Origin of the sequence: Streptomyces sp. BA2 (genome assembly GCF_009769735.1) — a bacterium.
Lineage (GTDB): Bacteria > Actinomycetota > Actinomycetes > Streptomycetales > Streptomycetaceae > Streptomyces.
Genome location: NZ_WSRO01000002.1, coordinates 7,720,585 through 7,777,643, shown reverse-complemented (window position 1 = coordinate 7,777,643; position 57,059 = coordinate 7,720,585). Strand labels below are relative to the sequence as shown.

51 protein-coding genes, 1 tRNA gene and 1 pseudogene (2 of these 53 only partly in view) are annotated in these 57,059 nt (G+C 70.3%); 27 read left to right on the top strand and 26 right to left on the bottom strand.

Annotated elements, in window-relative coordinates; translation table 11 throughout:
- A protein-coding gene (locus E5671_RS37555; RefSeq protein ID WP_160508502.1) for a terpene synthase family protein crosses the window boundary here: on the top strand, positions 1 to 1,005 show its end. Its footprint begins 1,233 nt before the window's first position; only the last 1,005 of its 2,238 coding nucleotides appear in the window; the start codon falls outside the window, past its left edge; the stop codon is at positions 1,003 to 1,005.
- Here E5671_RS37555 and E5671_RS37550 read toward each other — a convergent pair whose 3' ends face one another.
- Positions 1,006 to 1,857, bottom strand: a complete 852-nt coding sequence (locus tag E5671_RS37550) for a metallophosphoesterase (RefSeq protein ID WP_160508500.1) — start codon at positions 1,855 to 1,857, stop codon at positions 1,006 to 1,008.
- A 54-nt stretch (positions 1,858 to 1,911) separates the two neighbouring features.
- Positions 1,912 to 3,561 carry a cytochrome bc1 complex cytochrome b subunit gene (qcrB, locus tag E5671_RS37545; protein WP_160508498.1) on the bottom strand — a complete coding sequence of 550 codons (1,650 nt, stop codon included), beginning with the start codon at positions 3,559 to 3,561 and terminating at the stop codon, positions 1,912 to 1,914.
- Between the two features lie 288 nt (positions 3,562 to 3,849).
- On the opposite strand from qcrB, the gene E5671_RS37540 reads away from it, so the two are divergent.
- Entirely contained in the window at positions 3,850 to 5,046 is a 1,197-nt protein-coding gene (locus tag E5671_RS37540; protein ID WP_160510662.1) for a methyltransferase, read from the top strand.
- Here E5671_RS37540 and E5671_RS37535 read toward each other — a convergent pair.
- From E5671_RS37535 to E5671_RS37525, 3 genes are all read right to left on the bottom strand, one after another.
- The gene (locus E5671_RS37535) at positions 4,949 to 6,046 is read right to left on the bottom strand and encodes an LLM class flavin-dependent oxidoreductase (RefSeq protein ID WP_160508496.1); all 1,098 of its coding nucleotides are present in this window, start codon (positions 6,044 to 6,046) and stop codon (positions 4,949 to 4,951) included. The two genes, E5671_RS37540 and E5671_RS37535, sit on opposite strands and share 98 nt — an antisense overlap.
- Positions 6,046 to 6,579: an SRPBCC family protein gene (locus E5671_RS37530; RefSeq protein WP_160508494.1), complete on the bottom strand. Its 534-nt coding sequence runs from the start codon at positions 6,577 to 6,579 to the stop codon at positions 6,046 to 6,048. Before E5671_RS37530 ends, E5671_RS37535 begins: the two co-directional genes overlap by 1 nt.
- Before the next feature lie 102 nt (positions 6,580 to 6,681).
- Positions 6,682 to 7,179, bottom strand: coding sequence for a winged helix-turn-helix transcriptional regulator (locus tag E5671_RS37525; RefSeq protein ID WP_160508493.1), 498 nt, complete (start codon positions 7,177 to 7,179; stop codon positions 6,682 to 6,684).
- A 190-nt stretch (positions 7,180 to 7,369) separates the two neighbouring features.
- Here E5671_RS37525 and E5671_RS37520 point away from each other — a divergent pair, with 190 nt between their 5' ends.
- From E5671_RS37520 to E5671_RS37510, 3 genes are all read left to right on the top strand, one after another.
- Positions 7,370 to 8,230: an AAA family ATPase gene (locus E5671_RS37520; RefSeq protein ID WP_160508491.1), complete on the top strand. Its 861-nt coding sequence runs from the start codon at positions 7,370 to 7,372 to the stop codon at positions 8,228 to 8,230.
- A complete protein-coding gene (locus tag E5671_RS37515) occupies positions 8,227 to 9,681 on the top strand; it encodes a VWA domain-containing protein (RefSeq protein WP_160508489.1) in 1,455 nt (484 codons plus the stop codon). Before E5671_RS37520 ends, E5671_RS37515 begins: the two co-directional genes overlap by 4 nt.
- 109 nt (positions 9,682 to 9,790) lie before the next feature.
- The gene (locus E5671_RS37510; protein WP_336606081.1) at positions 9,791 to 10,891 is read left to right on the top strand and encodes a M20 family metallopeptidase; all 1,101 of its coding nucleotides are present in this window, start codon (positions 9,791 to 9,793) and stop codon (positions 10,889 to 10,891) included.
- A gap of 5 nt (positions 10,892 to 10,896) precedes the next feature.
- On the opposite strand, the gene E5671_RS37505 is transcribed toward E5671_RS37510, so the two are convergent.
- The 4 genes from E5671_RS37505 to E5671_RS37490 all read right to left on the bottom strand — a co-directional run bounded on the left by E5671_RS37505 (position 10,897) and on the right by E5671_RS37490 (position 14,931).
- A protein-coding gene (locus tag E5671_RS37505) for an IS5 family transposase (protein WP_237330323.1) occupies positions 10,897 to 11,714 on the bottom strand; the annotation gives its coding sequence in 2 pieces (ribosomal slippage) (positions 10,897 to 11,382 and positions 11,385 to 11,714; 816 coding nt in all).
- A gap of 195 nt (positions 11,715 to 11,909) precedes the next feature.
- Positions 11,910 to 12,755, bottom strand: a complete 846-nt coding sequence (locus E5671_RS37500) for an ATP-binding cassette domain-containing protein (protein ID WP_160508485.1) — start codon at positions 12,753 to 12,755, stop codon at positions 11,910 to 11,912.
- Between the two features lie 5 nt (positions 12,756 to 12,760).
- Positions 12,761 to 13,846, bottom strand: a complete 1,086-nt coding sequence (locus E5671_RS37495; RefSeq protein WP_160508483.1) for an iron chelate uptake ABC transporter family permease subunit — start codon at positions 13,844 to 13,846, stop codon at positions 12,761 to 12,763.
- Positions 13,843 to 14,931, bottom strand: coding sequence for an iron ABC transporter permease (locus E5671_RS37490; RefSeq protein ID WP_160508482.1), 1,089 nt, complete (start codon positions 14,929 to 14,931; stop codon positions 13,843 to 13,845). The genes E5671_RS37495 and E5671_RS37490 overlap by 4 nt, the downstream gene beginning before the upstream one ends.
- Before the next feature lie 155 nt (positions 14,932 to 15,086).
- On the opposite strand from E5671_RS37490, the gene E5671_RS37485 reads away from it, so the two are divergent.
- From E5671_RS37485 to E5671_RS37445, 9 genes are all read left to right on the top strand, one after another.
- Complete coding sequence (locus E5671_RS37485; protein ID WP_160508480.1) at positions 15,087 to 16,067, top strand: ABC transporter substrate-binding protein; 981 nt, start codon at positions 15,087 to 15,089, stop codon at positions 16,065 to 16,067.
- Entirely contained in the window at positions 16,064 to 16,864 is an 801-nt protein-coding gene (locus E5671_RS37480) for a 2,3-dihydro-2,3-dihydroxybenzoate dehydrogenase (RefSeq protein ID WP_160508477.1), read from the top strand. Before E5671_RS37485 ends, E5671_RS37480 begins: the two co-directional genes overlap by 4 nt.
- Before the next feature lie 39 nt (positions 16,865 to 16,903).
- The gene (gene dhbC / locus E5671_RS37475; protein WP_336605960.1) at positions 16,904 to 18,124 is read left to right on the top strand and encodes an isochorismate synthase DhbC; all 1,221 of its coding nucleotides are present in this window, start codon (positions 16,904 to 16,906) and stop codon (positions 18,122 to 18,124) included.
- Positions 18,121 to 19,746, top strand: coding sequence for a (2,3-dihydroxybenzoyl)adenylate synthase (locus E5671_RS37470; RefSeq protein WP_160508476.1), 1,626 nt, complete (start codon positions 18,121 to 18,123; stop codon positions 19,744 to 19,746). Before dhbC ends, E5671_RS37470 begins: the two co-directional genes overlap by 4 nt.
- An 85-nt stretch (positions 19,747 to 19,831) precedes the next feature.
- The gene (locus E5671_RS37465) at positions 19,832 to 20,464 is read left to right on the top strand and encodes an isochorismatase family protein (RefSeq protein ID WP_160508474.1); all 633 of its coding nucleotides are present in this window, start codon (positions 19,832 to 19,834) and stop codon (positions 20,462 to 20,464) included.
- Between the two features lies 1 nt (position 20,465).
- Positions 20,466 to 20,696, top strand: a complete 231-nt coding sequence (locus E5671_RS37460; protein WP_160508472.1) for a phosphopantetheine-binding protein — start codon at positions 20,466 to 20,468, stop codon at positions 20,694 to 20,696.
- Complete coding sequence (locus E5671_RS37455) at positions 20,693 to 24,589, top strand: non-ribosomal peptide synthetase (RefSeq protein ID WP_160508470.1); 3,897 nt, start codon at positions 20,693 to 20,695, stop codon at positions 24,587 to 24,589. The genes E5671_RS37460 and E5671_RS37455 overlap by 4 nt, the downstream gene beginning before the upstream one ends.
- Positions 24,586 to 24,777, top strand: coding sequence for an MbtH family NRPS accessory protein (locus tag E5671_RS37450; RefSeq protein ID WP_160508468.1), 192 nt, complete (start codon positions 24,586 to 24,588; stop codon positions 24,775 to 24,777). The genes E5671_RS37455 and E5671_RS37450 overlap by 4 nt, the downstream gene beginning before the upstream one ends.
- Entirely contained in the window at positions 24,774 to 25,496 is a 723-nt protein-coding gene (locus E5671_RS37445; RefSeq protein WP_336605959.1) for a 4'-phosphopantetheinyl transferase family protein, read from the top strand. Before E5671_RS37450 ends, E5671_RS37445 begins: the two co-directional genes overlap by 4 nt.
- On the opposite strand, the gene fes is transcribed toward E5671_RS37445, so the two are convergent.
- Entirely contained in the window at positions 25,400 to 26,701 is a 1,302-nt protein-coding gene (fes, locus tag E5671_RS37440) for an enterochelin esterase (protein WP_160508464.1), read from the bottom strand. The two genes, E5671_RS37445 and fes, sit on opposite strands and share 97 nt — an antisense overlap.
- 127 nt (positions 26,702 to 26,828) lie before the next feature.
- On the opposite strand from fes, the gene E5671_RS37435 reads away from it, so the two are divergent.
- Positions 26,829 to 27,722, top strand: coding sequence for a hypothetical protein (locus tag E5671_RS37435; RefSeq protein WP_160508462.1), 894 nt, complete (start codon positions 26,829 to 26,831; stop codon positions 27,720 to 27,722).
- A 4-nt stretch (positions 27,723 to 27,726) separates the two neighbouring features.
- Here E5671_RS37435 and E5671_RS37430 read toward each other — a convergent pair whose 3' ends face one another.
- From E5671_RS37430 to E5671_RS37420, 3 genes are all read right to left on the bottom strand, one after another.
- Positions 27,727 to 28,410 carry a response regulator transcription factor gene (locus E5671_RS37430; protein ID WP_160508460.1) on the bottom strand — a complete coding sequence of 228 codons (684 nt, stop codon included), beginning with the start codon at positions 28,408 to 28,410 and terminating at the stop codon, positions 27,727 to 27,729.
- Complete coding sequence (locus E5671_RS47835; RefSeq protein WP_443032752.1) at positions 28,407 to 28,700, bottom strand: hypothetical protein; 294 nt, start codon at positions 28,698 to 28,700, stop codon at positions 28,407 to 28,409. Before E5671_RS47835 ends, E5671_RS37430 begins: the two co-directional genes overlap by 4 nt.
- 88 nt (positions 28,701 to 28,788) lie before the next feature.
- On the bottom strand, positions 28,789 to 29,265 hold the full coding sequence (locus tag E5671_RS37420; protein WP_160510660.1) for a MarR family winged helix-turn-helix transcriptional regulator: 477 nt from the start codon (positions 29,263 to 29,265) through the stop codon (positions 28,789 to 28,791).
- A gap of 119 nt (positions 29,266 to 29,384) precedes the next feature.
- Between E5671_RS37420 and E5671_RS37415 the strand changes: the two genes are divergently transcribed.
- The 3 genes from E5671_RS37415 to E5671_RS37405 all read left to right on the top strand — a co-directional run bounded on the left by E5671_RS37415 (position 29,385) and on the right by E5671_RS37405 (position 32,755).
- Positions 29,385 to 30,842: an MFS transporter gene (locus E5671_RS37415; protein WP_160508459.1), complete on the top strand. Its 1,458-nt coding sequence runs from the start codon at positions 29,385 to 29,387 to the stop codon at positions 30,840 to 30,842.
- 277 nt (positions 30,843 to 31,119) lie between these two features.
- The gene (locus tag E5671_RS37410) at positions 31,120 to 32,295 is read left to right on the top strand and encodes a N(5)-(carboxyethyl)ornithine synthase (RefSeq protein ID WP_160508457.1); all 1,176 of its coding nucleotides are present in this window, start codon (positions 31,120 to 31,122) and stop codon (positions 32,293 to 32,295) included.
- A 130-nt stretch (positions 32,296 to 32,425) separates the two neighbouring features.
- Positions 32,426 to 32,755, top strand: coding sequence for an EcsC family protein (locus tag E5671_RS37405; RefSeq protein ID WP_237330321.1), 330 nt, complete (start codon positions 32,426 to 32,428; stop codon positions 32,753 to 32,755).
- Between the two features lie 51 nt (positions 32,756 to 32,806).
- Here the strand turns inward: E5671_RS37405 and E5671_RS37400 are convergent, their stop codons facing one another.
- From E5671_RS37400 to E5671_RS37390, 3 genes and pseudogenes are all read right to left on the bottom strand, one after another.
- Positions 32,807 to 32,992 (bottom strand): DUF397 domain-containing protein, encoded by a 186-nt coding sequence (locus E5671_RS37400; RefSeq protein WP_160508455.1) that lies wholly within the window; start codon positions 32,990 to 32,992, stop codon positions 32,807 to 32,809.
- A pseudogene (locus E5671_RS37395) lies at positions 32,989 to 33,489 on the bottom strand (DUF5753 domain-containing protein); the annotation flags it as partial. The pseudogene E5671_RS37395 and the gene E5671_RS37400, both read right to left, overlap by 4 nt.
- Positions 33,490 to 33,558: 69 nt before the next feature.
- Entirely contained in the window at positions 33,559 to 33,885 is a 327-nt protein-coding gene (locus E5671_RS37390; protein ID WP_237330320.1) for a hypothetical protein, read from the bottom strand.
- Between the two features lie 127 nt (positions 33,886 to 34,012).
- Between E5671_RS37390 and E5671_RS37385 the strand changes: the two genes are divergently transcribed.
- From E5671_RS37385 to E5671_RS45590, 4 genes are all read left to right on the top strand, one after another.
- Positions 34,013 to 36,115, top strand: a complete 2,103-nt coding sequence (locus E5671_RS37385) for an McrB family protein (protein WP_160508453.1) — start codon at positions 34,013 to 34,015, stop codon at positions 36,113 to 36,115.
- Positions 36,108 to 37,358, top strand: a complete 1,251-nt coding sequence (locus E5671_RS37380) for an McrC family protein (RefSeq protein WP_160508451.1) — start codon at positions 36,108 to 36,110, stop codon at positions 37,356 to 37,358. Before E5671_RS37385 ends, E5671_RS37380 begins: the two co-directional genes overlap by 8 nt.
- A gap of 235 nt (positions 37,359 to 37,593) precedes the next feature.
- A complete protein-coding gene (locus E5671_RS37375) occupies positions 37,594 to 37,980 on the top strand; it encodes a DUF4352 domain-containing protein (protein WP_237330319.1) in 387 nt (128 codons plus the stop codon).
- Between the two features lie 65 nt (positions 37,981 to 38,045).
- Positions 38,046 to 38,417: a hypothetical protein gene (locus E5671_RS45590; RefSeq protein WP_202121418.1), complete on the top strand. Its 372-nt coding sequence runs from the start codon at positions 38,046 to 38,048 to the stop codon at positions 38,415 to 38,417.
- Between the two features lie 227 nt (positions 38,418 to 38,644).
- On the opposite strand, the gene E5671_RS37370 is transcribed toward E5671_RS45590, so the two are convergent.
- Positions 38,645 to 38,732 (bottom strand) — tRNA-Leu (locus tag E5671_RS37370).
- Positions 38,733 to 38,871: 139 nt separating this feature from the next.
- On the opposite strand from E5671_RS37370, the gene E5671_RS37365 reads away from it, so the two are divergent.
- Complete coding sequence (locus tag E5671_RS37365; protein WP_160508449.1) at positions 38,872 to 40,206, top strand: DUF2254 domain-containing protein; 1,335 nt, start codon at positions 38,872 to 38,874, stop codon at positions 40,204 to 40,206.
- A 27-nt stretch (positions 40,207 to 40,233) separates the two neighbouring features.
- On the opposite strand, the gene E5671_RS37360 is transcribed toward E5671_RS37365, so the two are convergent.
- The 3 genes from E5671_RS37360 to sucC form a co-directional block, all read right to left on the bottom strand.
- Complete coding sequence (locus E5671_RS37360) at positions 40,234 to 41,787, bottom strand: aldehyde dehydrogenase family protein (protein WP_160508447.1); 1,554 nt, start codon at positions 41,785 to 41,787, stop codon at positions 40,234 to 40,236.
- 132 nt (positions 41,788 to 41,919) lie between these two features.
- Entirely contained in the window at positions 41,920 to 42,798 is an 879-nt protein-coding gene (gene sucD, locus E5671_RS37355) for a succinate--CoA ligase subunit alpha (RefSeq protein ID WP_160508446.1), read from the bottom strand.
- 11 nt (positions 42,799 to 42,809) lie between these two features.
- The gene (gene sucC, locus E5671_RS37350) at positions 42,810 to 43,949 is read right to left on the bottom strand and encodes an ADP-forming succinate--CoA ligase subunit beta (protein ID WP_160508444.1); all 1,140 of its coding nucleotides are present in this window, start codon (positions 43,947 to 43,949) and stop codon (positions 42,810 to 42,812) included.
- A gap of 210 nt (positions 43,950 to 44,159) precedes the next feature.
- Between sucC and E5671_RS37345 the strand changes: the two genes are divergently transcribed.
- The 4 genes from E5671_RS37345 (at position 44,160) to E5671_RS37330 (ending at position 50,761) form a co-directional block, all read left to right on the top strand.
- Positions 44,160 to 45,854, top strand: coding sequence for a thiamine pyrophosphate-binding protein (locus E5671_RS37345; RefSeq protein ID WP_160508442.1), 1,695 nt, complete (start codon positions 44,160 to 44,162; stop codon positions 45,852 to 45,854).
- A 12-nt stretch (positions 45,855 to 45,866) separates the two neighbouring features.
- A complete protein-coding gene (frc, locus tag E5671_RS37340; protein ID WP_160508440.1) occupies positions 45,867 to 47,099 on the top strand; it encodes a formyl-CoA transferase in 1,233 nt (410 codons plus the stop codon).
- Positions 47,100 to 47,102: 3 nt separating this feature from the next.
- On the top strand, positions 47,103 to 49,247 hold the full coding sequence (locus E5671_RS37335; protein ID WP_160508439.1) for an acetate--CoA ligase family protein: 2,145 nt from the start codon (positions 47,103 to 47,105) through the stop codon (positions 49,245 to 49,247).
- A gap of 125 nt (positions 49,248 to 49,372) precedes the next feature.
- Complete coding sequence (locus tag E5671_RS37330; protein ID WP_160508437.1) at positions 49,373 to 50,761, top strand: OFA family MFS transporter; 1,389 nt, start codon at positions 49,373 to 49,375, stop codon at positions 50,759 to 50,761.
- An 82-nt stretch (positions 50,762 to 50,843) separates the two neighbouring features.
- On the opposite strand, the gene E5671_RS37325 is transcribed toward E5671_RS37330, so the two are convergent.
- From E5671_RS37325 to E5671_RS37300, 6 genes are all read right to left on the bottom strand, one after another.
- On the bottom strand, positions 50,844 to 51,998 hold the full coding sequence (locus E5671_RS37325; protein ID WP_160508435.1) for a TIM barrel protein: 1,155 nt from the start codon (positions 51,996 to 51,998) through the stop codon (positions 50,844 to 50,846).
- Positions 51,999 to 52,112: 114 nt separating this feature from the next.
- Complete coding sequence (locus E5671_RS37320) at positions 52,113 to 53,489, bottom strand: nucleotide pyrophosphatase/phosphodiesterase family protein (protein WP_160508433.1); 1,377 nt, start codon at positions 53,487 to 53,489, stop codon at positions 52,113 to 52,115.
- Entirely contained in the window at positions 53,486 to 54,655 is a 1,170-nt protein-coding gene (gene eboE, locus E5671_RS37315; protein ID WP_160508431.1) for a metabolite traffic protein EboE, read from the bottom strand. The genes E5671_RS37320 and eboE overlap by 4 nt, the downstream gene beginning before the upstream one ends.
- A 3-nt stretch (positions 54,656 to 54,658) precedes the next feature.
- Complete coding sequence (locus tag E5671_RS37310; RefSeq protein WP_160508430.1) at positions 54,659 to 55,507, bottom strand: TatD family hydrolase; 849 nt, start codon at positions 55,505 to 55,507, stop codon at positions 54,659 to 54,661.
- The gene (locus tag E5671_RS37305) at positions 55,507 to 56,166 is read right to left on the bottom strand and encodes an EboA domain-containing protein (RefSeq protein WP_160508428.1); all 660 of its coding nucleotides are present in this window, start codon (positions 56,164 to 56,166) and stop codon (positions 55,507 to 55,509) included. The genes E5671_RS37310 and E5671_RS37305 overlap by 1 nt, the downstream gene beginning before the upstream one ends.
- Positions 56,163 to 57,059 carry the 3' portion of a sugar phosphate isomerase/epimerase family protein gene (locus E5671_RS37300; RefSeq protein WP_160508426.1) on the bottom strand. Its footprint extends 96 nt past the window's final position, so only the last 897 of its 993 coding nucleotides appear in the window; its start codon lies beyond the right edge, outside the window; the stop codon is at positions 56,163 to 56,165. Before E5671_RS37300 ends, E5671_RS37305 begins: the two co-directional genes overlap by 4 nt.

Below are 57,059 nucleotides of genomic sequence, written 5' to 3'. Positions count from 1 at the left end.
CCCCAGGCCGGAGTGCCGAGTTCGGACATCTGGGACGCGCGCAAGCTGTACGGCTACGACTTCCCGCTCTGCGCCGCGGGACTCCACCCGGACGCGGACCTCGAAGCTCTGGATCTGGGCTCGCAGTGGCTGACCTGGGGGACGTACGGGGACGACTACTTCCCCGTGGTCTTCGGCAGGCCCCGCGACCTGGCGGGCGCCAAGCTCTGCAACGAGCGGCTCTCGCTCTTCATGCCGCTGGACTTCGCCGACATGCCGGCGCCGACGTCCGCGATGGAGCGGGGCCTCGCGGACCTGTGGCGACGCACCGCGGCCCCGATGGACGAGGAGGCGCGCCGCACGCTGCGCACCGCCGTCGAGGTCATGACGGCCAGCTGGCTCTGGGAGCTGGAGAACCAGGCGCAGAACCGTATCCCCGACCCCGTCGACTACATCGAGATGCGCCGCCTCACCTTCGGGGCCCCGCTCACGACGACCCTGTGCCGTCTGGGCAACGGCCCGCAGGTCCCGCCGGAGATCTACCGGAGCGGCCCGATGCAGAGCCTGGAGAACGCGGCCGTCGACTACTCGGCCCTGATGAACGACGTCTTCTCATACCAGAAGGAGATCGAGTACGAGGGCGAGATCCACAACGGCATCCTCGTCGTCCAGAACTTCTTCGGCTGCGACTACCCGACGGCGCTCGGCATCATCGACGACCTGATGAAGTCCCGGCTGAGCCAGTTCCAGCACGTCGCGACCCACGAACTCCCCGTCATGTACGACGACTTCGCCCTGCCGCAGGAGACGCGGGACATCCTCGACGGCTATGTGCGCGAGCTGGAGAACTGGATGGCGGGCATCTACACCTGGCACCGCGACTGCCGCCGCTACCGCGAGGAGGACCTGTCGCACGGCCCGCTGCCTGCCCCCTCGGGACTCGGCATGGCGGCCGTACGCCCGGACTGGCTACGAGCCCCGTACGCGAGCCCCGCCCCTGACCGCGCGCTGCGAGCCGCGGGCTGACTATCCGGCTTCCCGCGGCTCCGGCAGGATCTGGCGCAGGCGTGGGGCGGGGTGGCGGTCCCGGCGCCACTCGCGGGGGTAGCCGACCGATACCTCCTGGAAGCGGACTCCGTCGTGCCAGGTGGTGCGGGGGATGTGCAGGTGGCCGTAGACGACGGCCGTCGCCTCGTACTTCACGTGCCAGTCGGCGGTCAGTTCGGTGCCGCACCACAGGGCGAACTCGGGGTAGTGCAGGATCCGGGTGGGGTCGCGCACCAGCGGCCAGTGGTTGATCAGGACCGTGCGGAGGCCGGGCGTCCGCCGGGCGAGCATCTCCTCGGTGAACGCCACGCGGGCGCGGCACCAGTCGTCGCGGCCCGGGTATGGGTCGGGGTGCAGGAGCACCTCGTCGGTGCAGACGACGCCCGCCGCGTACGCCGCCTTCAGAGCGTCCCGCTTCGTGTGCGTTCCTTCGGGGCGGAACGTGTAGTCGTAGAGCAGGAACAGCGGCGCCACGGTGACGGGGCCGCCGTCGCCGCGCCACACCGGGTAGGGGTCCTCGGGGGTCGCGGCGCCCAAGGAGCGGCACAGGTCCACGAGATAGCGGTAACGGGCCTCGCCGCGCAGCTGGTTCGGGTCGTCGCGTGGCGTCCACAGTTCGTGGTTGCCCGGTGTCCACACCACCTTGGCGAAACGGCCGCTGAGGGTGCGCAGCGCCCATTCGACGTCGGCCATGCGCTCGGCGGTGTCACCCGCGACGATCAGCCAGTCCTCGTCGGTCTCCGGGCGCAGGGACTCGAGGAACTTCCGGTTGTCGTCGTACGCGACGTGCAGATCGCTGATGGCGTACAACTTCGGGTCTTTCTCGGGCACTTGGGTCTCTCCGTGAGGCTGATCGACGCATTCGGTGGCCCTGCCGCCCGCTCCTCAGTGGTGTCCGTCCCCGCCGCCCTGCTGGATCTCCAGATACTCCTCGGGCGTCGCCTTGGGCACCTGCGCCGACGGACCGTACATGGCCCGCCCCAGGCGCGCCCGCATCCGCTCGCCCCGGGTGACCTTGCGTGCGACGCCGTGCTCGTCGACGGCCGGACCGATCTCGTACGGCTTGGGCTGCTCGTGTGCGGTCAGCTTGTACAACTCCCCCTGTGTGAGCGGCACATGGACCTCCACAAACTCACCGTGGGGCAGGCGTTTGATCGTGCCGCTCTCCCGGCCGTGCAGCGCCTTCTCTCGGTCACGGAGCTGGAGCCCCATGCACCATCGATGGGTCACGTAGAAGGCGAGGACCGGACCGGCGAAGCAGGCGATCCGCACGAACCAGGTGATCGCGTTGATGGAGAGATGGAAGTGCGTGGCCCAGATGTCGTTGCCGCCGCCGACCATCAGTACGGCGAACAGCGTGAGCCACGCCACGCCGAGCCCGGTGCGCACCGGGGCGTTGCGCGGCCGGTCCGCGATGTGGTGCTCGCGTTTGTCGCCGGTGACCCAGGCCTCGATGAACGGATAGACGGCGATGGCCATCAGGATGAGCGGGAAGAGCGAGAAGGGGATGAAGACGCCCAGTTCGAGCGTGTGCCCCCACGCGTTGATCTCCCAGCTGGGCATCACCCGGATCAGGCCTTCGGAGAAGCCCAGATACCAGTCGGGTTGAGCGCCCGTGGAGACCAGGTCCGGGCGGTAGGGCCCGATCACCCACACGGGGTTGATGGTGGCGACCGCGCCCATGAACGCCAGGACGCCGAAGACGAGGAAGAAGAAGCCGCCCGCCTTGGCGATGTAGATGGGCATGAACGGCGCCCCGACCACGTTCTTCTCGGTCTTTCCCGGCCCGGCGAACTGGGTGTGCTTGTGGTAGAAGACCAGGATCAGGTGGGCGACGACGAGCCCCAGCATGATCCCCGGCAGCAGCAGGACATGGACGCTGAAGAGCCGCGGAATGATGGCGTCGCCCGGGAACTCTCCGCCGAAGAGGAAGAAGGAGAGATACGTCCCCACCACCGGGACGGACAGGATCGCGCCCTGTGCGAAGCGGATGCCGGTGCCCGAGAGCAGGTCGTCCGGGAGCGAGTATCCGGTGAGGCCGGTGATGATTCCGAGGAACAGCAGCGTCCAGCCGAACAGCCAGTTGACCTCACGCGGCTTGCGGAAGGCGCCGGTGAAGAACACCCGCATCATGTGCACGAGCATGGCGGCGACGAAGACGATCGCGGCCCAGTGGTGGATCTGCCGGATCAGCAGACCGCCGCGCACCTCCATGCTGATCTCGACCGTGGACTCGAACGCCCGGGTCATCTGGATGCCCTTGAGCGGGGTGTAGACGCCGTCGTAGACGACCTCGGCGCCGCTCGGCTCGAAGAACAGCGTCAGCCAGACCCCGGTGAGGATCAGGATGAGGAAGCTGTAGAGGCAGATCTCCCCGAACATGAAGGACCAGTGGTCGGGAAAGATCTTGCGCATCTGGCTCTTGGCCAGCGTGTTGATGCCGAGGCGGCCGTCCGCCCAGTCGGCGACCCGCTCCCCCTTACCGGCGGGCTCCGGCCGTTTGCTTTCCCGGGTGTGCTCGACGCTTCCGCTCATTCGTCTCCCCCTCAGGCGGCTACCAGGTTAGATCAAGGGTTTCCCGGAGCCAACAGGCCCTGCCACACCGGTAGTTGACGATCATCGGATCTGCTGGTCAGCCCCGGTGAGGGTGGCCACGGCAGAGGGGCCGGGAATTCGATTGCCCGGCCGAGGTCCCGTATGAGACATTCGCCCTCCTCACGGCCCATCTCCTCAAGGAAGTCCTGAGCCGACCGCTCCCGCTCCTCGTCGAAGTGCTGTTCGTGCCCCTGCACGTTCACTCTCTGAGGAGTTTCTGTGTCCGAGATCCGCTGGATCCACTGGAGCGACGGCGATGCCGAGCACACCGCCCGCTGGCACACCGAGTCCGGAATGCCGGTACCCCGTCAGGTCGTCATGGCCGACGACCGCATGAACGCGTCCACCGCCCACCGCCTGGCCTGCGAAGGCACCGCCCTGCTGTGGCAGGGCGACTACCACCAGGCGCGCCAGCTGCTCCAGGCGATGGGTCGCCGCGTCGACCGCAAAGCCCCCTCGGCGGCCCCGTCACCCACGGCGGCCTTCCACCTCCAGCGCCGCGCCAGTGGCCACCGGGCCCGCGTGCTCGGCAGGCTCCTCGTGCCGCTGGGCGCGGACTACACGCTCGCCCTGCGCAGGGCGCCGGACATCCGGGCCGCCTGCGAGGAGGCGTACGGCCCGCCCCGGCCGACCCCTTCGGTGGTCTCCCTGCGGGAGCTGCTCGGTGTGCTCGGCGCGCACCAGTGGCGCACGAAGGGTGTGGACGTCCCCGCGCTCGACGCCCGGATCCACCCGCACTACGGGGTGTTCTCACCGGTCAGGGGCGAGTACGTCGACCTGGCGGCGCGGGCGCCGCTGCCCCGCCCCGCCTCGCACGGCGGACCCGCCTTCGACCTCGGCACCGGTACCGGTGTCCTCTCCGCCGTCCTGGCCCGGCGCGGAGTCCGCCGCGTCGTGGCCACCGACAACAACCCCCGCGCGGTGGCCTGCGCCCGCGCCAACATGAGCCGCCTCGGCCTGACGGGCCAGGTGGAGATCACCGCCGGCGACGCACTCTTCCCGCCGGGCCGCGCCGCCCTCGTCGTGTGCAACCCTCCGTGGCTCCCCGCGAAGCCGAGCTCGGCGCTTGAGCAGGGCGTTTACGATCCCAAGGGCACCATGCTCGACGCCTTCCTGACGGGCCTGGCCGCTCATCTGCTGCCCGGCGGCGAAGGCTGGCTGATCATGTCGGACCTGGCCGAGCACCTGGGCCTGCGCGCCCCCGGCGAACTCGGCTCGGCCTTCGCGGCGGCGGGCCTGCGGGTCGCCGCCCGCCTCGACACCCTGCCCCGGCACGCGCGGGCATCCGACCCCGAGGATCCCCTGCACGCGGCACGCGCGGCGGAGGTCACGTCGCTGTGGCGCCTGACGGCGGCCGGGCGGCCGGAGCGCTCTCCTGCTCCTCCACCTGCCGCACCAGATCGATCGCCCGCCCCAGGGTCGTGAGCCGCGCCTGAAGGCTCTCGCCCGCCGGGTAGAAGCGGACGGTGTCCACGCCCGCGCCACGCCACACCCTCAGCCGCTCGCGGACCATGTCCTCGGTGCCGATGAGGGTGGTGGCGAGGACCATGTCGTCGGTGATCAGGGCGGCGGCGCCGTCACGGTCGCCGGACTGCCAGCGCTCGCGGACCTCGGCGGCGATGTCGGCCCAGCCCTGCCTGCTGTAGGCGTTGTTGTAGTAATTGGTGGTGGCGGAGCCCATGCCGCCCAGACTGAAGGCGAGCTCCTTCTTGCGGCCCGCGACCATCGCGCGCAGCGCGTCCTCGTCTTCGGCGAAGGCCACTTCGGCGCCCTGGCAGATGTCCAGGTCGCCGCGGGTGCGGCCGGAGGCGGCCAGGCCCGCGTCGAGGTGGTCGAAGTAGGCCTCCTTCGCGCCCTCCGGGACGAAGCTGGTGCCCAGCCAGCCGTCGGCGATCTCGCCGGTCAGGCGCAGCATCTTGGGCGAGAGGGTGGCCAGATGGACGGGCAGTTCGTGTTCGGCGCGCATGGACAGACGCATGGGCTTGGCCTCGCCGCCGGGCAGCGGAAGCGTGAACTCCCGTCCCGCGTACGAGATCTTCTCCCCCGTGGCTGCCTGGCGGACGATCTCCACCGTTTCCCGCATCCGGGTGAGCGGCCGCGCGAACGGCACTCCGTGCAGGCCTTCGATCACCTGCGGTCCTGACGGGCCGAGCCCGAGGAGGAAGCGGCCCCCGGAGATGTTGGAGAGGGTGATCGCCGCGCGGGCGATGGCCGCCGGGGTGCGGGTGGCGAGCTGGATGATGCCGGAGCCGAGCAGGATACGTTCCGTGCGCGCGGCCAAGTAGCCGAGCGGGGAAGGCGCTTCGGCGCCCCACGCCTCCGCGACCCAGCAGATGTCCATCCCCAGCTTCTCGGCCTCGGTGACGAAGTCGACGGTCTCCCGCCAGTTCGGCCCGGACGCCTCGATGGTCGTCGACGTGCGCATCAGGCGCCCACCTCCGTGGAGTCGGCGCCCTCGGCCAGCTTCTTGATCGCGTCCAGCGTGGCGGTCATGTTCCGCTCGAACTCCCGCATCCGTACGTACACGATCTTCTGCTCCTTCTCCGGCATCCGGTCGATCGCGTACGACAGGCCCGAGCGGCCAGGTCCCATCTGCATCCATTGAGTCAGCTCGGTGCCGCCGTCGTCCGCCGCCGTGAGACTGAAACGCCAGACTGCGCTGGGGCGTTCGGGGTCCTCGACCGCCCAGGCGAACACGCGCGGGGCCTCGCACTCCACGACGAACGACGTGGTCTGCCACGCGCCGAAGGACACGTGCTCGCTGCGGCCGACGAACCGCGCTCCGAGCGCGGGCCACGCCGCGCCGTCCAGCCACTCGACCGACCGCAGCTCCGAGCTCAGCGTCGGCATCAGGCCGATGTCGGAGACGAGCTCCCACACGCGTTCTGGTGAAGCGGCGATCCGTGTGCGCACCTCGGCCGTCGGCTTGTCCGCGTAACGCGCACCTGTCCACTCCATCGGGGGTCGCCTCTCTGTTGTCCTGCTTACCTCTCTGACCACGAGAGTTGCGTAGATAGACTCACTCGTCAAGGGTGTGGGCCCCGACAGGGAGACGGGCGTTCAGCGGCTGAAGCGGTCCCGGATGTCCGGCCGTTCGGCCAGGCGTGCCGGGTAGCCGGGACCGATGCGCGCATGCGTGTCGTCGGCCGACATCGGCTCCTTGCAGTGGCCGCAGACCACCTCGGCCTCGGTCTCGTGTCCGCAGCGGTCGTGCTCGAAGACGACCGGCGCTCCCTCGTCACCGCTCAGCCAGCGGTTGCCCCAGCTGTTCATCACGGCGAGCACGCCGAAGAAGTCGCGGCCCTTCTCGGTGAGCACGTAGTCGTAGCGCACCGGCTCGCTCTGGTAGGCGCGCTTCTCCATGAGCCCCTCGTCGACCAGGCGGCGCAGCCGGTCGGTCAGGGTGTTGCGCGCGATGCCCAGCTCCTGCTGGAAGGCGTCGAACCGCTTGATCCCGTAGAACGCCTCGCGCAGCACGAGCGGGGTCCACCAGTCGCCCAGCAGGTCCATGGTGCGTGCGATGGAGCAGGGCCAGTTGGCAAAGGAGGTCCGCCTCATGCCGCAAGGATACGAGAAGGGGCGAGGCATCCCGGTGGGTCTCAGGACTGGACTCAGCAGCCCGCGGCGGGTGCGGGACCTGTCACGTGACGTTCGACGCAAACGCGGCGGGCCCGTTGTGGAGCGGCCCGTGCTGCTGATCAAGTGGCAGGAGCCATCGCGTCGTTCCGTATCAGCCCCGGAGGCTCCGTTGCTCTTCACATCCGTGGACGATGTCGCCACGCGGCTCGCCGATACGGGCTATCTGGCCTCGACGGCCGTCGCCACCACCGTCTTCCTGGCCGACCGCCTGGGCAAGCCGCTCCTCGTGGAGGGCCCGGCGGGTGTCGGCAAGACCGAGCTGGCCAAGGCCGTCGCCGAGGTCGCGGACGCGCGCCTGGTCAGGCTCCAGTGCTACGAGGGCGTGGACGAGTCCCGCGCGCTCTACGAGTGGAACCACGCCAAGCAGCTCCTGCGCATCACCGCGGGCCGCGACGAGAGCTGGGACGAGACACGCACGGACATCTTCAGCGAGGAGTTCCTGCTCCCGCGCCCGCTGCTCACCGCCATCCGCGGCAACGAGCCTAAGGTGCTCCTGATCGACGAGACCGACAAGGCGGACGTCGAGGTGGAGGGGCTGCTCCTGGAGGTCCTGAGCGACTTCCAGGTCACGGTCCCCGAGCTGGGCACCATCACGGCGACGCGCCGCCCCTTCACCGTCCTCACGTCGAACGCGAGCCGCGAGCTCTCCGAGGCGCTGCGCCGCCGCTGCCTCTTCCTCCACATCGGTTTCCCCGACGAGGAGTTGGAGCGCCGCATCGTGCGCCTGAAGGTGCCCGGACTCGACGAGGCCCTCGCACAGTCCGTTGTCCGCGTGGTCGGCGCGCTGCGCGCGATGGACCTGCGCAAGGTGCCTTCGGTCGCGGAGACCATCGACTGGGCCCGTACGCTGCTCGCCCTCGGCGCCGACTCCCTCGACGAGGACGTCGTGCGCGACAGCCTCGGCGTCGTCCTCAAGCACCAGGAGGACGTGCTGAAGGCGGCGGCCAAGCTGGACCTGGGCGCGGTGTGACCACCTCCTCGACCGGGGTCACGGAGCGGCTCACCGCGCTCGTGCAGGCGCTGCGTTCGCACGGCATCCGGATCGGTACGGGCGAGACGGTGGACGCCGGTCAGGCCATCGAGGCCCTCGGTCTCGCCGACCGGGAGCGGGTACGGGAGGGGCTCGCCGCCGCGCTGCTGCACAGCGAGGGGCAGCGGCCGGTCTTCGATCCGGTCTTCGACCTGTACTTTCCACGCGGGATCGGGGCTCCGGGGGTGCCGGACGGCTCAGGCGCCGGCTCAAGCGGCCGGGAGTTCGACAGGGACGACCTGCGTGAGCGTCTGGCCGCCGCGCTGGCCGCCAACGACCGGGCGCTCCTTGCCCAGTTGGCGGCCGAGGCGGTCGACGGCATGGGCGGATACGGGACGCGCCCCGGGTCGGGAGGTACCGGCGGTTCGGACGGGTGGTCGTCGCACCAGACGCTCTCCCGGCTCCGACCGGAGACCCTGCTGGCCCGGATCCTGGCCGGTATCCGCCAGGGAGCGGCCGAAGGGGAGCCCGCCGAGGGCGGGTTCACCGACGGCGAGTTCACCGAGGGCGAGTTCACCGACCGTCTCACCGCCGACGAGATCCGCCGCCGCATCGAGGACTTCCGCGCACTCGTGGGCTCCGAAGCGCGCCGCCGGGTCGCCGAACGGCGCGGCGCTGACGAGATCGCGCGGCGGGCCATAGCCCCGACGGCCGACCGGGTCGACTTTCTCATCGCGGGCCGCGCCCAGCTCGACGAACTCCGCAGAGCAGTCCAGCCGCTGGCCCGCAAGCTGGCGACGCGCCTCGCCGCGCGCCGCCGCCGCGCCGCCCGCGGCCACATCGACCTGCGCCGAACACTGCGCGGCTCCTTGTCCACGGGCGGCATCCCGATGCGCCCGGTCCTGCGGCGGCGCCGCCCCGCACGCCCCGAACTGGTCCTGCTGTGCGACGTGTCCGGCTCGGTGGCGGGCTTCGCCAACTTCACGATGCTGCTCGTCCAGGCGCTGCACGACCAGTTCAGCAAGGTCCGGGTCTTCGCCTTCGTCAACCGCGTCGACGAGGTGACCGACCTCATCGCGCGCGGCACCGCCGACCCCGAGGGTCTGGGCAGCCGCATCATCTCGGGAGCGGCGGTCACCGGCCACCACGGCAGCAGCGACTACGGCTCCGCCCTGGGCGAGTTCGCCGAGCGCTACACCGAAGCGGTCACCTCGCGCTCCACGGTCTTCGTACTCGGCGACGCCCGCACGAACATGAGCGACCCGAACGTCCCCGCCCTGCGCACCGTCGCGTCCCGCGCCCGCCAGGTGTACTGGCTCAACCCGGAGCGCCGCGCCCAGTGGCAGACGGGCGACTCGGCGGCCGGCACCTACGCCGAGCTGGTGGAGATGTACGAGTGCCGCAACGCCCGGCAGCTCAGTGCGCTGATCGGGCGTCTGCTGCCTGTCTGAGCCGGAGCGCGGCCGACCGTAAGCTGGCCGGGCGGGATGTCGGTGGTCGGCGGAAGTGGCGAGGAGGACGCGCGTGGCAGGCGACGGGCTCGACGGGCTCAAGGAGGAGATCCGGGCTCGGATCGGCGAGGTGCGGGGCGAGCTCGTCGGGCTCAGTCGGCGTATTCACGCCCATCCGGAGATCGCGTTCGAGGAGCGGCGGGCCGCGGGGTGGTGTGCGGATGTGCTGCGCGGGCACGGCTTCGCGGTGACCGCTCCGGCGTACGGGCTCGAGACCGCCTTCGAGGCGACGCTGGGGTCGGGCCCCGTGACCGTCGCGCTTGCCTGCGAGTACGACGCGCTGCCCGGCATGGGGCATGCCTGCGGGCACAATCTGATCGCTGCGGCTGGCGTGGGGGCCGCCCTCGGGCTTGCTCCGGTCGTCGCTCAACTCGGGCTCACTGTACGTGTGTTGGGGACACCCGCAGAGGAGAGCGGGGCCGGGAAGGCGTTGCTGCTCGACGCCGGGGCGTTCAAGGGGGTCGACGCGGCGATGATGGTGCACCCGTGTCCGTTCGAGGTCGCCGACTTCCATTCGTACGCGATGGGGGCGCTCTCGGTGGAGTACACGGGGAAGTCCGCGCACGCCGCGCTCAACCCTCAGGACGGGCGGAACGCGGCCGACGCGCTGACCGTGGCGCAGGTGGCCCTCGGGCTGCTCCGGCAGCAGTTGCCCGGGGAGTGGAAGGTGCACGGCATCACCACCAAGGCGGGGACGGCGCTCAACGCCATTCCCGAGCGGGCAAGCGCCGCGTACGCGCTGCGGACGCCGTCGGTGGAGGAACTGCGCGAGCTGCGGGAACGGGTGGCGGACTGCTTCCGGGCGGGGGCGCTGGCGGCAGGCTGCGCGGTGGAGCTCGAACAGCCCGCGCCCGACTATCTCGACTTCCGGTCCGATGCCGCTCTGGTCGCACTGTGGGAGGCGAACGCCCGCGCTCTTGGGCGCCCCGAACCGCAGCGGCGCGGTCCCTTCGCCTCGACCGACATGGGCAACGTCTCGCACGTCGTGCCGTCGATCCACCCCGTGCTCGACATCAGCGGGGGCGGCTGCGGCCCGCACCAGCCGGAGTTCGCCGCCGCGGCCGCCACTCCGGCCGCCGAACAGGCCATGGTCGACGGGGCCGTGGGGCTCGCGTGGACGGCCGCAGACTTCGCCGCCAGCCGCACTTAGAGGCCCTAACAAAGGCGTCGGACGTGGCGGTGGGTGATCAGGCAGACGGCGAGGCCGAGGAATGCTTCGTGGATGTCGTCGCGTCTCTCCCAGCGGATGCGTAGGCGGCGGAAGCCGTGGAGCCAGGCGATCGTGCGCTCGACGACGTAGCGGAAGACGCCCAGGCCGGTGCCGTGCGGCTCGCCCCGTTTCGCGATCACGGGGCGGATCCCGCGCTGCCAGAGCAGGCGGCGGTACTTGTCGTGGTCGTAGCCGCGGTCGGCCAGCAGGGCATCCGGGCGCCGACGAGGTCTGCCGACCTGGCCTGCGACGGCGGGGATCTTGTCGAGCAACGGCTCGAGTTGGGTGACGTCGTTGCGGTTTCCGCCGGTCAGCGACACCGCGAGCGGGATGCCCTGGCCGTCGACGATGAGGTGGTGCTTGCTGCCCGGCCGTGCGCGGTCGACCGGGCTCGGCCCGCTTTTGGGCCCCGCCGGGCGGCCCGCACGTGCGAGGAGTCGATCACCGCCCGCTCCCAGTCCAGCTGGTTCTTCGACCGCAGCTTCTCCAGCAGCAGCACGTGCAGCTGGTCCCACACACCGGCCTCGTTCCAGGCCGCCAGGCGCCGCCAGCAGGTCATGCCCGAGCCGAAGCCGAGCTCCTGGGGCAGGTACTCCCACTGGATGCCGGTGTGCAGGACGAAGAGGATCCCGCACAGCGCCTGCCGGTCCGGCACCCGCGGTCTGCCCTCGACCTTCTTCGGCCCCGGCGTCGGCAGCAACGGCTCGACCAGCGACCACAGTTCATCTGACACGATCCACGGCCGCGACTGACGGGTTCCCATACCCAGACCTACGAGGAAAAGGACCGACCGTCTCATGATCAGCAGCTTTCGTTAGAGCCAGTTAGCCGCCTCGCGGTGCGGGTGCGGGTGCGGGTGCGGGTGCGGGTGCGGGTGCGGCGCCCTTTACGGGCGCCTGTCGGCGCATTTTCGCCGACGCCCCTCGGACGCCGAGCGCCTTCGCGGGCGCCTTCGGAATCAGCCCCGCTCAGCCGCCTTCGCGGGGGCCGTGGCGAAGGCCTCTTTGGACAGCGCCGTGGGCGCCTTCGCGTTCATCGTCGGTACGACCACCGGGGAGCCGTCGCCCGGTGCGCGGAGGATGTCCGCCTCGATTCCGTACAGCTCCTTGACCAGCTCGGCGGTCACCACATCGCGGGCCGGGCCGTTCGCGACGATCTTGCCCGCGTTCATGGCGATGACGGTGTCGGCGTAGCGCGCGGCGCTCGCCAGGTCGTGCAGGACCATGACGACGGTGCGGCCCGCGGCGGCCACCTCCCGTACCAGGGACAGGACTTCGACGGCGTGGCCGAGGTCCAGGGCGCTGGTCGGCTCGTCGAGGAGCACGATCGGCGTCTGCTGTGCGAGGACCATCGCGAGCCAGCAGCGCTGCCGCTGGCCGCCGGAGAGGTGGTCGAGGCGGCGCGCCGCGAGGTCCGTGGTGCCGGTGGCTTCGAGGGCCTCGCGCACGGCGGCCTCGTCCTCGCGCGACCACTGGCGGAACAGGCCCTGGTGGGGGTGGCGGCCGTAGCGGACGAGTCCGGCGACGGTGACCGCCTCGGGGGCCTGTGGGGACTGGGCGAGCAGCGCGATGCGGTGGGCGGCGCGGCGCTGGGTGAGCCGCCACACGTCGTCGTCCCCGGCGCGCACCGTGCCCGAACTCGGCTTGTGGAGCCGGGCGATGGAGCGCAGCAGCGTCGACTTTCCGCAGCCGTTGGGGCCGACGATGGCGGCGACCTGTCCGCTGGGGATGGTCAGGTCGACGCCGTCCACGGCGGCCGTGTGGCCGGGGTAGCCGGAGGTGAGCGCCTCGACGGTCAGTTGCACGGGGGTCAGGCCTTTCCGGTCTGCTGCTCTGAGTTCTTGCCGAAGAGGACCCAGAGGAGGAAGGGTCCGCCAAGGACGCTGGTGATGACGCCGACGGGGATCTCCACGGGGGCGACGACGCGGCCGAGCGCGTCGGCGGCGCCCACGAGGGCCGCCCCGACCAGGGCCGAGCCGATGATCGGGACTCGGGTCGGGCCGCTGAGCCGGCCGGCGACGACGGGCGCGGCGAGCGCGACGAACGCGATCGGCCCTCCGATGCCGACGGCCACGCCGGACAGGGCGACGGCGAGCGCGAGGGTCACGGCGCGGACGCGGCGGACGTTGACGCCGAGGGTAGCCGCCATGTCGTCGTCGAACCGCAGGAGTTGGAGGCGGCTGCCGGCGACGAGGGACAGCGGGACCAGGATGAGCAGGACGATCGACAGGGGTGTGCCGACGCTCCAGTCACGGCCGCTGAGCGAGCCGACGGTCCAGAGGAAGACGCCGCCCGCGGTGTTGTCGTTCTCGCGGGACATGACGAGGTCGGTGACGGCGCCGATGACGGTGGAGACGCCGATGCCGACGACGAGGATCCGGTACCCCCCGCTACCCGCGCCGCCCGCGCAGGCGACGACGACCATGGCCGCGGCGGCGGCTCCCAGCGGCCCGAGCCACCAGTCGCCGATCATCCCGGTGGACGATCCGACGACGGAGGCGACGACGGCCGCGGTGGCGCCTTCGTTGACGCCGATGATGTCGGGAGTGGCGAGGCGGTTGCCCGCGAGCGTCTGGGTCAGGCACCCGGCGATGCCGAGCGCCGCGCCGACCATGAGCCCCACGGCGATCCGTGGAAGCCGGAAGTCCTGGACCAGCATGACGGTGGCGGAGTCTCCGGTTCCGAGCAGTCCGGAGAGGCTGTCGGAGAAGCTCATCCCGGTGGAGCTCGCGAAGGTGGCGAGCGAGACGACCGCCGCGATCACCAGCGTGAGCCCGACGGCGGCGAGGGCGCTGCGGTAGGGGAAGAGCCAGGAGAAGGTCCCGACGCGTACGGCGGTGGAGTCGGGCGGGGTGATGTCGGCGGGCCCGGAGCCGGGCGTGCGTTCCGTGGTCACGCGGCGACCCCCGCCGTGGACATCCGCCGCGAGCGGGCGATCCAGATCAGCAACGGGCCGCCGATGAAGGCGAGAAGCACACTGACCGGGGTCTCCCAGGGGCGGATCACGACCCTGGCGAGAAGATCTGCGGCGATCATCACGTTCGCGGCGACCAGCGCGGAGAGCACCAACTGGCCCGCCATCCGGGGGCCGGTGACGGCACGCGCGGCGTACGGCGCGAGGAGGCCGAGGAAGGCGATGGGTCCGGCGAGGGCGACCGCCGAGCCCGCGAGGAGGGTCACCGCCGCCGCCACGATCAGGCGGATCCGCCCAGGGTGGTGCCCGAGGGAGCGTGCGCTGTCGTCGCCGAGCGCGAGGGCGGAGAGCGGGCGTACGCAGCAGAAGGCGATGAGCAGCCCGACCGCGATCAGCGGGATCAGGGGGTACGTCTCGGACGTCTTGATGCCGGCCAGCGAGCCGATGGTCCAGTAGCGGTAGGTGTCGAAGGTTGCCTGCTCACCAAGGAGCACGTACGACGTCATGCCGTGGAAGGTCGCGCCGAGCGCCGATCCGGCGAGCACGAGCCGCAGCGGGGAGCCCGCGGCCCGGCCTGACGCGGCGAGCAGCAGCACCACCGCGCTCGCGGCCATGCCGCCGACCAGGGCCCACACCAACACGCCGTACGCCGACGTCACTTCGAAGTAGGTGAGGCCGATCACGACGCCGAGCGCCGCGCCCGAGTTGACCCCGAGGAGGCCCGTCTCGGCGAGCGGGTTGCGTGTGACGGCCTGGAGGAGGCAGCCCGCCGCGCCGAGGGCGACACCGACCAGGACGCCGGCGAGCGTACGCGGAAGGCGTACGTCCATCACGGCGAGCCGTATCTGGGCGTCGGCCCGCGCGGACGGGTCCCCGGTGAGGAAGTCCAAGGCGCGGCCCATCGGCGTCGACCCGGACCCGACCAGGAGCGAAAGGAGGCCGAGCAGCAGGAGCAGGACAACAAGGGCGGCAGCCGCCCACAGCGTGGGGCGATGCGACTTCGCCAAGCCCGGTATGGGAGGTCTGGATCCGGACGTTGGGACCCGCCCCTCTTGCGCAACCAACATGAAGTTAGCCTAACCTAACCTTGACCTGGAGCCCCGAGTCGGGGTGGCGGCGAACTCCCTGTTCATTCAGGGGTACTTCGCCATGCCCCGACACGGCCAGGGATGACCCTTATGTCCGGACTGACCCCCGGACTCTGAAGCATGGAGACACGGACATGTCCTCGAACCACTCCCCGCGCACCCGGCTGACCGCGGTTGCGGCCATCACTCTGGCCTCCGCGCTCGCCCTCTCCGCCTGCGGTTCGGACTCGTCCGACGATTCCGGCTCCGGTGACAAGGCCAAGAACGCCGCGAAGGTCACCGTCACCGACGCCTCCGGTGCGGAGGTAAAGGTTCCGGCCAACCCCGAGAAGGTCATCGCGCTCAGCGAGATGGACCTGGACTCCGCCCTCGCCCTGAAGGTCAAGCCCGTCGGTCTCTCCGCGGGCAGAGGCCAGAAGGGCGCCCCCGAGTACCTGGCCGACCAGGCCAAGGGCATCCCGGTCGTGGGCGCGGTCACCGGCCCCGACATCGAGAAGGTCCTCCAGGCCAAGCCGGACGTCATCCTCGCCGGGCAGCTCGCCGACCAGCAGGTGCTCAAGCAGCTGAAGGCGATAGCCCCGACGGTCGTCACGATCGACAGGACCAAGGACTGGAAGAAGTCCCTGGAGATCACCGGCAAGGTGCTCGGCAAGTCCAACGAGGCGAGCGCGTTCCTCAAGGACTACGACACCAAGGCCGCCGCCGTGAAGAAGAACCTCGGCGACAACGCGGGCGCGAGCGTCTCCGTGGCGCGCTACTCCGCCAAGGGCACCGCCGTCATGCAGCAGGGCGTGTTCATCTCCGACGTCCTGAAGGACCTCGGCTTCAAGCGGCCCGGCATCCAGAACAAGAAGGGCGAGGGCCACTCGACGCCGCTCAGCGACGAGGACCTCAAGCAGATCGACGCCGACTGGCTGTTCATCGGCACCCTCGCCTCCGCAGGGCCTGACGCCGACCTCTTCAAGGAGCTGAAGGGCAAGGCCGCGTACAAGCAGCTCGACGCGGTCAAGAAGAACCACACCACCGAGATCGACGGCTCGAAGTGGACCAGCCTGGGTGGCGCGCAGGCCGCCGTCTCCGTCCTTCAGGACGTCGAGAAGGCGATGGGCAAGTGACCTCCGGCATAACCGACCCCGAGCTCGCGGGGCGGGTGGCCCTGGTCACCGGCGCGGGCCGGGGCATCGGACAGGCCGTGGCCCGCGCGCTCGCCGAGCGCGGCGCGCGGGTCGTGGCCGCCGACCTGTCGCCCGACGTCAAGGACCAGGACGCCGAGGAGCGGACGTCGGGCGGCCGCATCACCGGCATGGTCCTCGACGTCACCGACGCGGCGGCCGTGGACGCGGCGTTCGAGGAAGTCGAGCGCACCGCGGGGCCGTTGGACATCCTGGTGAACGTGGCGGGCATCCTGCGGCCCGCCCCGGTCGTCGAACTCACCGACACCGACTGGGCGGAGACCTTCGCCGTCAACACGAACGGCGTCTTCCACACCTCGCGCGCCGCGGCCCGCCGCATGACCGCGCGGGGCAAGGGGGCCATCGTGACGGTCGGCTCGAACGCCGCCGGGGTACCCCGCACCCAGATGGCCGCCTACGCCGCGTCCAAGGCCGCCGCCACGATGTTCACCAAATGCCTCGGCCTTGAGGTCGCCCGCGACGGCGTGCGCTGCAACGTCGTGTCGCCCGGCTCCACGCACACCGACATGCAGCGGCAGCTGTGGACGGGCGACCACGAGCAGGCCGCCGCCCGTGTCATCGACGGCGACCCGGACTCGTACCGGGTCGGCATTCCGCTCGGCCGGATCGCCGACCCCTCCGACATCGCCGACGCGGTCGCCTTCCTGGTCTCCGACCGGGCGAGGCACATCACCCTGCACGACCTGTACGTGGACGGCGGCGCCACCCTGCGCGCCTGAAAGCCGCGCCGCCCTCCCCTACTTGACGAGGAGTCATCCGTGACACCCCCCAACGACGTGGTCGCAGACGCCGCCCCCACCACCCCCGGGGCCGTCGGCGCGGCGACCGCGCTGCTCGACGCCTACCGACCCGGCGACACCCGGTTCTTCGCGTCGCCCACCCGCACCCTCCTCGCCCACGGCACGGCCGCCGAAGTCCCGCACGACGAGCGGCCGTTGACGGAGCGGGTCGCCGCCACCCTCGACGCGCAGCTGCGCGCGGGCAACCAGGCCCCGGTCGTCGTGGGCACCATCCCCTTCGACCCGGCCGAGCCCGCCGTGCTCGCCGTGCCCGAAGCGGCACGCTGGGCGCCCGCGTTGCGCACCGACCCGCTGGTCGCGCTGCCCACCGAGCCGCCCGCCACGGCCGGCGGCTGGCAGGTGCGCGAGGTTCCCTCGGGCGAGGAGTACGCCGCTTCGGTGGAGGCCGCCGTGACGCGCATGAAGAGCGGCGAGTTCGACAAGGTCGTCCTCGCCCGCACCCTGGAGCTGTCCACGGACGGTCCGCTGGACCTGCCCGCGATGCTCCAGCGCCTGGCCCGCCGCGACCCGCGCGGCTACTCCTTCGCGGTGCCCTCGGGCGCGGGCCGCACCCTCCTCGGCGCCAGCCCGGAGCTGCTCGTCTCGCGGCAGGGCAACCGTCTGACCGCCAATCCCCTGGCCGGTTCGACGCCCCGCTCGGCGGACCTCGCCGAGGACGTGCGCCGGGCGGCCGCGCTGCTCGAATCGGCGAAGGACCTGCACGAGCACGCCGTCGTCGTGGACGCCGTACACAAGGCCCTCGCCCCGTTCTGCACCGACCTCGACGTGCCCGAGCGGCCCACCCTGGTCCGCACCGCCACCATGTGGCACCTGTCGACGACCATCACCGGCGAGCTCGCCGAACCGGCCACCTCCGCCCTGGAGCTGGCCACCGCCCTGCACCCGACTCCGGCTGTCTGCGGTACCCCTACCGGGCACGCCCGTGACGTGATCGGCGAGCTCGAACCCTTCGGCCGCGGGCACTACACCGGAATGGTGGGATGGAGCGACGCACGCGGCGACGGCGAGTGGGTCGTCACGATCCGCTGCGCGGAGGCCGAGGAGACCGAGAGCGGCACCGGACGGCTGCGGCTCTTCGCGGGCGCGGGCGTCGTGGCGGAATCCTCGCCGGAGGCCGAACGCGCCGAGACGGGCGCCAAGTTCCGTACGTTCCTGGACGCGGTGGGGGTCGACCGATGACGACGGCAACAACTCGCGCAGACGCGCCGCGTATCCCGGAGGTCTTCGCCGAGCGCTATCGCGCCGCCGGGTACTGGCGCGGCGAGACCTTCGGCGGCATGCTCCGCGAGCGCGCCGACGCGCACCCCGCGCGGGTCGCGATCACCGACGGGGAGCGGAACTGGACGTACGGCGAACTCGACGTGCGCGCCGACCAGTTGGCGGCGGGATTCGCCGCACGCGGCATCTCCAAGGGTGACCGGGTCGTCGTCCAGCTGCCGAACGTCGCCGAGTTCTTCGAGGTGATCTTCGCGCTCTTCCGGATCGGCGCCCTGCCGGTCTTCGCGCTCCCCGCGCACCGCGAGACGGAGATCCACTACTTCTGCGAGTTCACCGAGGCCGTCGCCTACGTCATCCCGGACCGGCTCGGCGGCTTCGACCACCGTGACCTCGCGACCAAGGTCCGCGCCGAAGTCCCCACGCTGCGCGACGTGTTCGTGGTGGGCGACCCGGGCGAGCACACGGCCCTGTCCGACGTGCCGCGCGAGCCGATCGAGATCGACGGGCCCGCCCCGTCCGACCTCGCGTTCCTTCAGCTGTCGGGCGGCAGCACCGGCGTGCCCAAGCTGATCCCCCGCACTCACGACGACTACATGTACTCGCTGTGGGGCTCGAACGAGATCTGTGGCGTGACGGAGGACTCCGTCTATCTCGTGGCGCTGCCCGCGGCCCACAACTTCCCGCTGTCGTCGCCGGGTTCGCTGGGCCTGCTGTACGCGGGCGGCCGTGTCGTGATGTGTCCGCAGCCCGACCCGGACACCGCGTTCCCGCTCATCGAGCGGGAACGCGTGACGATCACCGGTCTCGTCCCGCCGCTGGCGCTCGTGTGGACGGACGCGGGGCGCAGCACTCCGTACGACATCTCCAGCCTGGAGGTGCTCCTCGTGGGTGGCGCGAAGTTCAGCGAGTCGGCAGCGCGCCGGGTCGCTCCCGCCCTCGGCTGCACCCTCCAGCAGGTCTTCGGGATGGCCGAGGGCCTGGTCAACTACACGCGGCTCGACGACCCGGCGGAGACGATCGTCACCACGCAGGGCCGCCCGATCTCCCCGGACGACGAGATCCGCATCGTCGACGACCTCGACCAGGAGGTCCCGGACGGTGAGGCGGGCCATCTGCTGACCCGCGGCCCGTACACCATCCGCGGCTACTGGCGCGCCCCCGAGCACAACGCACGCTCGTTCACCGCCGACGGCTTCTACCGAACCGGCGACATCGTGAGCCGCACCCCCACCGGACATCTGGTGGTGGAAGGGCGTGCGAAGGACCAGATCAACCGCGGCGGCGAGAAGATCGCGCCGGAGGAGGTCGAGAACATCATTCTCGCCCACCCCCACGTCCACGACGTGTCGGTCGTCGCCGTCCCCGACGAGTATCTCGGCGAGCGGACCCTCGCGTACGTGATCCTGCGCGCGGACACCGAACCGCTGAAGCCCGTCGTCATCAAGAAGTTCGTACGGGAGCGCGGGCTCGCCGCGTACAAGGTGCCCGACCGGGTCGAGTTCGTGACCGCCTTCCCGCAGACCGGCATCGGCAAGATCAGCAAGAAGGACCAGCGGACGACCGCCGCGACTCCGGGCAGCTGACCCCTGTCACCAGCTCCGGGCGGCTGACCTCCGCCCGGCAGCGCCCGTTCCACCCAGCTCCCTTGAGTTCCCGAAAGGCCCCACCATGGCGCTCCCCGCCGTCACGCCGTACCCGATGCCCTCGCCCGAGGAGCTGCCCGACAACCGGGTCGCGTGGACCGTCGACCCGCAGCGGGCGGTGCTGCTCGTCCATGACCTGCAGAACCACTTCCTGACCGCCTACACCCCCGACACCTCGCCGACCACCGAACTCCTCGCGAATGTCGGCGAGTTGGCGAAGGCGGCGCGCGCGTCCGGCATTCCCGTCCTGTACTCCGCGCAGCCGGGCGGCCAGTCGCCGGCCGAGCGCGGCCTTCAGCAGGACTTCTGGGGCCCTGGGCTGCCCGACGACGAGCACGCGAAGGCGATCGCGGGCCCGGTCGCGCCGGAGCCCGGCGACACTGTGCTCACGAAGTGGAAGTACAGCGCTTATGTCCGTACCGACCTCGAGGAGCGCATGCGCGAGGCGGGCCGGGACCAGATCGTCATCGTCGGCGTCTACGCGCACATCGGCGTCCTGATGACGGCCTGCGACGCGTGGATGCGTGACGTGCAGGCGTTCGTCGTCGCGGATGCCGTGGCCGACTTCTCCCGCGAGGAGCACGACATGGCGCTGCGCTACGCTGCCGGCCGGTGCGCGGTCGTCACCACCACCGACGCGGTTCTGAAGGGGATCTGACATGGCGCTCAGCGTGGAACTCATACGGGCCGACGTCGCCGATGTCCTGGGCGAGGACCCGGCCGACATCCCCGTCGACGAGAACCTCGTCGACTACGGCCTCGACTCGGTGCGCATCATGTCGCTCATCGAGCGCTGGCGCCGCGAGCACGACATCACGGCCACCTTCGTGGACCTGGCCGAGCAGCCCGCCATCGAAGCCTGGGCGCCGCTCCTGGGAGCCTCCGCATGAGGCTCACCGCTGCCCAGTCGGGCATGTGGTTCGCGCAGGCGCTCGACCCCGGCAGCCCGGCCCAGAACACTGCCGAGTGCCTGGAGATCCACGGGCCCATCGACCCGTCGGCGTTCGCGCGGACACTGCGTCAGGTGGTGTCCGAGGCCGACGCGTTGCGCGTGAGGATCATCGAAGGGGCCGACGGACCCAGCCAGTTGGAGGTCGCCGACCCGACGCTTCCGCTGAAGGTGCGCGATCTGCGCGCCGCCTTTGACCCGGACGCCGAGGCGCAGGCCTGGATGCGCGAGGACCTGGCCACGCCGTTCGACCTGGCGGCCGGGCCGCTGTTCGCGCACGCGCTGTTCCGCGTCGGCGACGAGCGCTGGCTGTGGTACCAGCGGGTGCACCACATCGTGATGGACGGCTTCGGCTACTCGCTGCTCGCACGGCGCACCGCCGAGGTCTACACCGCGCTCGCCGCGAGAAACGAGCCGGGCGAGAGCCCCTTCGGGCGGCTAGAGGACCTGGTCGCCGAGGACACCGCGTACCGCGCTTCGGAGACGTTCGAGACGGACCGCCGCTACTGGGACGGCGCCTTCGCCGACCGCCCCGACGCCCCCAACCTGGCCGGGCGCACCGCGCTGCCGTCCCGCACCTTCCACCGCCGCAGCGCCCGCCTCTCCCCCGAGGCGACCGCGCGGCTGCGGGAGTCGGCGTCCTCGATGCGGGCGACCTGGCCCGAGGTTCTCGTCGCCGCGCAGGCCCTGTACGTCTCCCGGGCCACCGGGTCCGCCGAGGTGGTGCTCGGCCTGCCGATGATGGGCCGGATGGGTTCGGTTGCCCTTCGCGTGCCCGGCATGGTGATGAACGTGCTGCCGCTGCGGCTCACCGTGACCCCGCAGGCCACCTTCGCCGAGCTGACCCGGCAGGTCGTGCTCGGCATCCGCGCCGCCCGCCGCCACCAGCGCTACCGCTACGAGGACATCCGCCGCGACCTCGGCCTCCTCGGCGAGAGCCGGTCCCTGGTCGGCCCGCTGGTCAACGTCATGCCGTTCGACTACGGCCTGACCTTCGCGGGCGCCCGCACGGACGCCCACAACCTGTCGGCGGGCCCGGTCGACGACCTCACGGTCAACGTCTACGACCGCGCCGACGGCAGCGGCCTGCGCATCGACTACGACGGCAATCCCGCCCTGTACGAGCCGGAGGAACTCGGCGTCCACCAGGCGCGCTTCATGGAGCTCCTGGAGCGCATCGCCGACGCGGGGCCGCACACTCCGCTGGCCGAGCACACGATCGCACGGCGCATTGAACTCTCCCTGGTCACCGAGGAGTTCAACGCCACCGCGCACCCGGTACCGCCCACCACGCTGATCGGACCCATCGAGGGCCAGGCCGTCCGTACCCCGGACGCCACCGCCCTGGTCTTCGGCGACCAGGAGCTGACGTACGCCGAGCTGAACGCCCGCGCCAACCGGCTCGCTCACCATCTCATCGAGGTCGGCGTACGTCCGGGCGCGCTCGCGGCAGTCGCCGTGCCCCGCTCCCTGGACCTGGTGATCACGCTCCTCGCCGTGCTGAAGGCGGGCGGCGCCTATCTCCCGCTGGATCCGGACTATCCGGCGGACCGGCTCGCGTACATGCTGGAGGACGCGGGCCCTGCCTGCGTGATCGCCGACCGTGCCGACCGGGTGCCCGCGTCGGGTGTGCCGCTGGTCGCCCTGGACAGCCTGGACACGACGCCGTACGGCTCGTACGACCCGCCGCGCGCGCTCACTCCGCACCACCCCGCCTACGTCATCTACACGTCCGGGTCGACCGGCCGACCCAAGGGCGTCGTCGTGCCGCACTCGGCGATCGACAACCGGCTGCGCTGGATGCAGGCGACGTACGAACTCACCGCTGGTGACCGGGTGTTGCAGAAGACGCCGTCCGGGTTCGACGTGTCGGTGTGGGAGTTCTTCTGGGCACTGCGGGTGGGCGCGACGCTCGTCGTCGCCGAACCGGGCGGCCACAAGGACCCGGCGTATCTGGCGCGCGTCATCCGCGAACAGGGGGTCACCGTATGCCACTTCGTGCCGTCGATGCTCCAGGTGTTCCTCTCCGAACCGTCGGCGGCGGACTGCGCGGGCGGCCTGCGGCACGTCTTCTGCAGCGGCGAGGCGTTGCCGCGCGAGACGGTGCGGGAGTTCGGGCGCGTGCTCGACGGCGTCCCGCTGCACAATCTGTACGGCCCGACCGAGGCGGCCGTCGACGTGACGTACCACCCGTGCGACACCGACGCGACAGGCCCGGTGCCGATCGGCAGGCCCGTCTGGAACACGCGCCTGTACGTCCTGGACGCGGCGCTCCAGCCGTGCCCGCCCGGCATTCAGGGCGAGTTGTACCTGGCGGGCACCCAGCTGGCAGCTGAGTACCTGGGGCGCCCCGAACTGACCGCGTCCCGTTTCGTCGCCGACCCCTACGGTCCGCCCGGCACCCGCATGTACCGCACGGGCGACCTGGCGCGCTGGACCGAGCACGGCGAGATCGAGTACCTGGGCCGCACCGACCACCAGGTGAAGCTGCGCGGCCTGCGCATCGAACTGGGCGAGATCGAGGCTGAGTTGGCCGCCGATCCGGCGGTGGGCGCGGCCAGTGTCCTGGTCCGCGAGGACCGGCCGGGCGACCAGCGGCTCGTCGGGTACGTGACGCCCTCCGAGACCGGAGCCGTCCCCGCCCCCGATCCCGAGGAGCTGCGCGCCAGGCTCGCGCGCACGCTGCCCGATTACATGGTGCCGGGCGCGATCCTCGTCCTCGACGACTTCCCGCTCAGCCCGAACGGCAAGCTGGACCGGCGCGCCCTGCCCGCCCCCGCCTTCGAGGGGTCCGGCGACGGCGGCCGGGTGCCGAGCGGCCACCGCGAAGAGACCCTCACGCGCCTCTTCGCCGAGGTCCTCGGTGTGTCCCAACTCGGCGTGGACGACGCCTTCTTCGACCTCGGCGGCACCTCGCTCCTGGCGGCCCGCCTGGTAGCCAGGGTCCGCGACACGCTGGGCGCCGAGCTCACCATCGGCACGCTCTTCCAGGCGCAGACCCCTGCGGCGCTCGCCGCCCACCTGGACGCGGACCACCATGAGGCCGACCACGCCCTCGACGTGCTGCTTCTGCTGCGCGCGGGCGGCGACCGCACCCCGCTGTTCGCGTTCCACCCTGCGGGCGGCATGAGCTGGTGCTACTCGGGGCTGCTGTCGCGGCTCGACCCGGGACAACCGGTGTACGGCCTCCAGGCGCGCGGCCTGCACGGCGAGGGTGAACTCCCGGCCACGATGGAGGAGATGGCGACGGAGTACGTGGACGCGCTGAGGACCGTGCGCCCGCACGGGCCCTACCGGCTGCTCGGCTGGTCGGTCGGCGGCGTACTCGCCCATACGGTCGCAGTGCTCCTCCAAGAAGCGGGCGATGAGGTCGAGTTGCTCGCGCTGCTCGACGCCTACCCCTCCGACCAGTGGCGCGACGCCGCGGTCCCGGCGGAGGCGGACGCCCTGAAGGCGCTGCTGCGGATGGCCGGTTACGACCTGACGGACGAGCTGACCCGCGAGGACGTCCTTGCCACGCTGCAGCGCGAAGGCAGCGCCCTGGCCGGCCTGCCGGACAGGACACTGTCAGCGGTCCTCGACATCGTCATCAACAACGCCCGCCTGATGCGCGAGCACGATCACCGCCGCTTCGACGGTGACGCCCTGTTCTTCACGGCGGCAGCGCCGCGCGCCGAGGACTGGCTGACGAGGGAGGCCTGGGCGCCGTACGTCAGCGGCTCGATCAGCAATCATGATGTGGACTGCCTGCACCCGGAGCTGACGCAGCCGCGCCGCCTCGACGAGGTCTGTGCCGTACTCGCCGCCCGCCTCAAGGAGCTGGACCACGCATGACGACGACACCCGGCCCCTTCGACCCGGTGGACACCGACACCGGGCCGACGCACCTCGTACTGGAGAACGCGCTCGGGGAACACTCCCTGTGGCCGGTCTTCCGCACCGCGCCCGAAGGATGGACCACGGTGTACGGCCCGGAGACGTACGGCCGTTGTGTGGCCCGCCTCCAGGACCCGCCCGCGTGACGGAGATCCAGTTCGTCCGCCCGGCGCCGCTCGACGTGTCGCTCCTCGACGCGGAGGAGCGGCGCCGGGCGGCGGCGTTGCGGCGCCCGGCGGACCAGGAACTGTACGCGGCGGCGCACACCGCGCTCCGCCTGCGGCTCGGCGCGTACCTCTCCGTCGATCCCGCGGCGGTGGAGCTGGTCCGACTGCCGTGCCCGCTGTGCGGCGGGCCGCACGGCCGCCCCGCCGTCGCCGGAAGCGCGGGCCCGCACTTCTCGCTCTCCCACACGGACGGCCTGGCCCTGCTCGCCTTCGCGGACCGGCCGGTCGGCGCCGATGTCGAGAGGCTGCCGTCCGCGAAGGTGGTGGCCGAGGTGGCGGCGTCCCTGCACCCCCAGGAACAAACCGAACTGAGCGAACTCCCGCCCTCGGAGCGCCCCTTGGCCTTCGCCCGCTGCTGGACCCGCAAGGAGGCCTGCCTCAAGGGGACAGGCGAAGGCCTGGCCGCCGGCGGGATGGAGTCACTGCTGGTGGGCACGGGCACCACGCCCTCCCCGGTCCAAGGCTGGACGGTGCGGGACGTAACGGCCCCCGAGGGCTACGCGGCAGCAATCGCCACAGCGAAAGACGCGCCCCCCGACGGCTACGCGGCAGCGATCCCCCCTGCGGACTCGCCCGCAGCCTCCGCCCCGAGCAACCCCACGAGCCCGTCCGCCAGTTCGGTGCGCCAGCACAAGTAGTCGTGCCCGCCGTTGAACTCGCGGTACGCGGCGTCCTCGTAACCCTTCTCCCGCAAAGTGGCGCGCAGCCTGCGCATGGCGGGGAGCGCCACCCACTCCTGTTCGCCGGCCGACAGCCAGAACCGGACCGGTAGCTTCTCGCTCGTGGCGATGCGGCCGGTCAGCCACTCGGAGCGTTCGAGGTCGGGGCCGTCCGGCCACCAGAAGGAACCCGACTGCGCCAGGACGTTTCCGAACCGCCCCGGCGCGACGACCGCGGCGTACGCGGCGGTGAGGCCGCCCAGGCTCTGGCCCGCGATGACGGTCCGTGCGGGATCGGCGGTCAGGGACAGTCGTTCGCCCGCCCAGGGCAGCAGCTCGGTCTCCAGGAATCCGACGAACCGCTCGTTGCAGGCGAGCTCGGACCAGCGCTGGTCGGCGCTCAGGGATTCGGGCAGCAAGGCGGCCAGGGGCGGGATGCGGCCGTCGGCGATGAGGTTGTCCAGGAGGGCCGCGACATCCAGGCCCGGCTGCCACATCTCGCCGTCCATCAGGACCAGGACAGGCAGGTCGTGTCCGCCGCCCGGCGGCTCGTAGAGGTGCACCTGCCGCTCGTTGCCCAGCAGTTCGCTGCGGACCGTGTGCGTGCTGACCGTGCCGCACGCGATGCCCTCGCGGCGCTGCCAGTCGTCGCCGGCCGGCGCCTGCGGCAGCTCGACGTACGAGACCGGGTCGCCGCCCCAACGTCGGGTCAGGGTGCGTGAGTTGAGCGGGTCCGTTCGCTGCTGTCGGCGCAGCCAGGGCCAGTATTCACCCTCGGGCCGAGGTCCGTCCCCCTCGTCCACGCACAGGCTGTACGTCGCCCGCCAGTCCGCCCGCATCCGGATCGACCAGTGCCAGATGTCCGTGCCCGGCACCCGCTCCATCAGGTTGGGTGCCATGTCACGCGGGTCGACGATCTTGTTCGGCATGACGAGGACCGCGCGGGTCGCGTCCGTGCCGCGCCACAGGAAAGTGACCACCCGATGCTCGTCGTCGCCCTGCGGATCGGGCTCGACGACCGGCGCCCCGCCCGCCGCCCGCACCGCGTCCCAGAAGTCGCCCCGCTCCACGCCCCGCTCCGCGGCCCGGTCCACCCACGCACTGTCCGCGCGCTCGACGGGCCGCGGCCTCGGGATGCGGGGCGGCCGACGAGTAGCCCCGTCGGGAGGAGCGGTGAGCGGCATGGGGGAGCCTCCAGGGGTTCACTGCGTACGCATAGCTAAGGGTGACCTTACTTGAGCTGGCCACCCCCGGGGCGACCAGGGCCGGGCCACGTCCGCACGCCCCGCGACCGGCGGTACATTGCCGCCTATGTCGATACCGAATCCCCAGCCCAACCAGCCGAACCAGCCCAATCAGCCGAACCAGCCCAACCCGTACCAGCAGACCCCGAACCCGTACCAGCAGCCCCCGGGCGCGGTGCCGCCCCAAGCACCCCCGGCCTCGCCTCAGCCCTTCGGCCAGCCCCCGGGTCCGTACGGACAGCAGCCCGGCCTCTACGGCCAGCCGCCCGCACCCCCGGCCGGCCCGCGCAAGCCGACGCCCGGCTGGGTATGGGGAATCGGCGGTGTCGTGGTCGCCTCGGCCCTGTGGGCGGGGGCGCTCTTCGCCACCGGCAACCTCGGCTCCGACAGCGACAGCGGCGGCGGCGACGACGCGAAGGCGGACCTCGCCGGATACCAGTACACGAAGAACCTCTGCGACGTCTCCCCGCTCGACGCCTTCAAGAAGAAGTACGAGATCGACACGGACTCCACCTCGACCACCCACTACGGCTCACAGCAGAAGGGGTTCGACCAGAGCTACTGCAGCCGCAAGCTCAAGGACCCGGAGGCGGGCGCCGACAGCTATGCGAGCATCTACGTCTACTCCACCGCCCGGTGGCACAAGGCCACCGACCCGAAGGGCGAGTTCGCCTCCGAGCAGAAGGCCTACGAGGACCAGTCGCAGAAGACGTACACCTACAAGACCAAGGCCGTGAGCGGCATCGGTGACGAGGCGTACCTGATCACCGACAGGAGCGGTTCGGGCGACGACGACCTCAACGGCATGACCCTCGCCGTGCGCGAGGGCTGGTTCACCATCGAGACGCGCTGGAGCTACTACGGCGGCGCTGACGACAAGACCGAGCCGCCGACCGCGTCGGAGGTCGAGGAGATGCTCAAGTCCGACACGCGCGCGGCGATGGACGGGCTCAAGAAGTAGGGGCTCAGCACAGGGGCGGCGCGGGCCGGACGAGGCCCGACTGGTAGGCGATGACGACCAGTTGGGCGCGGTCACGGGCGTCGAGCTTGGTCATGGCGCTCCGGACGTGGGTGCGCACGCCCGGCGGGCTGTCGCCGAGCGCTTCGGCGATCTCGGCGTTGGACTTCCCCTCGGCGACCAGGACCATCACCTCCCGCTCGCGGGAGGTGAGCGAGGCAAGGCTCTCGGGCGGCGTCAGGTGGCCGCCGGGGCCGGGGGTGGCGAGGAAGCGGGTGATGAGGGCGCGCGTGGCCGACGGGGAGAGCAGCGAATCGCCCGCGACCACGGTGCGGATCGCGCCGAGGAGTTCGTCGACGCCCACGTCCTTGCCGAGGAATCCGCTCGCGCCCGCGCGCAGGGCCTCGGCGACGTACTCGTCGGTCTCGGAGGTCGTGAGGATGAGGACGCGGGTGGCGGCGAGCTCCGGGTCGGCGCAGATCCGGGAGGCCGCGGCCAGGCCGTCGTCCGTGCCGGGCATGCGGATGTCCATGAGGGCGAGATCGGGGAGGTGGGTCCGGGTGAGTTCGAGGGCTTCCTCGCCGTCGGTGGCCTCGGCGACCACCTCCATGTCGTCGCAGGAGTCGATCAGGGTGCTGAAGGTCGCCCGGAGGAGGGCCTGGTCGTCGGCAAGCAGGACGCGGAGGGTCATGTGGTGCGTTTCTCTTCCGTGTTCTCGGGGTGCGGCGGCAGGTGGGCGGTGACTTCGAAGCCGGCATCGGGGCGGTGGCCCGCGTACGGGTGACCGCCGGCGGAGTGGGCGCGTTCCCGCATGCCTATGAGTCCGAAGCCGCAGCCGGGACGGAAGCCGTGGCCGGTGGCGGGCGTGGCGGGTGCGAGTGGATGCCGCCGCCGGCCGGGATCAGCCCGCCGGCCCGTCACGCGGGCCGGTCGGACGGCTCGGTGGTGGACCTCAGCGTGCCGCTGCCATCTGGTGAGCATCGAGTTCTCCGATCGACTTCTTGCATCATCGTCGGCCACTCGGCCTCCCGACGGGCGCAGGGCCGCCCGTGTCCCGCACGGCGGTGGTTCACGGGCGCGGCCAGGGATGTCCCTCCAGGCGCTCGATATCGCTGTTGAAGCGCTGGAGGAAACCGGCGAACGTCGCCACGTCCTCCGGCGACCAGGTGTCCATGACCTTGCCCAGGCTCAGGATGTACTCGGCCCGGTCGGCGTCGAGCTGCCGCGCGCCCTCGGCGGAGATGCGGAACTTGCGGGCCATGCCGCCGTCGGGGTCCGGGATGCGCTCGACGAGGCCGCCGCGCAGCATGGCCGCGGTCTGCCGGTTCAGGGTGGAGGCGTCGAGGCCGAAGGCTTCGGTGAGCTGACCGATGGACATGGGGCCGTCCATCTGGATGCGGCTGAGCAGGATGTACGCGCTGCGGTCGAGGCGCCCGCCCGATGAGCGTGTGCGGGGGTTGAACAGATGCGAGTGCCGTCCGAGCAGCATCGTCTCGAATTCGACCTGCCGTACGGGCTTCTCCGTGCGGCCAGTGGGCTTGTCCATGCGACGACCGGGCTTTTCCATGCAGGCATTCTACTAGGCATATGCATCATGCACTTCATATGTATAGTGCACATCGCGGCGACCGTCCGGGGCCGCCCGGAAAGCCGAAGGAGAAGCCAGTGGTCAGCTCGAAGCCCGACGTCCGCCCGGGGCGCGTCGTCGGAGTACTCGCCCTCGCGGGCATCGTGGCCGCGATCATGCAGACGCTGGTGGTGCCCCTGATCGGCGACCTCCCCGGCATGCTCGACACCAGCCCGTCGAACGCCTCCTGGGTGGTCACGGCCACGCTGCTCTCGGCGGCGGTGGCGACGCCCGTGGCCGGGCGGCTCGGTGACATGTACGGCAAGCGGCGCATGCTGCTCGTCTCCGTGGTGCCGCTCGTCGCGGGGTCGGTGGTCTGCGCGCTCGCCTCCTCCGTGGTGCCGATGATCGTCGGCCGAGGGCTGCAGGGCCTCGGCATGGGCGTGGTGCCGCTGGGCGTCAGCCTCCTGCGTGACGTGCTGCCGCCCGAGAAGCTCGGCTCCTCCATCGCCCTGATGAGCGCGTCCATGGGCGTGGGCGGTGCGCTCGGCCTGCCCTTCTCCGCTGCCGTCGCCGAGAACGCCAGCTGGCGCGTACTGTTCTGGGTCGCCGCCGCCCTGAGCCTCCTGGTCGCCGTCCTGGCCTGGCTGTTCGTGCCCGCGGGCCGGGTGGGCACCGGATCGGCCCGCTTCGACGCCCTCGGCGCTGTCGGCCTCGGCAGCGGCCTCGTCTGCCTGCTGCTCGCCGTCTCCAAGGGCTCCGACTGGGGCTGGACGAGCGGCACCACGCTCGGCCTCTTCGCCGCGGCGGTCGCCGTCCTGCTGGCCTGGGGCCGCTGGGAGCTGCGCACCGACGAGCCGCTGGTCGACCTGCGCGTCACCGCCCGGCCGCAGGTCCTGATGACCAACGCGGCCTCGGTGCTCGTCGGGTTCGCGATGTACGCCCAGTCGCTGGTCGTCCCCCAACTCCTTCAGCTGCCCGAGGCCACCGGCTACGGCCTGGGCCAGTCGATGATGGCCATGGGTCTGTGGATGGCTCCGGCGGGCCTGATGATGATGGCCCTCGCACCGCTCGGCGCGAAGCTCTCGGCCGCCCGCGGGCCCAAGGTGACGTTGTCTGTCGGAGCGCTGGTCATCGCTCTCGGCTACGGCTCCTCCCTGCTCCTGATGGGTTCGACCTGGGGCCTGCTGGTCGTGACGCTCATCTGCAACACGGGCGTGGGCCTCGCGTACGGCGCCATGCCCGCCCTGATCATGAGCGCGGTGCCCCAGTCGGCGACCGCGTCGGCCAACAGCTTCAACACCCTGATGCGTTCGATCGGCAGCTCCGCCGCCGCAGCCGTGATCGGTGTCGTCCTGGCCCAGATGACCACGGACTTCGGCGGTCACTTCCTCCCGTCGGAGAACGGCTTCCGGGCCGCCATGATGATGGGCTGCGGCGTTGGCCTCGCGGCGGCGGTGGTCGCGGCGTTCATTCCCGTACGGGAGGTAGCGGCGGGACCCGAGGCACCCGGGGCGGACACAGAACCGCGCCCGGCGTCCGAGTCCACGGCCTGAGCCCACAGGGGGCGGCGAGCACGGGTACTGGACTCCCAGGGCCCCAGGGGGGGTACGGTTGCGGCACCGAGCGCACCTCGCACGCCGTCATCCGTTTCGGCGTCGCCCTCGGGGAACGGCAATGCCGGAGCACGTCCTGCCCGGCCGGAAATGAGCCACCCCATGCTTCCCCGCTCGCACTGTCGCGCCGCCGTCCACCTTCTCTGCCGCGTCCCGCAGTAGCGCGGTACGCGGCAGGGACGACAAGGACGACGAAAATTCAACGACGAGGAAGTTCATGGGCCTGATGAGTCTGGGAGTGCTTGCCTCCTCCCACAAGGAGAACGAGTTCCGGCTGCCGTTGCACCCCGCCCACCTCGACCGGATCCCCCCGGACGTACGCGAGAAGATATTCCTCGAAGAGGGCTACGGCAGACGGTTCGGCATCGGCGACGAGGCACTGCGCCCCCTCGTCGCCGGACTGCGCTCCCGCGAGCAACTCCTCGCCGAGTGCGACATCGTGACGCTGCCCAAGCCGATGCACGAGGACGTCGCCGGGCTGCGCGAAGGTCAAGTGCTGTGGGGATGGCCGCACTGTGTCCAGGACGAGAAGATGACGCAGATCGCCATCGACCGACGGCTGACCCTCATCGCCTGGGAGGCCATGAACCACTGGACGTCGACGGGCGCCTTCAGCGTCCATGTGTTCCACAAGAACAACGAACTCGCCGGCTACTGCTCGGTGTTGCACGCCCTGCAGCTCGGCGGCCAGACCGGAAGCTACGGACGACGCCTGCGTGCGGTGGTCATCAGCTTCGGCGCCACGGCGCGCGGAGCGGTCACCGGCCTGGACGCGATGGGGGTCTCCGATGTCACGGTGCTCACCCAGCGCGCCGCGACGGCGGTGGCCTCGACGATGCCGTCGGTCGTGATGGGCCACTTCGCGGAACGTGAGGACGACCCTTCCCGCCTGCAGGCACTCACCGAGCCCAGCCCCGTGCCACTCGCGGAGTACCTCGCCGGGTTCGACATCATCGTCAACTGCATCCGGCAGGACACCGACGCCCCGATGATGCTGGTCACCGAGGACGACCTCGCCCTGTTCCGGCCGGGGACCTTCTTCATCGACGTCTCCTGCGACGAGGGCATGGGCTTCGAATGGGCCCGCCCGACCTCCTTCGGAGAGCCGATGCACCTGGTGGGACCGGGCTGCCACTACTACGCGGTGGATCACAGCCCGTCCCACCTGTGGAACTCCGCCACGTGGGAGAACAGCGAGGCGCTCCTCCCCTACCTGCGCAAGGTCATGACCGGACCCGCGTCATGGGAGGCCGACGCCACGCTCAGGAACGCCATCGAGATCCAGGACGGCGTCATCCTGAACCCGAAGATCCTCTCGTTCCAGCACCGGGCGGCCGCCTACCCCCACGCCGCTGAGATCCCGGCGCCGCGCGCCTTTATACAGCCGACCTGACGGCTCCTGGCCGCGTGGGGCTGAGAGGCGACCACGAAACAGCGGCGGCCGGGACCGGAGGTGTCCGGTTCCGCGAAGTACGAGTGGCGGGCATCGAGCCGGCGCGGGAAAAGAGCTGGACCCCGCCGCCGTGCAGGGCCCGGATCTGTTCGCCGGAGCGGCGCCAGCAGTTCGCGAAGGCGTCGGCTTCCGCCTCACCAAGAAGGGGCTCGACAAGGCCGTACCCGCAGTCGGGATCGTCGTCGGAGGCACCCTCAACTGGTCCACTCTGGAAGGGATCGTCGACGCCGCCGAGATGGCGTACCGGCGGCGGTTCCTCCTGGAGAAGTACCCGCATCTCGCTGACGAGGAGGCACCCGGATCATTCCCCAACACGAGCCCTGACGGCCCGGACGACGCCGACGAGGAGATCAGTCTGCTCGACGAGATAGCTGAGGCGGGCGGACCCGACCTCCACTGACTCGGTGGCCCGGCGGTGAAGGTGACCACGCGACCGCCGGGACGACACGACTCAGGACCCAGCCGCGAACCCAACGAACCGCGACCACTGCTCACGCCCGACAGCAAAGTGAGGGCGCGACACGTCCTTGGAGTCCCGTACGCAGATGGCCTGTTCGGTGACGGCGACCTCCACGCAGCTGTCGCCCTGGGTGCCGCTGTAGCTGGACTTGAACCAGGCGAGTTTCGTCGTGCTCATAGCTCTCCTCGCAGTCGCTCCAGCAGGCCCCGCGAGTCTTTGGGGTTGAGGGCCTGCGAGCGCAGTGTGTCATAGCACTGGTAGAGGAGGCTCACCTCTTTCGAGTCGCTGATCAGGCGGCCGTTCTGCTGCCCTTCGGAGCACGCGAGCCGCCTCCGCTCAAGGGTCTCCAACAACTGCGCGGGACCGTCCAGGCAGGCATGGGATTCGGCATCCAGCGGCATGATTTGCAGCGTCACATTGCGCGGTGCTGTCAGTTCCAGCACGTGGTCGAGCAGCCCCCGCGTCACCTCACACCCACCAAGACGACGCCGGAACAGGTGCTCCTCGACGATGAAGCTGAACGGCACGTTGGGCCGCTCGCACAACATCCTCTGCCGCTCCATCCGCGCAACGACCTGCGCTTCCAACTGCTCATCCGACAGCGGCGGAATGCTGTTGTCGAAAACCGCCCGCGCATACCCCTCCGACTGCAAAAGCCCCGGCACCAGCCGACACCCAGCGTCGCCTGGCGGGCAGTAGGCATCTCCCGGCATTCCCGCAACCCACCCCGGCGGTAGGTCGGCTCACAGACCGGCCCTCGCCAGCAGGATGCTCAACGTCCCCGGCTTGACCTTCTGCACCGTCCGCACCTGGCCGAGTTCCAGCTTGTCCCGGCCCACCGGATCGCGGTACAGCGCGTCCGTGGCCTCCTGAAGCAAGGTCACATCGACCCGATAGGGGAAGTCCGGGTCGTCGGAGACCTCCCGCGGCTCTCTGTCGACCTCGGCCACCGCGCCTACCGCCGACTCCGGCTGGCTGAAGAAGAACCACAGGCGGGCGCCCGGGTTCATGCGGTTGCGCCGGCTGAGCCAGAAGTCGCGTCCTGGGTCTTCGTGGGCGAGACGGCGCATGGTCTCCTTGTCGGAAGGCTCCCCGTCCAGGGTGTCCTTGTCCCACCCGCGTAAGCCGCCCGCAGGGAGTCACTCAACCCCGGTTCGCGCAGGCGGCGTTGCCCCGGATTCCGGCATGATGACCGTCATGACAGGTGGGGTGGATGTGCGCACGGCGGCGGCCGAATTCGACCGGAGTGCCGTGACGGAGGACGAGGCGGCCGCCGAGGAGCAGCGCAAGCAGGTGCTGTCCCTGTTTCCGCTGGAGGAGTGGGGAGAGCTGCCGCTGAAGCGCTATGCCCTCGGTCAGGGCGAGCCCTCCGCGTCACGCCCGACGTACTGCCAACTCATGGAATTCGGCACGCCGCACCTGGGCAGCATCAAGGGCGGCAGCGCCGCGAAGCACATCATGTACCACCATCGCTCCGGCGACTGGCGGCTGGCCGCTCCGCTGCGGGGCATGGATCCGCAGGACGCGTGGGCGGAACTGCGCGGACAGTTCGTCCGCGCCTTCGACCGCGTCGGGGAGGGAGACTTCGAGGCCCTGGACGATCTCGAACTGCTTCGATTCGGTCCGGCGTTGGTGACGAAGTCACTGGCGACCTACTTCCCCCAGCACTTCCTCCCCATCTACGCGAACGAACATCTGCGCAGCTTCGTCACCCTGCTGGGCGGCGCCGCGGAGGCCGACGCACCGGCTTGGCGCAGAAACCGTCAGCTGCGTGAACTCGTGCATGAGCGCGAGGAGTTCGAGGGATGGACGGGACAGGAGGTGATGCACTTCCTGTACGCGCACTTCGATCCACGTCCCCGGCAGCGCACCATCTGGAAGATCGCCCCCGGCGAGCGCGGCCGTCTGTGGGAGGAATGCCGGGACGGCGGGTTCATCTGCGTCGGGTGGGACGAGCTCGGCGATCTCGGCCAGTACCAGAACGACACCGAACTGAAGCAGGCGCTCGACGCGTACTGGCCGCGCAGCAGTGGGGGCAGCCTGACCCTCGCCCGCCGACTGCTGGCCTTCCGGGACCTGGAGCCGGGAGACCGGGTCGTCGCCAACCGCGGGACGGACGAGGTCCTGGCCACCGGCACGGTCGACGGGAGCTACCGCTTCGACCCGGACCGCCCGGAGTTCCACCACGTCGTCCCGGTGACCTGGGACGACTCACGCGCGCAGAAACTGTCGAAGCCCCAGCACGGGTGGCGGTCGACCTTCGCGAAGGTCGACCCTGCCCTCTTCGCCAGGTTCACCGCGCGTCGCTCCGACTCCGCCGTGGACGCGGACCAGGCACAGGAGGGCGTGCCGGTCGCATTGCCCGAGGATGTGCAGGCCGTACTGGACGCGCTGGAGCGCAAGGGGCAAGTGATCCTGCACGGTCCGCCGGGCACGGGCAAGACCCGGCTCGCGCTCGGAGTCGCCCTCGCCCTGGCCGGTCGCGCGGACATGCTCGGGGCTGACCCCGTCCAACGTGCCAGGGCCCAGGCCGAGATGCTGCACGGCGACCGTGTCCACCTCGTCACCTTCCACCCCTCGTACGGATACGAGGATTTCGTCGAGGGCTTCAAACCGGACGTGAGCACCACCGGCCCCGGGCTCACTCTCTCCCTCGCGGACGGTCTGTTCCACACTTTGTGCGGCCGGGCTGCCGCCCATCCCGAGCAGACGTTCCTCCTGGTCATCGACGAGATCAACCGCGGCGACCTGCCGCGGGTCTTCGGTGAGTTGATCACGCTCCTCGAACTCGACAAGCGGAACCTGCCGGTCTCCCTGCCCGTCAGCAAGCGGCGCTTCTCCGTACCTCCGAACGTCCGGATCATCGGCACGATGAACACCGCGGACCGGAGCATCAGCCACCTGGACGCCGCGGTCCGCCGCCGTTTCGCCTTCCTGCCCGTGGGCCCCGACTCGGACGCCGTCTCGGGAGCCGTCGGCCCCCTGGACCTGGCCGCGTTCTTCGAGTCCCTCAACACCCGCATCACCCGCCATCTCGACGCCGATCACCAGATCGGGCACGCCTATTTGCTGCGGGACGGATGGCCGCTCGCCACCGAGGGGGATCTGGCCGCCGCCTTCCACCACGAGGTGATCCCACTCCTGGAGGACTACTGCCTCGGCCGGGCCGACCTGCTGCACCGCATCCTCGGCGGCTTGGTCGACGCGGACACCGGACGCCCCGTCCTCATGTCGCCGCAGGACCTGGCCGACGCGCTGGCGACCGAGTTCACCAGCGGCGTACCCGGCCCCGATGCCTGACCGCACCGAGCTGCGGCTCGGCGAATACGAGTCCGCTCCGCTGGGCTTCGAACAACTCACTCCCCGGGACGTCGACCGCCTGCGCGCCCTCCAGGCACACGGCCGCCTCACGCTGTCCCCCGACCGGAACGGGTGGCGCCTCAAGGTCGACGGAACCGTCGGGGTCCTGGTCCTGGACCGTGTCCGCCTGGTCGCCGAGCCCAAGTTCGCCATTCCGGGAGAGCAGCTCATGAGCTGGCTCGCGTATGCCCTCGGCACGCCCGTCCCGGTGACATCCAGACGCTGGACCACCGGCCCGGAGGGCTATGCCGACCTGGTGGCCGCCGCCCTCCTCGAACAGTGCGAGAAGCTGTTGCGCGAGGGCCTGCGCAGGGACTACGTACGCCGCCAGAGCCTCGAACCGGTACTCCGGGGACGTCTGGACGTCGCTGCCCAAGCGACCCGCCGCTATGGGCAACTGGACCAGCTGCACGTCCGTACCTTCGACCGGGAGGCGGACATCTGGGACAACCGTGTCCTGGGGAGCGCACTGAAGGCGGCGCTCGGCCTGGCCACCGGCTCCGACCTGGCCCGCGACCTCCACGGGATCGTCGGCGCCTTTCCGAGCGCTCCCACCCCGGCCGCGGCGCTGCGCGCTCTGGACCGCGCCCACTACACGCGTCTGAATGCCCGCTACCGTGCCGCCCACACCTGGGCCCGCCTGCTGCTGCGCGGCGGAGGCGTGACCGACCTTCTCACGGACCACGGCCATACAGCGGACGGCCTGCTGCTGGCTATGCCGGCGCTCTGGGAAGCAGTCGTTCGCCGCCTGGCAACCGAGGCCGGTGCCTTGAACGGGGGCCTCCCCGAGACCAGCAGCGGCCGCACGGCAATCACCGTACGGGGAGACCTCGGCAACAACTCGACCTTCCGGCCCGACCTTCTGCTCAGCTTGCCCCGGCGTGACGCGGCCCGACGCACGCTGCTGCCGGTGGACGCGAAGTACAAGCGCTACGACCGCCACGGCATCAGTTCCGCCGACATCCACCAACTTCTGACCTACAGCGTCGGCTACGCCCCCACCGACGCCCCGAACTCGGTGATCATCCACCCCCAGCCGGGGGGACACAGGCACCGCCGCCTCCAGGTCGACGGCCCCCAGGGCAGGCTCGGCATCATCGACGTCCTCGGCATTGACACCCGTGCGCTCCCAGAGGAATCGCCCGCGTGGATCCGGTCAGTGCTGCTCCAAGCCCTCAGCTGAACCCAGGGATCAGCAGCTCCAGCCGCGGGACGGAATCAGCGCGTGCGGATGGGGACCGAAGCACTCAGTGCCGAGGCAGCCGCCCGCACCTCGCCGAGCGGTCGGCGATTTACCGCCGACCTACGGTGCGCGCTCTGCGGGCGGAAGCTAGGTCCCCACCCTGAAGGAGGGGCAGACACTGCCCGTCGCGATTTCACCGAACGAGCTGTTCGACATCCCCGCAAGTTCGGCCGAGGTGACGCTCACCGAGTTGAAACAGGCCGACGTCCTGCCCCAGGAAGCGGGCCTCTCACCTGAGAAGGCCGATCCCGGAACCACGTTCGTCTGCCTGGAGTTCAAGGTCAAGAACACCAGCGACGAAGAGTTCGACACCTCGCACCTGACGCAGGCACGCTGGACGGGCAAGGGCGGGCAGACCACGAAGGTCGACCAGGAGATCGGCGGGAACTGCGCGAAACTCGGCCTCGTGAAGGAGAACCTCCTCGTCGAACCGCACCCCCGCCCAGGTGAGTTCGTCCGAGGCACGACGGTGCTCATGGTGCCGGACACCGAGCCAGGTGTCCTGGAGTTCGCCGACGGCATGAAGCACCCGATGTTCAAAGTCGAGACCTCCGGACGCTGACACGTCTGGACAGCAAGTGGAAACGGGAGGCCCCGACGCCTTGAGCGCCGGATCGAGGAGTGGGTGTGAGCGAGCAATTCGAGGCGCGGCCCGGCACGACGGGCGTCGGCGCCGCAGCGGCGAACCAGGAGTTCCGGCTGCGCCTGCCGAACAACGGGCCGCAGGCCCGCGGCCGGGTGCTGCCCGAGAAGGGGATGAACGGGAGCCTGAAGTTCCTCCTGGTCCGAACCGGCCCGGCGTACGGACTCGGTGAACCGCTCGGCGAAGGCGGTGACCACGTCACCTGCCGAGCTGCTCTCCGCCATGACTCGCGCCAGCCGGAGGGCCTCCGCCGGAAGCTACGCCGACGCTTCCCATCGGCGAGCAGGCGGGCGACGTCGGCAAGGCCACCGATCACGTCTTCACCGTGGATTCCCCGCAGCGACTGCCGGAGCTGAACCTCCTCCGAGACACCCTGCCCCTTGCGCTGCATGTCGAGCCACGCCTGCACCTCGACCAAGTCGAACAACGGGCTGTTGGCGCCTCCGCTCACTGGGGCAGGGAAGGCGTTGGGCGGCTGACGCGGGCAGACGCCCCCGACGCACACGGCAAGCTACGGACCGGCAGATGACCCGCACGAAAACCAAAAATCCCCACGGTTCGCGAAGAACCGTGGGGACCTGATTGGTGTCCGAGGGGGGACTTGAACCCCCACGCCCGATAAAGGGCACTAGCACCTCAAGCTAGCGCGTCTGCCATTCCGCCACCCGGACTAGGTGCTGCCGTTCGCGGGGTGTTCCCCGCGGCGACATGGACAACAATACCAAGCTTTCGGAGTGCCTTTCACCTGCGTATCCGTCGGTCGGCGGGCGGATGCCCGGCGGCCCTCCCCGCCGCATCTAGAGTCTCACCATGAGTGACGGGTTGATTACGGGAGTGCTCGGTGATGTGAAGGTGCGGCGGCCTCGGCTGCTGTCCCCGTTGCGCGAGCATCTGCGGGACACCATGTGGTTCGCGCCGACCGCCGGGCTCGTGGGGGCCATGGTGCTGTGGGCCGTCGCGGCGGAGCTGGACAGCAAGATCGTGGCGGCGGCGCAGGACGCCGGGGAGTACGACACCGTCGAGAGCCTGATGGGGATCGCCGAGGACGCCAAGGCGGTGATCAGCACCATCGGCTCGGCGATGATGACCTTCATCGGTGTCGTCTTCAGCATCTCGCTGGTGGCCGTGCAGATGGCCAGCGGACAGTTCAGTCCGCGGGTGGTGCGGCTGTACGTCAGGTCGCGGATCACCAAGATCACGCTCACCGTCTTTCTGGCGACGTTCCTGTTCTCGCTGATGACGCTGACGTCCTTCGACAGCGAGACCGATCCGCGGCGGCTGACGAGCGTGCCGCTGGTCGAGTCGGTCCTGGCGATGGCAATGGTGTTCCTGAGTCTGCTGTTGTTCGTGGCGTACGTGAACGGCACGCTCCGCATGATGCGGATCAGCTTCGTCATCGACCGGATCGCCCGGGAGTCGTTCCGGGTCGCCGTGAAGCACCCGACCGAAGGCGCGGTGGACGACGAACGCCTCGGCCCCGCCACGGCCCGGATCACTCACCTCGGGCGGGCCGGAGTGCTGCGGGACGTGCACATCGCCCGCGTCGTGCGGGCGGCCAGACGCCACGGTGTGGTGCTGCGGCTGCTGCCGCGCATCGGGGACTTCGTGGTGCCGGGGACCCCGGTGTTCACCGTCCACGGCGGGGCCGCGCCGTCACGGCGCGCACTGCGGTACACGGTGTACGTCGGCGTGGAACGCACCTTCCACCAGGACCTTGGGTTCGGTCTTCGACAGCTCGCCGACATCGCGCTGCGAGCCCTCTCCCCCGCGGTGAACGATCCGACCACCGCCGTGCAGGCCCTGGACCGCATCATCCAGTTCCTGGCGTCGGTGGCCGGCTATCCGCTGGGCGCCCTGCGCCACCGCGACCGGCGCGGTGCCGTCCGGATGGTGCAGCCCGTGCCGGACTGGACGGCGCTCGTGGATCTCGGGTTCGCCGAGATCCGGGGGTGCGCGATCGGCAATCCGCAGGTCACCCGGCGCATGCTGGCCGGCCTCGACGATCTGCTGCGGCTCGCGCCCGAGGAGCGCAGGGAGCCGCTCCTGCGCCACCGCGAGCTGCTCGCGCAGGCGGTGGAACGCACGGTCCCGGAGGCCGCTGACCGTGCGTTCGCGCTGCTGCCCGACCGGCAGGGCATCGGCTAGCCACCCGATCCCCTGCCGGACCGGCTCTCACGCCATGAGGTGGTAGCTGGGGAAGTTCCCCGGCGGCCGCTCCTGCGCCGGGCCGTGCGTGACCGCGCGCACAAGGAGTTCGCCGCCGACGAACGCGCCGCGCCAGGACGCGCCGAACCCGCCGAACAGCTCGTCACGGTCCCCGCGCGAGCGGGGCTTGCCGTGGCCCGTCTTGAACGCGCGGATCTGCGGCGCGAGGCGTTCGTACGTCGCGGTGTCGTCGGTCGACAGCGTGGCGACCAGCGCTCCGTTCGACGCGTTCATGGCGGCGAGCAGCTCCGCCTCCGTGTCGACCAGGACGATGGTGTCGACCGGGCCGAACGGCTCCGCGTGGTGCAGCGGCGATGACGGCGGCGGGTTGAGGAGCGTGACGGGGTGGACGTACGCGTCCGTGTCCTGGCCGGGCAGGAAGCGGTCCGCCGCCGCAGCGCCGCGGTACAGCGGCACGGCACCGCGGTCGATCGCCTCCGTCACCTGATCGCCCAGTTCCTTCGCCTTGGCCGCGTTGATCAGCGGGCCGAAGTCCAGCTGCGGGAACGGGTCATCGGCATGTTCGACCGCCAGGGGGTGGCCGACGCGGACGGTGCGCACGGCCGGGAGGTAGGCGGCGAGGAACTCGTCGAAGAGGCCCCGCTGGACGACGAAGCGCGGATACGCGGTGCAGCGCTGCTTGCCGTAGTCGAAGAGCTTGGGGATGACGGCGCTGAGCGCGTCCCAGTCGCTGTAGTTCCAGATGCCCCAGGTGTTCAGTCCTTCCTGTTCGAGGATGTGCCGCTTGCCGAGGTCGGCGACGGCGGTGGCGACGGCGGCGCCCGTGTCACGTCCGCCGACGAAGGAGACGCAGCCGATCTCGGGTGCGCGGACCAGCGCTTCCGACAGCTCTCCGCCGCTGCCGCTCACGAGGGTGACGGGAATCCCTTCGCGGGCGGCCAGTGCGCAAGCCAGGGTCAGACAGGCGACGCCGCCATCGGTCGGGGTCTTGGCGATGACCGCGTTGCCCGCGAGTGCCTGTACCAACACTGCGTGAACGAGCACGCTCATCGGGTAGTTCCAGCTCGCGATGTTGGAAACGGGACCGTCCAGCGGGGTGCGGCCTTCGACCATCGGCTCGATGCCGTCGACGTACCAGCGCACGCCGTCGATGGCCCGGTCGACGTCGGCCTGGGCGAGCCGCCAGGGCTTTCCGATCTCCCAGACGAGGAGGAGGGCGAGCAGTTCACGGTGTTCGGTGAGGGCGTCGAGGGTGGCGGCGACGCGGGCGCGCCGTTCGTCCAGCGGGATGTGGCGCCAGGCGCGGTGCTGGTCGAGTGAGGCGCGTACGGCCTGTTGGGCGGTGGCGGCGTCGAGGCGCGGCGGGCCCGCGATGGGGCTGCCGTCGACGGGGGATGTGGCGGGCAGTGCCCTGCCGTCCGCCTGCCAGGTGCCGTTCCACAGGTTGAGGACGCGGTCGTCGCGGAAGGCCTCGGGCGCGGCGGCGATGCAGCGTCGCCAGGCGTCGTTCCAGGCCGTACCGGCTTTGAGGACGCGGGGGTTGGTGAGGGTGGGTGCCATTCGGGTGTCTCCGCTCACGGTGCACAGTCGGGGCGGGGCGTACATGGCTCGCGCGGCGCCGCTCGGTTCGCGGTCCGGGCGTATGTGCTGGGGGACGCTAGTGCAGTCAGGGCCTGTCACCTATGAGTGACGTCACGCCCCCAGGCGGTTGAGAACGAGGCGGGCGGTTTCCGTCGGTGTGGCGCCGACCCGCACCCCGGCGGCTTCCAGCGCCTCCTGCTTGGCGCGCGCGGTGCCGGAAGAGCCGGAGACGATGGCTCCCGCGTGGCCCATGGTCTTGCCTTCGGGTGCGGTGAAGCCGGCGATGTAGGCGACGACGGGTTTGGTGACCGCCCGCTGGATGTACGCGGCCGCGCGTTCCTCCGCGTCGCCGCCGATCTCACCGATGAGCACGATCAGTTCGGTGTCGGGGTCGTCCTCGAAGGCGGCGAGGCAGTCGATGTGCGTGGTGCCGACGACGGGGTCGCCGCCGATGCCGACGCAGGTGGAGAAGCCGATGTCGCGCAGCTCGTACATGAGTTGGTAGGTGAGCGTGCCCGATTTCGAGACCAGGCCGACGCGTCCGGGTTTGGTGATGTCGGCGGGGATGATGCCCGCGTTGGCCTGGCCGGGCGTGATGAGCCCGGGGCAGTTGGGGCCGATGACGCGCGTGCCGTGCTCCTTGGCGTACGCGTGGAAGGCGACGGAGTCGTGCACGGGGATGCCCTCCGTGATGACCACGGCGAGGCCGATCCCGGCGTCGGCGGCCTCGGTGACCGCCGCCTTGGAGAAGGCGGGTGGCACGAAGACCACGGTGACGTCGGCGCCCGTGGCCTCGATGCCGTCGCGGACGGAGCCGAAGACGGGGACGGCGCGGTCGTCGAAGTCGACGGTGCGTCCTGCCTTGCGGGGGTTGACGCCTCCGACGACGTCCGTGCCCGCCGCGAGCATGCGGCGGGTGTGCTTCATGCCCTCGGCGCCGGTCATGCCCTGGACGAGGACCTTGCTCTCCTTGGTGAGGTAGATCGCCATGCCCCGGCTCCTTAGGCTGCGTTGGTGTGACCGGCGAGTTCGGCGGCGCGGCGTGCGGCGCCGTCCATGGTGGTGACCTGCTGGACGAGAGGGTGGGAGCGCTCGTCGAGGATGGCGCGGCCCCGTACGGCGTTGTTGCCGTCGAGGCGGACCACAAGGGGCTTGGTCAACTGGACGGATTCCAGGGCCTGGACGATGCCGTCCGCGACGGCGTCGCAGGCGGTGATGCCGCCGAAGACGTTGACGAAGACGGACTTGACGGCGGGGTCGGAGAGGATGACGGAGAGGCCGTCGGCCATGATCTGGGCGGAGGCGCCGCCTCCGATGTCGAGGAAGTTCGCGGGGCGCGCTCCGCAGCCCGCGACCACGTCGAGGGTTGACATGACGAGGCCCGCGCCGTTGCCGATGATGCCGACCTCGCCGTCGAGCTTGACGTAGTTGAGGCCCTTGGACGCGGCCGCCGCCTCCAGGGGGTCGTCGTGGGCGGAGTCGTCGGCGCCCCAGCGTGCTTGGCGGAAGCGGGCGTTGTCGTCCAGGGTGACCTTGCCGTCGAGGGCGAGGATCTCTCCCTGGGCTGTGCGGACTAGGGGGTTCACCTCGACGAGGAGCGCGTCCTCGCGGGTCAGTACCTGCCACAGCTTGACCAGTACGTCGGCGGTGGCCTCGGGGAGTCCGGCCGCGGCGGCGATCTCGGCCGCCTTCGCCTCACTCACTCCCGTCGCCGGGTCGATCTCCACACGCGCGACGGCCTCCGGCCGGCTCGCCGCCACCTCCTCGATCTCCATGCCGCCCTCGGCGGACGCGATCGCGAGGAAGCGCCCCGCCGCGCGGTCCAGTACGTACGAGACGTAGAACTCGCTGTCGATCTGGACGGGTTGGGCCACCATCACCTTGTGCACGGTGTGGCCCTTGATGTCCATGCCGAGGATCTGGCGGGCCGTGATCTCGGTGGCGGCCGGGTCCGCTGCGACCTTCACGCCGCCCGCCTTGCCGCGTCCGCCCGTCTTCACCTGGGCCTTGACGACGACGCGGCCGCCCAGGCGTTCGGCGCCCGCGCGCGCCTCCTTCGCCGTGTCGGCGACCTCCGCCCGCGGCACCAAGATGCCGTATTCCTCGAAGAGTTCCCTTGCCTGGTGCTCGAACAGGTCCATTCCGGCTCCTGACGCCGTGTCGTTCCGGGGAGCGAACCCCCCGCTTCCGAAAAGTGCCGCACGCCCCCTGGACACCACTGACCGGATGCGGGATAACAAGCTTCATACAGTATTCGTCGACTGTATGCAATCTACCGCGAGAGCACCTACGAGCAGCGTGTGAGCGTGTGTGAGCGCTCCAACTCCCCTACGAAGGGACAGGACTTCGCCATGCCCGACGGCAGCAGCGACACGAACCAAACCCACATCTCCGGTGGGCATCTGGTCGCCAAGGCACTCAAAGCAGAGGGTGTGGAGGTCATCTACACCTTGTGCGGCGGCCACATCATCGACATCTACGACGGCTGCGTCGACGAGGGGATCGATGTCGTCGACGTACGCCACGAGCAGGTCGCCGCCCACGCGGCCGACGGCTACGCGCGCCTCACCGGCAAGCCGGGATGCGCCGTCGTGACGGCAGGACCGGGAACCACGGACGCCGTCACGGGCGTAGCGAACGCCTTCCGCGCGGAGTCCCCCATGCTGCTCATCGGCGGCCAGGGAGCGCACACCCAGCACAAGATGGGGTCACTCCAGGACCTTCCGCACGTCGACATGATGACGCCCATCACCAAGTTCGCCGCGACCGTGCCGGACACGGCGCGCGCCGCGGACATGGTGTCGATGGCGTTCCGCGAGTGCTACCACGGCGCTCCCGGTCCGTCCTTCCTTGAGATCCCGCGCGATGTGCTCGACGCCAAGGTGCCGGTGGAGAAGGCCCGGGTGCCGCAGGCCGGGCAGTATCGCGCGTCCACCCGCTCGGCCGGCGACCCCGAGGCCATCGAGAAGCTCGCCGACCTGCTCGTGCACGCCGAGAAGCCCGCGATCCTGCTTGGCAGCCAGGTGTGGACGACGCGGGGTACCGCCTCCGCCATCGACCTCGTACGCACGCTGAATGTGCCCGCCTACATGAACGGCGCGGGCCGCGGGACCCTGCCGCCCGGGGACCCGCATCACTTCCAGCTCTCGCGGCGGTACGCGTTCTCGAACGCCGACCTCATCGTCATCGTGGGGACTCCCTTCGACTTCCGTATGGGCTACGGGAAGCGGCTCTCGCCGGACGCCACGGTCGTGCAGATCGACCTCGACTACCGCACCGTCGGAAAGAACAGGGACATCGACCTGGGCATCGTCGGTGACGCCGGGCTGATCCTGAAGTCGGTCACCGAGGCCGCGTCCGGGCGTCTCAACGGAGGCGCTTCCCAGCGCAAGGAGTGGCTCGACGAGCTGCGCGCCGCCGAGCAGACGGCCATCGAGAAGCGGCTGCCGAACCTCAGGTCCGATGCCTCGCCGATCCATCCGTACCGCCTCGTGAGCGAGATCAACGACTTCCTCACCGAAGACTCGATCTACATCGGCGACGGCGGTGACATCGTCACCTTCTCCGGGCAGGTCGTGCAGCCCAAGTCGCCCGGCCACTGGATGGACCCGGGGCCCCTCGGCACGCTCGGCGTCGGCATCCCCTTCGTGCTCGCCGCCAAGCAGGCGCGGCCCGACAAGGAGGTGGTGGCCCTCTTCGGAGACGGCGCTTTCTCGCTCACCGGCTGGGACTTCGAGACGCTCGTCCGCTACAACCTGCCGTTCGTCGGGATCGTCGGCAACAACTCCTCGATGAACCAGATCCGTTACGGCCAGAAGGCCAAGTACGGCGAGGAGCGCCAGCGGATCGGCAACACCCTCGGAGACGTCCACTACGACAAGTTCGCCCAGATGCTGGGCGGTTACGGCGAAGAGGTCCGGGACCCCGCCGACATCGGCCCCGCGCTGCAGCGGGCGCGCGAGTCGGGCAAGCCCTCCCTGATCAACGTATGGGTCGACCCGGACGCGTACGCCCCCGGAACCATGAACCAGACCATGTACAAGTGAGGAGCCCGCGCGATGACGACCAAGGCTCTTGAGGGCGTGCGCGTCCTCGACATGACACATGTCCAGTCCGGGCCCTCCGCCACTCAACTCCTTGCCTGGCTCGGGGCGGACGTGGTGAAGCTGGAGGCGCCCTCCGGAGACATCACGCGCAAGCAGCTGCGTGATCTCCCGGACGTCGACTCGCTCTACTTCACGATGCTCAACTGCAACAAGCGGAGCATCACCCTCAACACCAAGTCCGAGCGCGGCAAGGAGCTCCTCACGGAGCTGATCCGGCGCTCCGACGTGATGGTCGAGAACTTCGGCCCCGGCGCCGTGGACCGGATGGGCTTCACCTGGGAACGCATCCAGGAGATCAACCCGCGGATCGTCTACGCCTCCATCAAGGGCTTCGGAGACGGCCCCTACACCAACTTCAAAGCTTACGAAGTGGTGGCACAGGCCATGGGCGGCTCCATGTCGACCACGGGCTTCGAGGACGGCCCCCCGCTCGCCACCGGTGCCCAGATCGGTGACTCCGGGACCGGCATCCACGCCGTCGCCGGCATTCTCGCCGCCCTCTTCCAGAGGGAGAACACCGGTCGCGGACAGCGCGTGAACGTGGCCATGCAGCACGCCGTGCTCAACCTGTGCCGGGTCAAGCTGCGCGACCAGCAGCGCCTGGCGCACGGGCCGCTCGCCGAGTACCCGAACGAGGACTTCGGGGACGAGGTGCCGCGCTCCGGCAACGCGAGCGGCGGCGGGCAGCCCGGCTGGGCGGTCAAGTGCGCGCCCGGCGGACCGAACGACTACGTGTACGTCATCGTGCAGCCCGTCGGCTGGCAGCCGCTCACCGAGCTGATCGGACGTCCCGAGCTCGCTCAGGACCCGGAGTGGGCCTCTCCGGAGGCTCGGCTTCCCAAGCTGGGCAAGATGTTCCAGCTGATCGAGGAGTGGTCCTCGACGCTCCCCAAGTGGGAGGTCCTTGAGCGGCTGAACGCCCACAACATCCCGTGCGGCCCGATCCTCTCCACCAAGGAGATCATCGAGGACGCCTCGCTGGCCGCGAACGAGATGGTCGTGGAGGTCGCGCATCCGCAGCGCGGCTCCTTCACCACGGTCGGCTCCCCGCTGAAGCTGTCGGACTCCCCTGTCGACGTGGTCAGTTCGCCGCTCCTGGGCGAGCACAACGCGGAGGTCTTCGTCGGTGAGCTCGGCCTCGGCGACGAGGAACTGCGCCTGCTCAAGTCGAACGGAGTGATCTGAGTGATGGCCGAAGACCGCGCACTGACGGTGCGGGCGCTCCTCGACACCGTGCGCGCCGAGGGACGGACCTCGCTGACGGCGCCGGAGGGCAAGATCCTCGCGGACGCGTACGGGATCGCCGTGCCGGGCGAGGAGCTCGCGACGGACGTGGACGAGGCGGTCGCGCACGCGTCCCGCTTCGAAGGGCCCGTCGTCATGAAGATCGTCTCCCCCGACATCCTGCACAAGACCGACGCGGGCGGCGTCATCGTCGGCGTGGAAGGCGCCACTGACGTGCGGGCCGCCTTCTGCGAGATCGTCGAGAACGCGCGCGCGTACGCGCCGGATGCACGTATCGACGGCGTGCAGGTGCAGGAGCTGCTGCCCTCCGGCCAGGAAGTGATCGTCGGGGCGGTGACCGATCCGACGTTCGGGAAGGTCGTCGCCTTCGGGCTCGGCGGCGTACTCGTCGAGGTCCTCAAGGACGTCACATTCCGTCTCGCGCCGGTCGACGCGGACGAGGCCGCATCGATGCTCGACTCGATCCGCGCAGCCGAGGTCCTGCGGGGCGTGCGGGGCGCGCCCGCGGTGGACCGGTGGGCCGTCGCCGAGCAGATACGCCGGGTGTCCCAACTGGTCACCGACTTCCCGGAGATCGCCGAGGTGGACCTCAACCCGGTGATCGCCACTCCGGAGGGCGCGATCGCCGCGGACATCCGCGTCATCCTCTCCGAAGGGGCCACGAAACAACGCCGTAGGTACACGCGTGAGGAGATGCTCACGTCCATGCGGCGGCTGATGGAGCCCCGCTCCGTCGCCGTGATCGGCGCGTCCAACGAGCAGGGCAAGATCGGCAACTCGGTGATGCGCAACCTCATCGACGGCGGCTTCTCCGGCGAGATCCATCCGGTGAACCCCAAGGCCCATGACATCTTGGGCCGCAAGGCGTACAAGAGTGTCACGGACGTTCCCGGTGAGGTGGATGTGGCGGTCTTCGCGATCCCCGCCAAGTTCGTGGCGTCGGCCTTGGAGGAGGTGGGTCGCAAGGGCATCCCCAACGCGGTCCTGATCCCCTCCGGGTTCGCCGAGACCGGTGAACAGGCCCTCCAGGACGAGATCGTGGAGATCGGTGAGCGCCTCGGAGTGCGGCTGCTCGGCCCGAACATCTACGGCTACTACTCGACGTGGCAGAACCTGTGCGCCACATTCTGCACGCCGTACGACGTCAAGGGCGGGGTCGCCCTGACGAGTCAGTCCGGTGGCATCGGGATGGCCATCCTCGGCTTCGCGCGCACTACGAAGACGGGCGTCTCGGCGATCGTCGGGCTCGGCAACAAGTCCGACCTGGACGAGGACGACCTCCTCACGTGGTTCGGCGAGGACCCCAACACCCAGTGCATCGCCATGCACTTGGAGGACCTCAAGGACGGCCGCGCCTTCGTGGAGGCCGCGCGGGCGACCGTCCCGAAGAAGCCGGTCGTGGTCCTGAAGGCCGGACGTACGGCAGCGGGGGCGAAGGCCGCCGGATCGCACACGGGCGCCCTGGCGGGCGATGACGCCGTGTACGACGACATCCTCAGGCAGGCGGGGGTCATCAGGGCCCCTGGCCTCAACGAAATGCTGGAGTACGCGCGCGCGTTGCCGGTGCTCCCCACCCCGCAGGGCGACAACATCGTGATCATCACGGGTGCGGGCGGATCCGGGGTGCTGCTCTCCGACGCGGTGACCGACAACGGGCTGCGGCTGATGGAGATCCCCGACGACCTGGACGCGTCCTTCCGGGCGTTCATCCCGCCCTTCGGGGCGGCGGGAAACCCCGTCGACATCACCGGGGGCGAACCCCCGTCGACGTACGAGGCGACGATCAGGCTCGGCCTGGAGGACCCCCGCATTCACGCACTTGTCCTGGGCTACTGGCACACCATCGTCACCCCTCCCATGGTCTTCGCCGAACTAACGGCCCGGGTGATCGCGGAGTTCCGTGAGCGCGGCATCGAGAAGCCCGTCGTGGCATCCCTGGCGGGCGACGTCGAGGTGGAGGAGGCCTGCCAGTACCTCTTCGAGCGCGGCGTCGTGGCGTACCCGTACACGACGGAGAAACCGGTCGCCGTGCTCGGCGCGAAGTACCGGTGGGCGCGAGCGGCCGGTCTGTTGGGGGGCGGTCGATGAGGTGACCGGTGTTGGGTCCTGCCGGCGGTGCGCGTCGGCAGGACCCGGGACCCGTGCGCACACGAAAGGAATTGGACAGGGGGCGCTGGCCAGGATCTTTTCGACGCAAGGGGTGCTGAACCGACATGACGACAACCGACATATCCACAGCCGTCCCGTACAGGGAGGTGACGGACACCAACGGCCGGATGTACCGAGTTGGCGAGACCGACATCGACATCATGGGCCGCAAGCGCAAGTGGATGGTCATCCTGCCGTGGGTCGGCATGATGGGCATCAGCTCGGCCGAGTACGCGTTCGCGTCGGCCGAGGACACCCTGCACACCGCGCATTCCTGGGGTGACACCCACATCTTCTGGATGCTGGGCGTCTGGGTCTTCTTCCAGGCCGCGGTGGCCTTCCCGGCGGGCAAGCTGCGCGAGAGCGGCAAACTTCCGGCGCGCTGGGCGATGATGTGCGGCGCGGTGGGCACGCTGCTCGGCTATGTGTCACTGGCGTTCGCGCCCCATGTGATCGTCGCCTATATCGGCTTCGGCATGTTCAGCGGTATGGGCGCCGGCATGGTGTACGCGACCTGCGTGAACATGGTCGGCAAGTGGTATCCGGAACGGAAGGGAGGAAAGACCGGATTCGTCAACGGCGGATTCGCCTACGGCTCGGTGCCGTTCGTGTTCATCTTCACCGGCTATATGGACCTGACGAACTTCCGCTGGGTGCTTGTGAGCGTCGGCCTCTTCCTGGCGGCGATGGTCGCCGTGGCCGGTTACTTCTTCCAGGACCCGCCGAAGAACTGGTGGCCGGCCGACGTGGACCCGCTGCGGCCGCCGGACGACCCACGGGCCAGGCGCGCCATGGCGATGAATCCGCCCGCCGTGCGGCAGTACACACCCAGGGAGGCGTGGCAGACCGGCCGGGTCGCACTGATGTGGTTCTGCCTGCTGTGCACATCGGGCGTGAACATCTTCGGCATCGCTTTCCAGGTGGACATCGGAAAGGAAGCCGGATTCGCCGGTGGGATCGTCGCCACGGCCATGTCCTTGAAGGCCATCGTCAACGGCACGGGCCGGGGCGTCATCGGCTGGCTCTCGGACCTCTACGGACGCAAACGCTGCCTGATCTTCGTCTGTATCGTCCTGGGTCTTTCGCAGTACGGCATCCTGTGGTCCGCGAACATCGAGAACCTCCCGCTGTTCCTGGTCTTCTCCAGCATCTCCGGTTTCGGAGGCGGCGCCATCTTCCCGATGTTCGCGGCGATGACGGCGGACTACTTCGGCGAGAACAACAACGCCTCCAACTACGGCCTGGTCTACAGCTCCAAGCTGGTGTCCGGGCTTCTCGGCTCCGGAATGGGCGCCGTCGTGGTGAGCAACTGGGGCCACACAGGGGCCTTCACCCTGGCCGGCTCGATCTCCCTGTTCGCCGGATTCATCGCGCTCTTCCTCTCCCAACCCGGAAGGCCCAAGGACAAAGGCATCAAACCCAATCCGCAACCCCTCGGTGAGGAGATGGCCTGACTGCCTGCCCCCCTTACGTCAATCAGCTCTCGCCGCGCGGCCTCCGCGCGGCGAGAGCTGTGTGTGCGGGCGCTTCAGCGCTTCAGCGCTTCTTGCGGAGAGCCGCCAGGTTGTCGTAGCCGGTCTTCGCGAGCTTCAGGGACTGGCCGGGATCGGTGCCGCTGGGCGCGTTGTCCTGCTCGACCATCGGGTTGTGGTAGTTCTTCTCGCCGACCCGGCTGAAGAAGGTGCGGTAGTCGATGACGCCCTCGCCGAAGGCCACCATGTCGTAACCCTGGCCGCTGGTGTCGTTGCGGGTGCCGTCCTTGGCGTGGAACAGCGGGTAGCGCTTGTTGTTGCGGCTGACGAGCGCGGCCGGATCGAAGACCTTCTTCCGCTGGGAGCCGTCGTGCGCGGTGTACGTGTGGAACTTGTACTGCGCGACGTGCGCCCAGTAGACGTCCATCTCCAGCCAGACCGCCCTCGGATCCGTGGCCTTGAGGAAGTACTCCAACTTGCGGATGCCGGAGCTGCGGGTCGGGCGGCCCTGCGCGTCGAGCGGGCCGCCGTCGAGCAGGAAGCCGTACGCCCCGTCGTGGTTGTGGGTGTAGAGCTTGATGCCGGCCTTGCGCGCGATGGAGCCCATGGCGTTCCACTTGTCGGCCGCGACGTCCCAATCGGCCTTGTACGAGCTGTTGGTCGGGTCACCGCCGGTGCCCATGTGGTCCATGCCGAGGATGTTGGCGATCTCCAGGTGCTTCTTGAACGTGTCGAGGTCGGGCTGCGTGAGCGGCCAGGAGCCCGGTATGAAGCCGTGGTTGCCCTGGGCGCGCAGGCCGTAGTCGTCGAGCCAGGAGCGCAGCAGCTTGGCACCCTCGACGGACTCGAGACTGGCGCCGCCGGGGGCGTTGGCGTGCTGGCCGTAGCCCGCGAACTCGACCTGCTTGTAGCCGTAGCGGGCCAGCTCCTTGAACACCTCGCGGAAACCGGAGGGCAGGTTGGAGGCGAGCGGGTCGCGGCCGGTCGCGTCACGCACCGTGTAGAGGATGATGCCGCGCTTCTTCGCGGGCACCAGTTCGCGGCCGTGGCCGTGCCCGCCCTCGGTCTGCGGCTGGGCGAAGGACGGTGCCGCGCCGAACACGGGCGCGGCGATCGCGCCGGCGCCGACGGCGGTGCACGTGTTGAGGAAGCGGCGGCGGTTGATGCCGAGACGCTGTCTGAGGGCCTCGTCGGCGGGAGTGTCGTGGAAGTCGGTCACGGGTGCCTCTTTCGGGCTCTAGGACTCTCGGGGTTTTCCCGGATCTTTCGACGTACGGGCGGACGCCACTGGCGCGTTGTCAGTGACGCGTGCTTCACTCTCTGTAACTGCTCCTCAGCCCAGGCCGGCCAGGTCGAGGAGGAGGGATTTCACGGCGGTGGCCGCGATCCGGTCGGAAAACGCATGGGGGGTGGAGCTGATGATGAGCGGACCGTCGTCGTCGCTCAGGGTAAGGCGGCCGTGGCTGCCGCGAATAGGTGAGGGGTCAAGGGGCACGACCGCCATGCGGTAGCGCATGCCGAGTTTCTTACGGGCCAGCGCGGACGCGGCCTTGACGCGGACGTAGGGGTCCTCGGGGTCCATGAAGAGCTCGACGGGGTCGTAGCCGGGTTTGCGGTGGATCTCGACGAGCTGCGCGAAGTCGGGCGCGCAGGCGTCGTCGAGCCAGTAGTAGTACGTGAACCAGGCGTCCGGCTCGGCGACGGCGACGAGTTCGCCGGAGCGCGGGTGGTCCAGGTGGTTGGCCTTCTTGCCCTCGTCGTCGAGGAGTTGCTCGATTCCGGGCAGGTCGGCGAGCGCCTGCCGGGTGGCTTCCAGGTCCTCGGGCCTGCGCACGTAGATGTGGGCGATCTGGTGGTCCACGACGGCGAAGGCGCGTGATGCCATCGGGTCGAGGTACTCCATGCCGTCCTGGGTGTGCACTTCGAGCAGGCCTGCGCGGCGCAGGGCGCGGTTGATGTCGACGGGACGGTCCACGCGGGTGATGCCGTACTCGGACAGGGCGACGACGGTGCGGCCCTCGGCCTTCGCCTCGTCGAGGAGGGGGGCGATGGTCGCGTCGAGTTCGGCGGCGGCCTGGTGGGAGCGCGGGTCGTCGGGGCCGAAGCGCTGGAGGTCGTAGTCGAGGTGAGGGAGGTAGCACAGGGCCAGGTCGGGGTGGCGGGTGTCGAGGATGTGGCGCGTGGCGTTCACGATCCAGCGGCTGGACACGATGTCGGCGCCGGGGCCCCAGAAGTGGAAGAGGGGGAACGTGCCGAATTTCTCGGTGAGTTCGTCGTGCAGGGCCGGGGGCCTGGTGTAGCAGTCGGGTTCCTTGCGGCCGTCGGCGTAGTAGACGGGACGGGGGGTGATGGTGATGTCGGTGTCGGCGCCCATGGCGTACCACCAGCAGATATTGGCGACGGTGTAGCCGGGGTACGCGCGACGGGCGGCGTCCCACAGCTTGTCGCCCGCGACGAGGCCGTTGTGCTGGCGCCACAGCAGTACGTCGCCGAGCTCGCGGAAGTACCAGCCGTTGCCGACGATGCCGTGCTCGGCGGGGGTGGTGCCGGTGAGGAAGGTGGACTGGGCGGCGCAGGTGACGGCGGGCAGGACCGTGCCGAGCGGGGCCCGGGAGCCGGACTGGCCCAGGGACTTGAGGCGGGGCATGTGGTCGAGGAGACGGGGGGTGAGGCCGACGACGTCCAGGACGAGGAGGGGTGTGGGGCTCATGGGAGTTCCTTCAGGCCGAGGTCCGTCAGGAGATCGCGGGCGAGGGAGAGTTCGGCGGCGATGCCGTCGGCGAGCTGGGGACGGGAACGGGGGCGCAGTTCGGGCGGCAGCGCCTGCCAGGTGTAGGTCTCGACCTCGAGGTGGCGGGTTCGGGGGTCGGGCCCGCCCACCAGGTGGGCGAGGGTGTCCTTGAGTACGGGGAGTGTGGAGGTGAGGGGCGGCGCGGGAGGCGCGTGCAGGGGGACGTGGAAGTGGGCGCGCCAGGGTGCCGTCTCGGGCAGGGCGTCACCGGCGAGGGATTCACCGAGGTCGTCGGTGCCGCGCAGTCCGGCTGCGGTACGGGTGCGGGTCTGGTGCAGGAAGCGGGGTTCGTCGAAGGCGGCGAGGGCCTCGCGGACTCCGGGGAGATGGGGGTGTTCGGCATGCAGGGCAGCGGAGAGCTGGGATTTGACGACGGGGATGCCCGCGGCGGCGAGCGCGTCGAGCGCGGTCCGCGGGTCCTCGAAGGAGGTGGCGAGGTGACAGGTGTCGACGCAGACACCGATGCGGTCGTGGCCGATCGCGGTGAGGGGGGCGATCGCGTCGCCCGTGGTCTCCACGGTGCAGCCAGGTTCAGGTTCGAGGCCGATACGGATCGACTTACCGGTCAACTCCGCGAGTGCGTCCAGGCGTTGGGCGAGCGCGGTGAGGGCGGCGCGGGCGGCCTCGGCTTGAGTGGTGTCGAAGGGAGTGCGCCAGGCGAGAGGCAGGGTGGAGATGGAGCCTTCGGTGACGTCGTCCGGGAGGAGGGCGGCAAGGAGACGGGCCAGGTCGGTCGTGTGGGAAAGGCGCTCCGGGTCGGTCCAGTCCGGCTTGTAGACGCGGTACTTGACCTCCTCGGCTCCGAACCCCTCGTAAGGGAAGCCGTTGAGGGTGACGACTTCGAGGCCGCGCCGGTCGAGTTCCGTGCGCAGGCCGCGCAGGGCTGCGGGGTCGGTGACCAGGGCGTGCGCGGCGTCCTTGGCGAGCCACAGGCCGATGCCCAGGCGGTCCCTGCCGAGCCGTTTGCGCACGGGTTCGCAGTGGTCGCGCAGTTGCGCGAGGACACCGTCGAGGGTCTCGGCGGGGTGGACGTTGGTGCAGTACGCGAGGTGGACGACGCTGCCGTCCGGGTGCCGGAAGCGCATGGCTCACGCCCCGCCGCGGAGGATGGAGTTGCCCTCGTGGGTGGCTTCGGTGTCCGTGACATCGAGCGCGAGGCGGCCGCTGAGTCCGTAGAAGGCGACCGGGTTGCGCCACAGCACCAGGTCGACGTCGTCCTCGCTGAACCCGGACGCGAGCATGGCGTCGGCGACCTTGCGGGTCTTGAGCGGGTCGCTCTTGCCCCAGTCGGCTGCCGAGTTGACCAGGACCCGCTCGGGACCGTGGTCGCGCAGGATGGCCACCATCCGGTCCTCGTCCATCTTGGTGTCGGGATAGACCGAGAAGCCGAGCCAGCAGCCGCTGTCCTTGGCCTCCTTGACCGTCGTCTCGTTGAGATGGTCGATGAGGACCCGGTCCAGGGGCAGCGCGGATTCCCGGATGACATCGATGGTGCGGCGCAGTCCTGCGAGCTTGTCGCGGTGCGGGGTGTGGACGAGCGCAGGCAGCTCATGGTCGGCTGCGAGCTGGAGCTGGGCGCTGAGCGCCGCGTCCTCGGCGGGGGTCATGGAGTCATAGCCGATCTCACCGACGGCGACGACGTTGTCCTTGACGAGATACCGGGGCAGCGCGTCAAGGACCGGGGTGCAGCGGGGGTCGTTCGCCTCTTTGGGGTTGAGGGCGATGGTGCAGTGGTGGGCGATCCCGTACTGCGCCGCGCGGAAGGGTTCCCAGCCGAGGAGGGAGTCGAAGTAGTCGAAGAAGGAGGCGGGTGAGGTGCGGGGCTGACCAAGCCAGAACGCGGGCTCGACGACGGCACGGACACCTGCCGCGTACATGGCCTGGTAGTCGTCGGTGGTGCGGGACGTCATGTGGATGTGGGGGTCGAAGATGCGCATCAGGACTCCTGCTCCTCGCCGGTGGAAGGGGTCTCGGGGGCCGCCGGGGCGGTGGTCAGGGCCAGGACGCGGTGCAGATCGCTGGGGACGGTGCGGCCGGCGGCGGTGCGTTCGCCGGCGAAGTCGCCGAGCATCCGGGCGAGCTCGGCATCGCCGGCGGCGCGGCGGTCCAGGTCGGCGACGGCTTCCACGGGGACGCCGGTGAACAGGCACTTGAGCACCGCGTGGCGCCATTCGTGCGGGGCGAGGTGCCGGGCGGCGTACGGGCCGACGGCGGCGGCGACGAGCCGGGTGTCGTTGGTACGCAGGGCGTCCTCGACCAGGGGCAAGGCCTCCGGGCCCTGGACCAGGTGAGGCAGGGCGAGCAGGACGGCGCGGCGCTCGGCCGCGGTGCCTTGTTCGTAGACGCGGGTGAGGGTGGCCGGGTCCGCGGCGGCCGCGTGCAGGAGCAGCACGCGGGCGGCGTCGGCGTGGTCCTGGCCACAGCGTCGCCCGGCTTCGGCGAAGCGCAACTCCCAGACGGGGGCCTCGTGCTGCTCCGGACGCCCGCGGTGGGCGGTGGCCTCCGCGGTGGCCTGGTCCAGCCAGGCGCGGGCGGCTCCGCCGAGGGTGGCTTCGAGGCGGGTGCGGAGGTCGTCGATGACGGGGGCTTCGGTCACGGGGTTCCTCCTCTTGCTGAAGCTGAAGTGATGACAGGGGCTGTGCGGGCCGCTTCGGTTGCCGCCTTGTGCAGGAACTCGATGGAGTGGGAGGCGAGTTGGGGACCCGCGTGGGAGTGGCGGGGCAGTTCGACGACGGTGAGGCCTTGGTAGCCGGTGGAGGCCAGGGCTTCGAGGACGGGCGGGAAATCGATCTCTCCGTCTCCGAACGGGAGGTGTTCGTGGACGCCGCGGCGCATGTCCTCGATCTGGACGTGCCGTAGCCAGGGGGCGGCGGCGCGTACGCAGTCTGCGGGGGACTGCGGTTCGAGGCACTGGCAGTGGCCGATGTCGAGGGTGAGGCCCAGGAGCTGGGGGTCGCCCAGTTCGTGACGGAGCCGGTGGAAGTCGGCGAGTGTGGAGAGGAGGTGGCCGGGTTCGGGTTCGATGGCCAGAGGCACGCCGGTGCCGGACGCGGCGTCCAGTACGGGGCCGAGCGCGTCGGCCAGCCGCCGCCAGGCGGTGTCCTCCGGGGTGCCTTCGGGGGTGACGCCGCTGAAGCAGTGCACGGCATGGGCGCCCAGGTCGGCGGCGACCCGCACGGCACGTATCAGCAGGCGGACCCGGGCGGCGCGCGCGTCCGGGTCGAGGTCAAGGAGCGAGGGCCCGTGCTTGCGGCGCGGGTCGAGCACGTAGCGGGCGCCGGTCTCGATCGTCACCGTCAGACCGAGGCGTTCCAGGCCGCGGGCCACGTGGCGGGTGCGGGCGGCGAGGTCGGGGGCGAGGGGGTCGAGGTGCATGTGGTCGAGGGTGAGTCCGACGCCCGCGTAGCCGAGGTCGGCGAGGAGGCCGAGGGCGTCGTCGAGCCGGAGGTCGGTGAGGCCGTTGGTGCCGTATCCGAAGCGGAAGGGGGA

Coding starts and splice junctions, on each gene's coding strand:
- qcrB (WP_160508498.1), bottom strand. CDS start 3,561: ATGAGCGGAAGCGTCGAGCACACCCGGGAAAGCAAACGGCCGGAGCCC.
- E5671_RS37535 (WP_160508496.1), bottom strand. CDS start 6,046: ATGCGCACGTCGACGACCATCGAGGCGTCCGGGCCGAACTGGCGGGAG.
- E5671_RS37530 (WP_160508494.1), bottom strand. CDS start 6,579: ATGGAGTGGACAGGTGCGCGTTACGCGGACAAGCCGACGGCCGAGGTG.
- E5671_RS37525 (WP_160508493.1), bottom strand. CDS start 7,179: ATGAGGCGGACCTCCTTTGCCAACTGGCCCTGCTCCATCGCACGCACC.
- E5671_RS37490 (WP_160508482.1), bottom strand. CDS start 14,931: ATGTTGGTTGCGCAAGAGGGGCGGGTCCCAACGTCCGGATCCAGACCT.
- E5671_RS37485 (WP_160508480.1), top strand. CDS start 15,087: ATGTCCTCGAACCACTCCCCGCGCACCCGGCTGACCGCGGTTGCGGCC.
- E5671_RS37470 (WP_160508476.1), top strand. CDS start 18,121: ATGACGACGGCAACAACTCGCGCAGACGCGCCGCGTATCCCGGAGGTC.
- E5671_RS37465 (WP_160508474.1), top strand. CDS start 19,832: ATGGCGCTCCCCGCCGTCACGCCGTACCCGATGCCCTCGCCCGAGGAG.
- E5671_RS37460 (WP_160508472.1), top strand. CDS start 20,466: ATGGCGCTCAGCGTGGAACTCATACGGGCCGACGTCGCCGATGTCCTG.
- E5671_RS37455 (WP_160508470.1), top strand. CDS start 20,693: ATGAGGCTCACCGCTGCCCAGTCGGGCATGTGGTTCGCGCAGGCGCTC.
- E5671_RS37450 (WP_160508468.1), top strand. CDS start 24,586: ATGACGACGACACCCGGCCCCTTCGACCCGGTGGACACCGACACCGGG.
- fes (WP_160508464.1), bottom strand. CDS start 26,701: ATGCCGCTCACCGCTCCTCCCGACGGGGCTACTCGTCGGCCGCCCCGC.
- E5671_RS37435 (WP_160508462.1), top strand. CDS start 26,829: ATGTCGATACCGAATCCCCAGCCCAACCAGCCGAACCAGCCCAATCAG.
- E5671_RS37430 (WP_160508460.1), bottom strand. CDS start 28,410: ATGACCCTCCGCGTCCTGCTTGCCGACGACCAGGCCCTCCTCCGGGCG.
- E5671_RS47835 (WP_443032752.1), bottom strand. CDS start 28,700: ATGCTCACCAGATGGCAGCGGCACGCTGAGGTCCACCACCGAGCCGTC.
- E5671_RS37420 (WP_160510660.1), bottom strand. CDS start 29,265: ATGGACAAGCCCACTGGCCGCACGGAGAAGCCCGTACGGCAGGTCGAA.
- E5671_RS37410 (WP_160508457.1), top strand. CDS start 31,120: ATGGGCCTGATGAGTCTGGGAGTGCTTGCCTCCTCCCACAAGGAGAAC.
- E5671_RS37400 (WP_160508455.1), bottom strand. CDS start 32,992: ATGAGCACGACGAAACTCGCCTGGTTCAAGTCCAGCTACAGCGGCACC.
- E5671_RS37390 (WP_237330320.1), bottom strand. CDS start 33,885: ATGCGCCGTCTCGCCCACGAAGACCCAGGACGCGACTTCTGGCTCAGC.
- E5671_RS37385 (WP_160508453.1), top strand. CDS start 34,013: ATGACAGGTGGGGTGGATGTGCGCACGGCGGCGGCCGAATTCGACCGG.
- E5671_RS37380 (WP_160508451.1), top strand. CDS start 36,108: ATGCCTGACCGCACCGAGCTGCGGCTCGGCGAATACGAGTCCGCTCCG.
- E5671_RS37365 (WP_160508449.1), top strand. CDS start 38,872: ATGAGTGACGGGTTGATTACGGGAGTGCTCGGTGATGTGAAGGTGCGG.
- E5671_RS37360 (WP_160508447.1), bottom strand. CDS start 41,787: ATGGCACCCACCCTCACCAACCCCCGCGTCCTCAAAGCCGGTACGGCC.
- sucD (WP_160508446.1), bottom strand. CDS start 42,798: ATGGCGATCTACCTCACCAAGGAGAGCAAGGTCCTCGTCCAGGGCATG.
- sucC (WP_160508444.1), bottom strand. CDS start 43,949: ATGGACCTGTTCGAGCACCAGGCAAGGGAACTCTTCGAGGAATACGGC.
- E5671_RS37345 (WP_160508442.1), top strand. CDS start 44,160: ATGCCCGACGGCAGCAGCGACACGAACCAAACCCACATCTCCGGTGGG.
- frc (WP_160508440.1), top strand. CDS start 45,867: ATGACGACCAAGGCTCTTGAGGGCGTGCGCGTCCTCGACATGACACAT.
- E5671_RS37335 (WP_160508439.1), top strand. CDS start 47,103: ATGGCCGAAGACCGCGCACTGACGGTGCGGGCGCTCCTCGACACCGTG.
- E5671_RS37330 (WP_160508437.1), top strand. CDS start 49,373: ATGACGACAACCGACATATCCACAGCCGTCCCGTACAGGGAGGTGACG.
- E5671_RS37320 (WP_160508433.1), bottom strand. CDS start 53,489: ATGAGCCCCACACCCCTCCTCGTCCTGGACGTCGTCGGCCTCACCCCC.
- eboE (WP_160508431.1), bottom strand. CDS start 54,655: ATGCGCTTCCGGCACCCGGACGGCAGCGTCGTCCACCTCGCGTACTGC.
- E5671_RS37310 (WP_160508430.1), bottom strand. CDS start 55,507: ATGCGCATCTTCGACCCCCACATCCACATGACGTCCCGCACCACCGAC.